Source organism: Anabaena sp. AL93 (assembly GCF_001672085.1).
In the GTDB taxonomy this organism is placed as follows: Bacteria; Cyanobacteriota; Cyanobacteriia; order Cyanobacteriales; family Nostocaceae; genus Dolichospermum; species Dolichospermum heterosporum.
This window is the reverse complement of the sequence record NZ_LJOU01000042.1, coordinates 1-46,732: the sequence shown is the minus strand read 5'-3', so window position 1 is coordinate 46,732 and position 46,732 is coordinate 1. Positions and strand designations below refer to the sequence as shown.

Annotated in this window: 54 protein-coding genes and 4 pseudogenes; 25 read left to right on the top strand and 33 right to left on the bottom strand. The window is 38.3% G+C overall.

Going from position 1 to position 46,732, the window contains the following annotated elements; genetic code table 11:
- The first annotated feature begins 269 nt into the window (after positions 1 to 269).
- Positions 270 to 1,433 (top strand): DUF3883 domain-containing protein, encoded by a 1,164-nt coding sequence (locus AN486_RS12880; RefSeq protein WP_290600940.1) that lies wholly within the window; start codon positions 270 to 272, stop codon positions 1,431 to 1,433.
- A 191-nt stretch (positions 1,434 to 1,624) separates the two neighbouring features.
- On the opposite strand, the pseudogene nifH reads toward AN486_RS12880, so the two are convergent.
- Positions 1,625 to 1,918, bottom strand: a pseudogene (gene nifH, locus AN486_RS12875) (nitrogenase reductase); the annotation flags it as partial.
- Between the two features lie 27 nt (positions 1,919 to 1,945).
- Here nifH and xisF point away from each other — a divergent pair.
- Positions 1,946 to 3,313, top strand: coding sequence for a fdxN element excision recombinase XisF (gene xisF / locus AN486_RS12870; protein ID WP_053540139.1), 1,368 nt, complete (start codon positions 1,946 to 1,948; stop codon positions 3,311 to 3,313).
- Here the strand turns inward: xisF and AN486_RS12865 are convergent.
- The 4 genes from AN486_RS12865 to AN486_RS12850 all read right to left on the bottom strand — a co-directional run bounded on the left by AN486_RS12865 (position 3,297) and on the right by AN486_RS12850 (position 6,963).
- Complete coding sequence (locus AN486_RS12865; RefSeq protein WP_160170653.1) at positions 3,297 to 3,449, bottom strand: hypothetical protein; 153 nt, start codon at positions 3,447 to 3,449, stop codon at positions 3,297 to 3,299. The genes xisF and AN486_RS12865 overlap by 17 nt on opposite strands.
- Positions 3,450 to 3,631: 182 nt before the next feature.
- Complete coding sequence (locus AN486_RS12860; RefSeq protein WP_053540140.1) at positions 3,632 to 3,871, bottom strand: hypothetical protein; 240 nt, start codon at positions 3,869 to 3,871, stop codon at positions 3,632 to 3,634.
- 58 nt (positions 3,872 to 3,929) lie between these two features.
- Positions 3,930 to 6,575, bottom strand: a complete 2,646-nt coding sequence (locus AN486_RS12855) for a DUF5906 domain-containing protein (protein ID WP_290600936.1) — start codon at positions 6,573 to 6,575, stop codon at positions 3,930 to 3,932.
- Positions 6,576 to 6,621: 46 nt separating this feature from the next.
- Positions 6,622 to 6,963, bottom strand: coding sequence for a hypothetical protein (locus tag AN486_RS12850; protein WP_148279076.1), 342 nt, complete (start codon positions 6,961 to 6,963; stop codon positions 6,622 to 6,624).
- 121 nt (positions 6,964 to 7,084) lie between these two features.
- Here AN486_RS12850 and AN486_RS12845 point away from each other — a divergent pair, with 121 nt between their 5' ends.
- From AN486_RS12845 to AN486_RS26675, 10 genes and pseudogenes are all read left to right on the top strand, one after another.
- Positions 7,085 to 7,408 carry a transcriptional regulator gene (locus AN486_RS12845; protein ID WP_053540144.1) on the top strand — a complete coding sequence of 108 codons (324 nt, stop codon included), beginning with the start codon at positions 7,085 to 7,087 and terminating at the stop codon, positions 7,406 to 7,408.
- A gap of 149 nt (positions 7,409 to 7,557) precedes the next feature.
- On the top strand, positions 7,558 to 8,103 hold the full coding sequence (locus tag AN486_RS12840; RefSeq protein WP_290600932.1) for a hypothetical protein: 546 nt from the start codon (positions 7,558 to 7,560) through the stop codon (positions 8,101 to 8,103).
- 90 nt (positions 8,104 to 8,193) lie between these two features.
- On the top strand, positions 8,194 to 9,774 hold the full coding sequence (locus AN486_RS12835) for an AAA family ATPase (RefSeq protein WP_053540145.1): 1,581 nt from the start codon (positions 8,194 to 8,196) through the stop codon (positions 9,772 to 9,774).
- Between the two features lie 3 nt (positions 9,775 to 9,777).
- Entirely contained in the window at positions 9,778 to 10,206 is a 429-nt protein-coding gene (locus AN486_RS12830) for a DUF6876 family protein (RefSeq protein WP_053540146.1), read from the top strand.
- Positions 10,207 to 10,364: 158 nt separating this feature from the next.
- Positions 10,365 to 10,652: a hypothetical protein gene (locus tag AN486_RS12825; RefSeq protein ID WP_168636856.1), complete on the top strand. Its 288-nt coding sequence runs from the start codon at positions 10,365 to 10,367 to the stop codon at positions 10,650 to 10,652.
- A gap of 126 nt (positions 10,653 to 10,778) precedes the next feature.
- Positions 10,779 to 11,006, top strand: coding sequence for a DUF2997 domain-containing protein (locus AN486_RS12820; RefSeq protein ID WP_053540148.1), 228 nt, complete (start codon positions 10,779 to 10,781; stop codon positions 11,004 to 11,006).
- Complete coding sequence (locus tag AN486_RS12815) at positions 10,991 to 11,284, top strand: hypothetical protein (protein ID WP_199924295.1); 294 nt, start codon at positions 10,991 to 10,993, stop codon at positions 11,282 to 11,284. The genes AN486_RS12820 and AN486_RS12815 overlap by 16 nt, the downstream gene beginning before the upstream one ends.
- A complete protein-coding gene (locus AN486_RS12810; protein WP_053540149.1) occupies positions 11,242 to 11,748 on the top strand; it encodes a DUF1257 domain-containing protein in 507 nt (168 codons plus the stop codon). Before AN486_RS12815 ends, AN486_RS12810 begins: the two co-directional genes overlap by 43 nt.
- Before the next feature lie 171 nt (positions 11,749 to 11,919).
- A complete protein-coding gene (locus tag AN486_RS12805) occupies positions 11,920 to 12,507 on the top strand; it encodes a hypothetical protein (protein WP_053540150.1) in 588 nt (195 codons plus the stop codon).
- A gap of 71 nt (positions 12,508 to 12,578) precedes the next feature.
- Positions 12,579 to 12,818 (top strand): annotated as a pseudogene (locus tag AN486_RS26675) (hypothetical protein); the annotation flags it as partial.
- A gap of 536 nt (positions 12,819 to 13,354) precedes the next feature.
- On the opposite strand, the gene AN486_RS12795 reads toward AN486_RS26675, so the two are convergent.
- The 5 genes from AN486_RS12795 to AN486_RS12775 form a co-directional block, all read right to left on the bottom strand.
- Positions 13,355 to 14,806, bottom strand: a complete 1,452-nt coding sequence (locus AN486_RS12795; protein ID WP_053540151.1) for a hypothetical protein — start codon at positions 14,804 to 14,806, stop codon at positions 13,355 to 13,357.
- A 772-nt stretch (positions 14,807 to 15,578) separates the two neighbouring features.
- Positions 15,579 to 16,451, bottom strand: coding sequence for a bile acid:sodium symporter (locus AN486_RS12790; RefSeq protein ID WP_053540152.1), 873 nt, complete (start codon positions 16,449 to 16,451; stop codon positions 15,579 to 15,581).
- A 185-nt stretch (positions 16,452 to 16,636) separates the two neighbouring features.
- Positions 16,637 to 18,976 (bottom strand): arylsulfatase, encoded by a 2,340-nt coding sequence (locus tag AN486_RS12785; RefSeq protein WP_053540153.1) that lies wholly within the window; start codon positions 18,974 to 18,976, stop codon positions 16,637 to 16,639.
- A 55-nt stretch (positions 18,977 to 19,031) separates the two neighbouring features.
- Complete coding sequence (locus AN486_RS12780) at positions 19,032 to 20,018, bottom strand: formylglycine-generating enzyme family protein (RefSeq protein ID WP_053540154.1); 987 nt, start codon at positions 20,016 to 20,018, stop codon at positions 19,032 to 19,034.
- Position 20,019: 1 nt separating this feature from the next.
- Entirely contained in the window at positions 20,020 to 20,691 is a 672-nt protein-coding gene (locus tag AN486_RS12775) for a glutathione S-transferase family protein (RefSeq protein WP_053540155.1), read from the bottom strand.
- A 244-nt stretch (positions 20,692 to 20,935) separates the two neighbouring features.
- On the opposite strand from AN486_RS12775, the gene AN486_RS12770 reads away from it, so the two are divergent.
- Positions 20,936 to 21,712 (top strand): sulfite exporter TauE/SafE family protein, encoded by a 777-nt coding sequence (locus AN486_RS12770; protein WP_053540156.1) that lies wholly within the window; start codon positions 20,936 to 20,938, stop codon positions 21,710 to 21,712.
- A gap of 82 nt (positions 21,713 to 21,794) precedes the next feature.
- On the opposite strand, the gene AN486_RS12765 is transcribed toward AN486_RS12770, so the two are convergent.
- Together AN486_RS12765 and AN486_RS12760 are read right to left on the bottom strand one after the other, a co-directional pair.
- Entirely contained in the window at positions 21,795 to 22,751 is a 957-nt protein-coding gene (locus AN486_RS12765; RefSeq protein WP_290600924.1) for a hypothetical protein, read from the bottom strand.
- A gap of 114 nt (positions 22,752 to 22,865) precedes the next feature.
- Positions 22,866 to 23,147, bottom strand: a complete 282-nt coding sequence (locus AN486_RS12760) for a hypothetical protein (RefSeq protein WP_053540158.1) — start codon at positions 23,145 to 23,147, stop codon at positions 22,866 to 22,868.
- 178 nt (positions 23,148 to 23,325) lie between these two features.
- Here AN486_RS12760 and AN486_RS12755 point away from each other — a divergent pair, with 178 nt between their 5' ends.
- The 3 genes from AN486_RS12755 (at position 23,326) to AN486_RS12745 (ending at position 24,471) form a co-directional block, all read left to right on the top strand.
- Complete coding sequence (locus AN486_RS12755) at positions 23,326 to 23,667, top strand: type II toxin-antitoxin system RelE/ParE family toxin (protein WP_053540159.1); 342 nt, start codon at positions 23,326 to 23,328, stop codon at positions 23,665 to 23,667.
- A 4-nt stretch (positions 23,668 to 23,671) separates the two neighbouring features.
- On the top strand, positions 23,672 to 23,986 hold the full coding sequence (locus tag AN486_RS12750) for a helix-turn-helix transcriptional regulator (protein WP_053540160.1): 315 nt from the start codon (positions 23,672 to 23,674) through the stop codon (positions 23,984 to 23,986).
- A gap of 86 nt (positions 23,987 to 24,072) precedes the next feature.
- Entirely contained in the window at positions 24,073 to 24,471 is a 399-nt protein-coding gene (locus AN486_RS12745) for a type II toxin-antitoxin system HigA family antitoxin (protein ID WP_053540161.1), read from the top strand.
- Positions 24,472 to 24,670: 199 nt separating this feature from the next.
- Here AN486_RS12745 and AN486_RS12740 read toward each other — a convergent pair whose 3' ends face one another.
- The 6 genes and pseudogenes from AN486_RS12740 to AN486_RS12715 all read right to left on the bottom strand — a co-directional run bounded on the left by AN486_RS12740 (position 24,671) and on the right by AN486_RS12715 (position 32,713).
- Positions 24,671 to 26,503, bottom strand: a complete 1,833-nt coding sequence (locus AN486_RS12740) for an ABC transporter ATP-binding protein (protein ID WP_053540162.1) — start codon at positions 26,501 to 26,503, stop codon at positions 24,671 to 24,673.
- A 78-nt stretch (positions 26,504 to 26,581) separates the two neighbouring features.
- Positions 26,582 to 27,580 carry an aldo/keto reductase gene (locus tag AN486_RS12735; RefSeq protein WP_053540163.1) on the bottom strand — a complete coding sequence of 333 codons (999 nt, stop codon included), beginning with the start codon at positions 27,578 to 27,580 and terminating at the stop codon, positions 26,582 to 26,584.
- 251 nt (positions 27,581 to 27,831) lie between these two features.
- A complete protein-coding gene (locus AN486_RS12730) occupies positions 27,832 to 28,494 on the bottom strand; it encodes a PHB depolymerase family esterase (protein ID WP_039203915.1) in 663 nt (220 codons plus the stop codon).
- A gap of 235 nt (positions 28,495 to 28,729) precedes the next feature.
- Positions 28,730 to 29,619: pseudogene (locus AN486_RS12725) on the bottom strand (hypothetical protein).
- Positions 29,620 to 29,897: 278 nt separating this feature from the next.
- Positions 29,898 to 31,262 (bottom strand): LLM class flavin-dependent oxidoreductase, encoded by a 1,365-nt coding sequence (locus AN486_RS12720; RefSeq protein WP_053540165.1) that lies wholly within the window; start codon positions 31,260 to 31,262, stop codon positions 29,898 to 29,900.
- 107 nt (positions 31,263 to 31,369) lie between these two features.
- Complete coding sequence (locus AN486_RS12715; RefSeq protein ID WP_290600922.1) at positions 31,370 to 32,713, bottom strand: LLM class flavin-dependent oxidoreductase; 1,344 nt, start codon at positions 32,711 to 32,713, stop codon at positions 31,370 to 31,372.
- A 406-nt stretch (positions 32,714 to 33,119) separates the two neighbouring features.
- Between AN486_RS12715 and AN486_RS12710 the strand changes: the two genes are divergently transcribed.
- Entirely contained in the window at positions 33,120 to 33,287 is a 168-nt protein-coding gene (locus AN486_RS12710) for a PLP-dependent transferase (RefSeq protein ID WP_257720877.1), read from the top strand.
- 412 nt (positions 33,288 to 33,699) lie between these two features.
- Positions 33,700 to 34,062: a four-helix bundle copper-binding protein gene (locus tag AN486_RS12705; RefSeq protein WP_053540167.1), complete on the top strand. Its 363-nt coding sequence runs from the start codon at positions 33,700 to 33,702 to the stop codon at positions 34,060 to 34,062.
- A gap of 85 nt (positions 34,063 to 34,147) precedes the next feature.
- Here AN486_RS12705 and AN486_RS12700 read toward each other — a convergent pair whose 3' ends face one another.
- From AN486_RS12700 to AN486_RS12690, 3 genes are all read right to left on the bottom strand, one after another.
- Positions 34,148 to 34,489: a DNA-binding protein gene (locus AN486_RS12700; RefSeq protein WP_053540168.1), complete on the bottom strand. Its 342-nt coding sequence runs from the start codon at positions 34,487 to 34,489 to the stop codon at positions 34,148 to 34,150.
- A gap of 101 nt (positions 34,490 to 34,590) precedes the next feature.
- On the bottom strand, positions 34,591 to 35,388 hold the full coding sequence (locus AN486_RS12695; RefSeq protein ID WP_053540169.1) for a hypothetical protein: 798 nt from the start codon (positions 35,386 to 35,388) through the stop codon (positions 34,591 to 34,593).
- Between the two features lie 78 nt (positions 35,389 to 35,466).
- Positions 35,467 to 35,682 carry an HAD hydrolase-like protein gene (locus AN486_RS12690; RefSeq protein WP_367142437.1) on the bottom strand — a complete coding sequence of 72 codons (216 nt, stop codon included), beginning with the start codon at positions 35,680 to 35,682 and terminating at the stop codon, positions 35,467 to 35,469.
- A gap of 100 nt (positions 35,683 to 35,782) precedes the next feature.
- On the opposite strand from AN486_RS12690, the gene AN486_RS12685 reads away from it, so the two are divergent.
- Complete coding sequence (locus tag AN486_RS12685) at positions 35,783 to 36,049, top strand: hypothetical protein (RefSeq protein WP_053540171.1); 267 nt, start codon at positions 35,783 to 35,785, stop codon at positions 36,047 to 36,049.
- Positions 36,046 to 36,360, top strand: coding sequence for a type II toxin-antitoxin system RelE/ParE family toxin (locus AN486_RS12680; protein ID WP_053540172.1), 315 nt, complete (start codon positions 36,046 to 36,048; stop codon positions 36,358 to 36,360). Before AN486_RS12685 ends, AN486_RS12680 begins: the two co-directional genes overlap by 4 nt.
- A 67-nt stretch (positions 36,361 to 36,427) precedes the next feature.
- Here AN486_RS12680 and AN486_RS12675 read toward each other — a convergent pair whose 3' ends face one another.
- The 3 genes from AN486_RS12675 to AN486_RS12665 all read right to left on the bottom strand — a co-directional run bounded on the left by AN486_RS12675 (position 36,428) and on the right by AN486_RS12665 (position 37,687).
- On the bottom strand, positions 36,428 to 37,081 hold the full coding sequence (locus AN486_RS12675) for an HAD family hydrolase (RefSeq protein WP_053540173.1): 654 nt from the start codon (positions 37,079 to 37,081) through the stop codon (positions 36,428 to 36,430).
- A gap of 10 nt (positions 37,082 to 37,091) precedes the next feature.
- Positions 37,092 to 37,445 (bottom strand): DOPA 4,5-dioxygenase family protein, encoded by a 354-nt coding sequence (locus tag AN486_RS12670; RefSeq protein WP_053540174.1) that lies wholly within the window; start codon positions 37,443 to 37,445, stop codon positions 37,092 to 37,094.
- A gap of 62 nt (positions 37,446 to 37,507) precedes the next feature.
- Positions 37,508 to 37,687 carry a hypothetical protein gene (locus AN486_RS12665; protein ID WP_053540175.1) on the bottom strand — a complete coding sequence of 60 codons (180 nt, stop codon included), beginning with the start codon at positions 37,685 to 37,687 and terminating at the stop codon, positions 37,508 to 37,510.
- Positions 37,688 to 37,825: 138 nt separating this feature from the next.
- Here AN486_RS12665 and AN486_RS12660 point away from each other — a divergent pair, with 138 nt between their 5' ends.
- The 4 genes from AN486_RS12660 to AN486_RS12645 all read left to right on the top strand — a co-directional run bounded on the left by AN486_RS12660 (position 37,826) and on the right by AN486_RS12645 (position 40,561).
- Positions 37,826 to 38,497 (top strand): glutathione S-transferase family protein, encoded by a 672-nt coding sequence (locus tag AN486_RS12660; protein WP_053540176.1) that lies wholly within the window; start codon positions 37,826 to 37,828, stop codon positions 38,495 to 38,497.
- A gap of 44 nt (positions 38,498 to 38,541) precedes the next feature.
- Positions 38,542 to 39,450 carry a TauD/TfdA family dioxygenase gene (locus tag AN486_RS12655; protein ID WP_053540177.1) on the top strand — a complete coding sequence of 303 codons (909 nt, stop codon included), beginning with the start codon at positions 38,542 to 38,544 and terminating at the stop codon, positions 39,448 to 39,450.
- 87 nt (positions 39,451 to 39,537) lie between these two features.
- Positions 39,538 to 40,137, top strand: a complete 600-nt coding sequence (locus AN486_RS12650; RefSeq protein ID WP_053540178.1) for a thioredoxin family protein — start codon at positions 39,538 to 39,540, stop codon at positions 40,135 to 40,137.
- A 106-nt stretch (positions 40,138 to 40,243) separates the two neighbouring features.
- On the top strand, positions 40,244 to 40,561 hold the full coding sequence (locus tag AN486_RS12645; protein ID WP_053540179.1) for an antibiotic biosynthesis monooxygenase: 318 nt from the start codon (positions 40,244 to 40,246) through the stop codon (positions 40,559 to 40,561).
- 131 nt (positions 40,562 to 40,692) lie between these two features.
- On the opposite strand, the gene AN486_RS12640 is transcribed toward AN486_RS12645, so the two are convergent.
- The 7 genes from AN486_RS12640 to AN486_RS12610 all read right to left on the bottom strand — a co-directional run bounded on the left by AN486_RS12640 (position 40,693) and on the right by AN486_RS12610 (position 45,272).
- Entirely contained in the window at positions 40,693 to 40,830 is a 138-nt protein-coding gene (locus AN486_RS12640) for a hypothetical protein (protein WP_199924297.1), read from the bottom strand.
- A 235-nt stretch (positions 40,831 to 41,065) separates the two neighbouring features.
- Entirely contained in the window at positions 41,066 to 41,401 is a 336-nt protein-coding gene (locus tag AN486_RS12635) for a XisI protein (RefSeq protein WP_271822924.1), read from the bottom strand.
- Positions 41,389 to 41,808, bottom strand: coding sequence for a XisH family protein (locus tag AN486_RS12630; RefSeq protein WP_271822923.1), 420 nt, complete (start codon positions 41,806 to 41,808; stop codon positions 41,389 to 41,391). Before AN486_RS12630 ends, AN486_RS12635 begins: the two co-directional genes overlap by 13 nt.
- Positions 41,809 to 41,894: 86 nt before the next feature.
- Positions 41,895 to 43,163: an MFS transporter gene (locus AN486_RS12625; RefSeq protein WP_290600921.1), complete on the bottom strand. Its 1,269-nt coding sequence runs from the start codon at positions 43,161 to 43,163 to the stop codon at positions 41,895 to 41,897.
- Entirely contained in the window at positions 43,129 to 43,587 is a 459-nt protein-coding gene (locus AN486_RS12620) for a MarR family winged helix-turn-helix transcriptional regulator (RefSeq protein WP_213801320.1), read from the bottom strand. The genes AN486_RS12625 and AN486_RS12620 overlap by 35 nt, the downstream gene beginning before the upstream one ends.
- 19 nt (positions 43,588 to 43,606) lie before the next feature.
- Positions 43,607 to 44,461: an ABC transporter permease gene (locus tag AN486_RS12615; RefSeq protein ID WP_290600920.1), complete on the bottom strand. Its 855-nt coding sequence runs from the start codon at positions 44,459 to 44,461 to the stop codon at positions 43,607 to 43,609.
- A complete protein-coding gene (locus AN486_RS12610) occupies positions 44,418 to 45,272 on the bottom strand; it encodes an ATP-binding cassette domain-containing protein (RefSeq protein WP_290600919.1) in 855 nt (284 codons plus the stop codon). The genes AN486_RS12615 and AN486_RS12610 overlap by 44 nt, the downstream gene beginning before the upstream one ends.
- A gap of 161 nt (positions 45,273 to 45,433) precedes the next feature.
- Between AN486_RS12610 and AN486_RS12605 the strand changes: the two genes are divergently transcribed.
- Positions 45,434 to 45,559: a hypothetical protein gene (locus tag AN486_RS12605; RefSeq protein WP_290600918.1), complete on the top strand. Its 126-nt coding sequence runs from the start codon at positions 45,434 to 45,436 to the stop codon at positions 45,557 to 45,559.
- Between the two features lie 42 nt (positions 45,560 to 45,601).
- Here AN486_RS12605 and AN486_RS12600 read toward each other — a convergent pair whose 3' ends face one another.
- Both AN486_RS12600 and AN486_RS12595 read right to left on the bottom strand, forming a co-directional pair.
- A complete protein-coding gene (locus AN486_RS12600; RefSeq protein ID WP_290600917.1) occupies positions 45,602 to 46,219 on the bottom strand; it encodes a hypothetical protein in 618 nt (205 codons plus the stop codon).
- A gap of 234 nt (positions 46,220 to 46,453) precedes the next feature.
- A pseudogene (locus AN486_RS12595) lies at positions 46,454 to 46,732 on the bottom strand (IS4 family transposase); the annotation flags it as partial.

Sequence of the window (46,732 nt, the reverse complement as noted above, 5' to 3'; positions counted from 1 at the left end):
TCCATATAAGTATCTGTTACCATGTTCTCATTTTTCTGTTGATTTAAAACGTTTTTTTAGTTTTTTATAGTCATTGAGGATAAAGCTTTCAATGATTCTGGACTAGGTTTTCCATTACAATCACCTCAGAATCAAAATTTCGTACTTAGTCGTTTTATTGACTATATATCTGCTTTAATAGTAATTATTCCTATTTAGCCTCAATAAATTTTAATCACCCCTCACAGGTATTAGTTCTTATGTACTAAATATATCGGTTTTCTTGGGGTGTGACACTTGGGGGTGCGGAATGTGGGATAGATGACTTATACAGTAAAGAATCTAGACCATCAAATAACTGCGTACTCAGGTTATTTGATAACAACTATCTGGCTAAAACTGGTGTTGTTGGTCTTGGGAATACTTCTCCTCAAAATACTTGGAGAAACAACTTCCGCCTTCAGAAAGGAATAGTTTGTTATGCCTCTTCAAAAGATTTAGCTGACCATGATTTTTTGAATCAAAATCGTTTGAATTGCCGATATCTTCAACCTGTACAACAAGGTAGCTTAAAAAATGCCACTTGTATATTATGTCAAAGTGAGGCTAAATACCGAGGCGAAGAACAACCAAAATGGCTTCGCGCCGAAACAACTGTGCGGGGAGAAAGCTATTCTCTTGTAGATATGGCAAACATACAAAATTTTCTACCACATATAGCCCCAAATGGGCAACGTATACCTATATTACCTTTGATAGTTGCCTTGTATCACGACCCATTACCTGGTATTTATGTTAGTCGCAAGGAAGTTGATATTAATGATTTTGCAAGTGACTATGGCTTCTCTCAAGAAGAATTAATCGCATACTTTGAGGATAAGAAACAGAATCAGTATAATCTACAACTATTGAAAAATTTTCCGTCAGTAGATTACACCCCTATTTCACAAAGCTTATTAAAGGCAGTTGTTTCAGTTCCAGCAATTTCAAAACTTTCATCTGATAGACAGATTAAAGAGATTCCAAATCCAATACTTTCAGAAGTAGAAATACCTGAACCAGGATCAAATAGTGGTTGGGGCGCTCAACAATATGTAATGGAGGTTTTACGAAATAATGATTGGATTGTATACGATGTATCTCAGCAAAGATGTGGATATGACCTTTTGGCTGAAAAGGGTAACAAACGAAAATATATTGAAGTTAAAAGTTCATTAGGTTCTTGTTCTCCAACTTTAACTGAAAGAGAGTGGCAAAAAGCAAAAGAATATGGTTCAGATTACTGGTTGGCTATCATTGAGAACTTTAGAGTGGAGTCACAAAACCCGATATACTGGATTCATAACCCTACTGAAAACTGTAACGCCAGAGAAATAACCGTCATACAATACTCCATTAATCGTAGTTCGTGGTTAGTAGCAGTTAATGATGATTTAGACATTGAAAAATTATGACAATTAGTAACCCATTTATCAAAAATCATGTATCCCCCTTGACACTAGGGACAAAATAGGGTAAATAAAAGAATAAATCCTAACAAAAACCCCATTTATCTAAAATTTCCCAGGGCAAAAATAGGGCATAAAAAAAATCAAAATTCCCAACCAATTGCATTTACAAAAACCCCAGACAAAATAGCTTAATCTTCACGGATAGGCATAGCAAAACCACCACATACAACGTCACCTAGTACGTCGTAAGATACGAAATCTAAATCTGTGTAAGCACCGTTTTCTTCTAGGAAGTTAATAGCGGTGATAATACCACGACCGGCGCAACCTACACCGGGTTCTGGACCACCGGATTCCACGCATTTAACGTCGCGGAAACCTTTGAGCATTACTTCATGAAGTTCTAGGTCTTCAACAGATCCTCTTTCAGCAGCCAAGTGAAGAACGGTTGTTTGAGCCTTGGAGTGAAGCATCAAACGAGTAGAGTTATATTAACAATATGGGCAGTATGAGGAATGATGATGAAAGCAGGTTATGTGAGGGTTTCCACCCGTGAACAGGATGAAGGTAATGCTTTGGAACAACAAACAGCACGAGTAGAAAGGGCTGGCGCTATTGTCATCTTCTCAGATGTTGAGTCCGGGCGCAGCGACAAGAGGAAAGAATTTAATAAAATGATTGCTCAGTGCAAACAAGGCAAGATTACCGAAGTCATCTGTACGAGAATTGACAGACTAGGACGCAGTGTGGTGGGGATTCACAAGGCGATCGCTATCTTTGAGGAGTACAAAGTCAAACTCACGGTTTTGGATGCCCCCGTTGACCCATCTTCCCCCTTTGGGTGGTTTTCTGTGAATCAGATGGCTGGATTGGCTGAATTTGAATCTAGGCTACTCGCTAATCGTATCAAAAATGGCATGAACTTTTTTAGAGAGCAGAAAAAGGCTTCTCCCCGGCCACCTTTTGGGTATTGTCGCGTGGATGAAAAGTATGCTCCTGATTTATCTGAGATGAATGGAATTAGTAAATGGGCGATCGCTCACAAGATGATTGAATATTTCCTCGGTGATGGGGCTACATTGAGGAGTACGGGTCAATATTTACTGCAAACTTATCATCTCAAGTGGACTGCTGCCGGACTGCGTTACTGGCTTTTAAACCCTGTACTCAGAGGATGTACCGCCTACAATATCAAGGACAATTTAAATAAACCTGAGAACTGGGATATTCATGAAGATACTCACCAACCTTTGATTACTGAGGATATATTCAAACGCATAGTTAGAAAACTTGACGAAAATAAATCTAAATACAGCTACGGTAGAGAAAAAAAGGAAACAGAGATTTTCCCCCTAGCTGGGCAGATTATTTGTGCTGACTGCGGCTATAAATGTTTTTGTAAGAAACGAAATTCGACATATAGAGTCCGTTGCAAAAAACATGAAAACATGGGAAATGATTTTTGTAGCAACAAAATTAGTACCTATCTACCAGATATTATTTTAACGGTAGATCAAACCTTAGTAGAACGGCATAGGGAAATCAAGGAATATGCAATTACAAATTCAAATGTGGAAACACAGGATAGCCCGGAATTGATTGCTAGACAAGAACAACTAAAATCACTGAGACTTTTACCTAAAAACCCAATAATTCAAGATGCCATTGACCAAACAATTTTAGAGATCAATAAAATCAAACAAAAAGAAACCGTAGTTAATAAAATCAACAGCGAACTATTTGATATTCTTGCGTTTTGTTGTAGCAATATTAATTTTTGGGATGAAACACCCTGGGCGGATAAATCCTTAATATATAAAGAATTAATTGATTACGTAAAAGTTGCCAATGGTGAAATCAAAGAAGTCAAGCTGCGGGTTTAAGCAGCCCTTGAAGTTCTACTTCAAATTCTTCTTCTGATAATAACATTAATCTCTTTCTGGTATAAGGATCTAAATACCGAATCCTATACCATTTCTTAGAGACACGAATCAATACTTGAGTCGCTGTTTCCTGCATATCATAATAGGTGAAGTCTTGTAACTAGTCTAGCTAGTTTTTGATATTTTTGTCTGTTTATGATGAACAAATTTATTATTCAGACACAAAATCAAATATCAAATCAAGTTTTGTGTTTCTCAAGAATCAATATTTTCATATTGTTTTGTATGAATTATTTATCAGTGTTCTCTGATTCTAAACTATTCCTTAACCACCGTTGGCAATGTGTCTACATCTTGAACATTCAGGGGAAATTTTTTAACATAGTTCCCATTACGGTTAGCTTTGTAATCAGCAATCATTTCTAAGGCTTTACTAGCGGACAAGAGTAATTTAATTCCATAGCGATGTCGGAATATCAAATCAATTAATTCATGGCAGTGATTTTTTAGATCTTGTCTGTGCCTCATTAATTCATCTTCATTTACACATTTTTTCATGATTGTCAGTTGTCAGTTGTTAATTGTTAATTGTCCTTTGTTTAAATGCCACTGACAATTAACGTATTTTTCTGGACAAGCCTAGTTTTAATTCTTCGTGTCGGGTTAAAGATTGACAATCAGCACAGGCTACAATTCCTTCAACGCCTTTACCTTTAACTTGAATATGTTCTGGACACCAATCTAAATGTGCAATTACTTGGCATAGTCTTTTGCTTCCTAATTCCCCAAATCCTTTAAACCTTGAATCCTTGTAGTAAACATAAGAACCGATGGGGAATTTGTTGTTTCTTTCAGCAATTACAGCCTCTACATTGATTACTTCGACTACTTCGACTTCGCTACCTCGACTTCGCTCGGCACAAGTCAGTACAAGTTCGCTCAGTACAAGAAATTCTTCTGCTTTTTCTGTCTCAGTATTGGCAACTTCTCCTGATCGTTGCAACTCTTGTAATTGTGATGGTACAGATTCACCCATCACAGTAGCTTCAACCTCAATTACAGCAGTAGTTTTAGGCATTTCTATAACTACCTGTGTGATGGGTTGTGATGGGTCAAAAGCCAAATTTCCTTGTAAGGCTGTACCAGTATTCATACTTAGAGTATTTTTGATGTTCTCATTCTCGATTGAATAATTGTCAATTTTGCCATCACACCCATCACAGGCTTGTTCTATAAGAGTTTCAACCATCACATCACCCATCATCAACCCATCACACGACCGATCACATTTTTCTGATTCAGTATTAAAATTGCTATTATTTGGTTCTAATTCAGACAACTTTGTGATTAATGTAGAAATGTCATCATCGCTACCTGTTCTTATTTTGATGCCTTCAAAATAAGACCCTTTTCTATCTGTTCCTTTGGAAATTGGCAACTTTAACTGTGCCTGTAACAAATCAAGTAACAAACTGGTGAAACGTTTCTGAGATAACGGATTTGTGCCTGTGTTTTGCGCGTATTGACAATAGTTAGGATAAAGCCAAGTATTAGCGTTGCGATATGCAGTCCAGGATTCAGATTGACCTATATCACCTGTTGTAAATCTGATTTGTTGGGCAATACCTACATAATTTCTATATCCAGTTTCTTGTACAAGTTCTTCATCTGCCCAAGCTGCTAAAGGATTAGTTTCTGTTAGCATGGTTGCTTTTTGCTGACAGAGTAATTGGGAAGCTTCACAGTGATTTTTCAGAAGTTCCTTAGCACGAACTTCACCCATACTCAAAACCCAGTTAAGAAGCCCTGGGATATATCCGGCAAACTCCCCAAACATTTCGCCGTTAGTCCGAAAATCTAGTAGAATCTGCTGGTCTTTACGCTCAACCTGTTGATCAAACCGGACACCAATTCGACGACGTTCTGTACCAGATGTATAATCTGATGATGCGATAGCGAAGCGCTGCTGCAAGCAGATCGCCTCATTACCAGCAATAATTATCATCCCAGGATATATAAAACCTGATGTAGATTGTTTACCCTTGACTTCGTAGGGAATTAAATCAGAACCAGTCATGGCTTTAAGTATTGAAACCTCACCTGCAAATCTTTCTGAGTCTGTGATCACACATAGGCGTTTACCTTTGAGTGAAGCAGATTCAAAGTTAGATTTTTCTAGTTTTTGCAGTTTTGTAGAGTGGGTGTTTCTAAGTCCTACAAGTGCTTGTGCTAATCGGGTATAAGTCCCCTTACCAGTCCCACCCTTGCCGATGATTTCTAAATATTGTTGCCACTCTGATTTACCACTGGCGACAGCATAAAGATAAGCCCGTAAAACATCTATAGTTCCCTGGTCTTGAACTTGAGAATTAAACCATGCTTCGATAGGTGGACAAGTTGCGATAGCGAAGCGCTCCGTAGGAATCGCAGAATATTGATAAGGTAAACACCAAGTCAGTCTATGGGCGGGACAGTGGGGGGTAAGTTCAAGAGTTGTAGAGATTAAACCAGCCACACCCGCCTTTTTGAGAGAAATCAACCCACTTTCTAAATCAACATCGGACCAGGCTGAACCCATCCAAGTAACGGTGCAAATACCAAGAAAACGGGCTGCTTCCACAGACTTTTCGCCCTCAACACCCAACACCCATTGATCAACTGCGGATTGTTCAGCTTCATGGATTCTGTAAATTGGCCATGGTTTTTCACCTTTGGAATTGATGTTCTTACTGTCTGCGTTGATATGCCAAGGCTTCGTCGTTTTATGGGTGCGTTCTCCGGCTTCGTTATAAAAGTCAGTTCTTAATACCCACTGCTCACAACTGTAGTGATAGATAATTTCTGTGTTAAGTCCCTTTTGAATTATTGGTACAACATCTACATCTTCTGAAAGTGTGGACAGAACTATTTCACCTGCTGGCAAAAGTACAGGCTTGTACAGTTTGAGCGGTGCAGGTAAAACTCTTAGGTTTATCCGTCTGCCCAAACCCCTATAATGACTTCCAGCTTTTTCAAAGGCTTCTGATCCGGGTGCGTTGCCTTGGAGCAACGGAGCTATCGCTTCTCTAATCTGTTCTGATGTACATCCAATATTGGAATAACAAGCGTAACGTCCGGCAGTTTTGCCAGATGTTGTGATCTCAAAATTGTTACCACCACAAATTGGACAAATAGCCCTAATAGCAGTTCGAGTCTGTCTGACTATTTGCAATTTATTTAGGTGGTCGAATATTGAAAATGTTGGGAGTTCTCTAGCAAACATTGTTACTTCTTGAAATTATTTAAGGGTGGACAATAAGAAGTTCTGTCTACGGAGTAATTTCTTTTGATTCTATTTTTGATAAGTTGTTAAGTCCTGCTGGATTTGGGAATTTTCTGCGATCGCCCATATTCTTAATGTGCTTACTTTTTTCCATGGGCGGTGGTGGCGGTTCAATCCCCAAATATGTACAAATAGCCATTTCCGCCAAATCGGACTCCCAGAGATTCCTGTCATGGGCAATTCTTGCCAGTGCATGATGTGTTTCTTGCCTAATAGAAAGCGTTTTTTGAACCTTCCCGTCACCACGATTTTGCACTTTTAACTGTTTAGGCTGAAATTCTTTGTTTTTGCGAGTACGATTTCTTCTTTTTACGTTCTCAGTTTTCATGATAAACACCATCCTGGTTTCTATCTTTTGTATATTCATTATCATCCAAGTTGGTTTCTATGACAACCACAAAAGTATCTAATTTTCTGATACATCCAATAGATATCAAGGGTGTAATCAAGTGGATTTAGAGGCTAAAAAAAGATTTGCTGAAATAATTGTAAATCTAAGGGCTGGCAGGGATCTCAGGAGTTTTGCCAGAGAACTCGGTGTACAGCACAGTACAATTATTGACTGGGAATCGTGTAACACGATCCCAAAACGTCCTAATTTAGAAAAAATCGCTAGATTAAGGGGTGAAACAGTAAATGAACTTATGGATTATCTGGAGGGAAGACAAGCCTTATCTCATTATGAACGTTTATCAGCAATGATTTCAGGGGCTTCTAAAGAACAACTAGTATCTCTTTTGAGGCAAATTGCAACTCGGTTAGAAAATATTTAGTTTCACTTTTTGAAACTTATGGCGTAGAATCTGCGTCAAATACGTTATTTTTCTATGCCTGGTGCTTAACAAAATTTAATAATTAGCGTATACACCAAGATGGTAGCTGTGGTAGCATGGTTTTTACAAGCACCATATTGGTTTCTGCTATGACCAAGCTACCAACAACATTTACAGCCTTGGATTTATCTGGTTTTGAGTTCGATAAAACTATCAGGTACAACAGCGTCAATCGGGAGATGGTTGATCAAGCTTGTGCCGTGCTGCAAAAAAATCGTATTCGGATTGTTGTCCGTTCTGTACAAGCGGCTCTCAAGGAAATTTACGGGATTGGTGGAAGTTCTGAGAATATTTGTAGATTCTTGGAAGAATGGCGGAAAGATAATACTCAGGCACTTAAAGCCAGCAAAGGTGAGAAAAATTTAGTTGCAGAAATTTTAAATGATGACCAAACTTTAGATGAAACGGAAATTCCTGAAGAGGTTCACCAATTATCAAAGCAACTTGGAATTATTCTTTATACATTTGGGCATCAAAAGGCTGATACGACCATTAGTGGCGATAGCGAAGCGCTGCTGCAAGCAGTTCGCATTAAAACTTTAGCAGAAGAGGACGAGAGAGATTTGTTGAAGTTGCGCGTTGAAGAATTAGAGTCTCAGTTGCATAAAAGGTCTAAAAAACCAGTTGCAGCATAGATTTTATTACATTTTAAACTCTCTCATTTTTGGGAGAGAATAGCCTTTTTTAGATGAACCATATAGTAGGGTTTTTGGAGTGCGAGAATTATGTTTCTTCCAAAAGTGGATGCTCCCACCAATTATTCCCCAGAATTAGAACTGGAACTGATTTTATCTGCTAGGTTTCCTTTAATTTATGTAGTAACTCCAGAGGAAGAAATAGCAGAACAAGAATTAATTGTGTTATGCCAATCACGAAAATCACAAATATATTTCTGGGATTACGTGCGTGGCTGGAGTGAAGATGGGCAGGGTAAAGGGAATCCTATGGATGCTTTGGGAAGGGTAGCAAAATCATCTGCTAATCAATCAACGATATTTGTTCTCAAAGATGTGGCCAGTTTGATAGCCCCCACAGGTAACGGTCAAATTACCCCTGCACAGTTACCTTTAATTCGAGAAATCAAAAATTTGGCCAGGGATATTTCACGGGACAAGCGTACACTCGTACTACTAACTCATGAATTGAGATTGCCTGTAGAATTACGGGAAGAAAGCACCGTTATTGATTTTGCACTTCCAGATACCGATGAAATTTATGATTTAATTTCTAAGTTGGTTGGTAGCAAGATTAAATTAGACGACCCTGGTTATGAGCAGTTAGTGAAAGCTTGCCAGGGGTTGAGTCGTTGTCGGATTAGTCGGGTTTTGGCGAAATGTTTAGCCAAATCAGGCAAAATTAATGAGAGTGCGATCGCTGCTGTCATCGAGGAAAAGCGGCAAACTATCAGAGAGACTGGGATTCTAGAGTTTATCCCTGTACAAGCTGGTTTAGAGTCGGTTGGGGGGCTGGAAAATCTCAAACAATGGGTGAGAATCAGAGCAAATAGTTTCAGCAATGCGGCGCGTGAGTATGGTTTACCCAGTCCCAAGGGGGTTTTACTTGCGGGGATTCAAGGGACTGGGAAAAGTTTGTCAGCTAAAACCATTGCTGCTGAGTGGAAATTACCGTTACTCAGATTGGATGTAGGAAGGCTATTTGGTGGCATTGTTGGAGAAAGTGAAAACCGGGTAAGACAGGTAATTAGACTAGCTGAGGCTATATCTCCTTGTTGTCTAATGCTGGATGAAATTGATAAGGCATTTGGCAATATTAATACTGGGAGTGACGGTGATTCTGGTACATCTAGGCGTGTGTTCGGCACATTGCTTACTTGGATGCAGGAAAAAACCAGCCCAGTATTTATTATTGCCACTGCTAATAATGTTGAATTGCTTCCTGCTGAATTAATTCGTAAAGGTAGACTTGATGAAATATTTTTTGTACATCTGCCTAGCAAAACAGAGCGATCGCAAATCTTCCGAGTCCATCTAAACCGTCTGCGTCCTAATCGCATTGATTTTGATTTTGAACTATTAGCCAGTCGAGCAAAAGATTTTTCTGGGGCTGAAATTGAACAAGTGATTTATGAAGGGATGCAAAATGCTTTCAGTCGCAATGAAGAATTTACTCAAGGTGATTTGTTGGATTCTATTGCTAGTTGTATACCATTAGCTCAAATCTCCCAAACTCAAATTCAATCCTTAACTAAATGGGCAGAATATAGCGGTGCTAAAAGTGCCAGTTTAAAAGTGAGTGAAATTAATTTTGTGCTACCGCCTTTAGAGGTTGATAATTATTTGGAATAATCCATGATTTCAGCCACAAAATTGATTCAGGATTTAGCTAATTTTACTGGAAGTGAACAGTATTATTTACATTGGAGCAAAGTGTTGAAATACACTACAGGAGTAAAATATTTAGCAGAAAAAGCCCAAGCATATTGGTTAATAGATGCGATCGCTTCCCATCAAACCAAGAGATTACTGTCTAATGAAAACTTGAGATATTTTCAGCTATGGTTACTAACTGTCACTAATACCGAAAATCAATTACCTCAAAAATACGGTTTTATAAATCCCAACCCTAATCATAAAGCAGTATTAACTTGCTGGGAAGATACGCCAGTTGAGAGAGTAAAACCAGTAATTAGACAAGATATTGAATTTACTGATTTTCCTTTAACAGAAATGAAGCTATACGTTGAGAATAGCATTCTTTTACTACCATCTGAACATTAAAAAAATTAGGGGTAGTTTTGCTAAACTGCCCCGTCTTACTGCTTTTAAAGCAATACTAAAATGCACGAAATTAGAATTTTAAGGCAACCGACTAATTGCTGAAATTAGCTTTATTCAATGGCTACCACTTATAGAGGTTGATGATTGAGGTATTTGATATGGCATCAGACAGAGATTTTTCAAGTTGGCAATATAAACCTACGATATCAGAAATTGGTGAATTAATTCAAGGTGCAACTTTAACTAAGAATACAGAAATTAATGAAGAGGTAATTAATGAAATAAAGAGGAAATTATCAATAGCCATCAATAATATGTTAGCGGCAAAATTTCAAATTGAAAATCTGGATAATTCCAATATATCTTATGAAGTAAGGATTGAGTTAATTAATAGGTTTCTTGACAGTACCCTGGAAATTATTCAGAATTTTCCAAGGATTATATGACATCAAATAACCCCACAATTTCCCAGTTGAATCTCAGAAATTATTGACTCATTAAATCAGTAAAGAAAGTAGCGTAATTGGTGGTTAGCTACCACCTTTTAATAAACCAAAGGATAGGATTTTCAGATGCAATACAAACAAATTGAAATTACCATCGGTAAAGACGGAATTATCACAGAGCGAATAATTAATGGTGATGGTGAAAATTGCATTAATTTAACCGCAGGTTTAGAAAAATCTCTAGGCAATATTGAATCTCAGGAATTATTACCTGATAGCTTGCGTGGTGAAGCCATATATCAAAACCCAGAAATTTATGTTAAACAAGACGATAATTTATGGCTAAACCAGTAGAACAGAAATTAATTTCTCAGTGCCATTACTGCCATCTTCCAAACTGTTGTATGAAAGTGAAACCCCAATACCTGATGTGTAGTAATCATTGGAAATTAGTACCAACATATTTACAGGCTTTGGTTTACAAAAACTACCGACCAGGACAAGAAATAGATAAAAAACCCAGTCAAGAATACTTGAGGGTTTCACAGCTTGCAATCCAGCACGTTATTGACACAAACTACGCCAAACGATGCCAAAAACAGAAGGTAGAGAAAGCTTACACAATTGGGTAATAGGAAAAGCTGGTATTTTCAGAACCATTCAAAATAGGGAATTAACAATGTCACATTTAACCCACATCAGAACTACAATCAAAAACGCTGAAGTTTTAGAATCTGTGCTTAGAAAAATGATTGAGAATGGACTCGAAAATATTCTTGTTGGCGCAACCCTAGAGAAAAACGTTACTACTCACTGTTTCGAGAATTACAAAACAATTGATTTTGTTATTCATAGACCACAAGCTAAGTCTCACTGGAATGATTCTAGTGATTTCGGATTTGTGAAATTAGAAGATGAATTCAAGTTTCTCAATTACGCTGGAGCTAATCATCATGCTGAAAAATTTATGAGAACTTTAACCTTTAACTATGCCCGTGAAAATGCCTTAAATTCTCTAGCTGCTAATGGCTTTAATATTGAATCTATCTCTGAAGAAAATGGAGAGATTAAGATAATTGCTGGGAAATGGAGCTAATAAAACTGGTTTAACAAAATCAATTTGATTAATCATTAATTATAAAATAAACCAGTTTAGTATGAGATAAGAACCATTTATAGCAATACTTTAGCTGATTTTTAGGGTTGACTATTTTCGGCTTTCTGATGTTAGAATAATCTAAGAATTTTAGATTTTAGGTAAAAATAAATGGCTACTACATTAACCAAGAAAGACGCTTCTACTTTGCTTCGCACCAAGATTATTCGTGATGATGCCAGCGACTTTGAAAAAACCGAATCTAGCAATGGCGCACCTCTTTCGGTCAAAACATCAACAAATTTAATCTTGGATGAAAAACGCTATCTGTCTTTAGATGCTTCACTTCGCAAGTCTGAAACGAGAACTGATGCACTTGATGAAACTGGGTTAATTCCTCCCGGTTATGTAGTTCCTCAAACTCGCACAATCCGATATGAAACCTTAGAACAAGCATTTGCTAATCGCAATAAAATGGCTGTTCAAGAATTGTTAGAAAAAGCTTACTCTTTATATCCAGACTTAGTACCAACTGGTGCAACTATCACACCTTTAACCCCTGCTGCAACTCTGGCAGATTTAGCAACGCCTGTTAAATCTTTGGATTTTTCCATTGACATTAAAAATATCTTTTCTCAATTAGATAATATTAATGTTGTCTATGTTGATGCAGACAATGATCCTTATGTATCTGTTCATATTATTGGCAAGGCAACAGATGGTTTGGTAATTGCTTGCGGTTTATTAGTCCAAACTTAATTTTTAACTATTTTAAGGTGGGTAATACCCACCTTATTAATACAAACTATTGATTTTTTGGAATTAAACTCATGCCAACCACATCAACTCTATCAACGGGAATTCTTCAATTTACCAAACCTACCTATAAAATCACTGAATCTGGTACTTGGGTAGGTGACAGAATAGCAGTTAGCCGTACTGGTGGTACATCTGGAATTGCAAGTGTCAAAGTAACTGCTAAAACCGAAAGTGCAACTGTAGGCAAAGATATTGAAAAAGTCAGCGTTACTCTAACCTGGGCAGATGGTGAAAGTGACAATAAATACGTTCCTGTGAGCGTGGTACAAGATGCTTACGAGGAAGGGGAAGAAACAGTTCAACTTATACTCGGTTCTATCAAAGGAGCTAAGTATGCTCCAGTGAAAACAGCCCAATTAATTATTGTGGATAGAGCGAGTGAAGCGATACCTTCGGTCAGCGTAGCTATCGCACCTAACCTTATTAAGGATGACACTCTGATTGCTCTTGTTCCCACTCTGGGCGGTCCAAAAGGAGTGAAGTTTGGTGATATTAAATCGCTCATTTTACAGTCAATTCCAAAACCCACACCAACACCAACGCCTCCGTCAGGTTCGTGGGTACAAGTGGCCGGAGAAGGGGGTGCTTTTACTGTCGGCGAGTCGCAGCGCGTTCGTTATGGACGCAACAACACCTGGATTGAAAAAACAGTGAGTGGGTCTGGGACTTGTGATGTCGCCTTCTTTGGTTCAGATCCCTTGTATGGTGTTGTCAAGGTCTGTGAGGTGTTTATTCCATCTACACCTGCACCAACGCCTACACCTACACCTACGCTTTTTGATAAATCCTACCAATTAAATATGGCTACTATGTTAGCCAATGGTTTGAGCATTTTGGCTAATAATATAACTGCTGGAATAGATTCATTAGGTGAGCATCTGTCCTTTGTCAAAAGATCATCTTCTTTAACCATTAAGGGTATAGAGGAAAACTTTAATGCAGATTTCGCCATAGAAATTAAATTAGCAATTGATCCCCAATATTCTAATATCATGGGAGTTGAGCCAGATGGATTATTAAATCTGCGCCCAGATGGCTCAAATTGGTGCTTTGATGTTGGTGTTGGGCAGAATAATGTCATCACAATCCCCAATTCTGTATCTGGTATTAATTCCCCAGACACTATCAAAATAATTAGATCCAATAATGTAGTAACACTGGATGTAAATGGAGTTTCAGCATCAAAACCAGTTACACAAACATACAACACTACAAACGGACTGGTTATAGGAAATTTCAATGGTTTTGACGGTAAATTATACGGATTAAAAATATTAACTCCGTAACGTTGAAATTGATTAATTAATCCTCTCAAAAAAATACCTCTATCCTTTTTGGACAGGGGTATTTTTGTACTATATAGGACTCCTATTTGATTTTTGATAGCTTGCGTGGCGTTAGCCATACAAGACTCAGTAGGTATCAATTCTGCTACTTTGCCTTTATTTTCTTGTCTGGCCTCTGCCTTGGCTGCTTTAGATTCATCCTTACCAAATATTGTTTCTTTAATTTGCTGAAGTATATTATTCAATTCTTCTTTGAGTTTGTTAAATAATCCTAGAAATATATTTACTAAATTGTCATTATCTTGTGGAAAGTCAGTTATGGCTTCAGAAAAGTTCTGTTCAGTTTTTTCTCTAACTGCAATAAAATGATTCCTGACTTCTTGGGGTACAGGATCTTCTTGTTCATCAAATCGGGACATTAAATCATCATAAGCAGCTAATACTTGTGCCTTCAAATCATCAACTTTATCTTGAAACCAATTTTTATTAGTCTCTTCAATGCTTTTGATTCTTAGAAAAATATCATCACTGTTATTTGTATAATTACTTTTGACAATATTTCCCCAATTCATAAATAAATTATTTACTTCTACTGCTGCTGTGTAATCGTCCGGTTTAGTAGCTTGACCAGCAAGTAAATCTAATTTATTCTCTCCTGATGCTTGGGGATTATCGTGAATTTTTGAATTAACTACTTTATTCACACCGTAGCAAGATTGCAAAATCTCAGTTGCAGCGAAACCAACCTCTTTATCTAATTCCTGTTCGGAGAAAAAATTTAAAATTCCTTTTATATCAGGAAGATTGTCTTTTGAATAAACAACAGGGTTTAATCCATCAAACCAGTCCTCTTTTCGTTGCAAAGCCTGAACAACATCATCGGGAACTTTCAAGCCACCTTTGTTAATCCAGATGCCGTCTGATATTTGATTTAATAATTCTTCTGGTGTCATAGTTTTACAGAATAACTATTTATGTATTTTAACATAATTCTGAAGATTATTAACACTATAAAAGTGGATTTTACCGATAATTAAATGATGTTAGTTAACAATACCTTATACCTTCACCAAAGTCCTGAAACCCTATTGATATCGTCACGATTTTATTGGCTTTCAGTTAGATCATTATTAAGATTATTTCCTAATAAGCAGAAGTATTATCAACAGAGTGAGAGAGCTATGCGTCTTATTCTATGGGTATCTTAACTATTTTTTTCATCCTGTCAGGTATTGTTACATAAGACTATAATATGCGATTGGCATAGCTTTTATCTCTTTCACTACTTTCGGATCACTACCTAAATTTGCATAACGGACGATAAACCTGCTGATAGAACTCTAGGAATCACTCAGAGCAATAGCAATAACGCCAATATGCTTTTCTGATTCAATAATGTAATTATACCAGGTGTCATTGTGAACAAAAAGTTATTACAATTTATTCATCAAAGTCCTAGTCAGCCGGAATTTAGTTCTGTAAAATATCGGCTCATGAAGCCTGAGTCTAGGTGCGGTTTGACTGATAAACAAGCTGATTGGGCGATCGCACAATATATATGTTTTTTGATGTTGTTTTGGCTCTATCCTAATACCAATTATTTCGTTCCTAGTCAACTTATAGATCAAGTCTGGCATTGTCACCTGCTAGACACTCAAAAATACATGAAAGATTGTCAATTATTATTTGGCTCTTATATACATCATTTTCCCTCCTATGTCATCACTAAACTTCAAGCTGCTTTATTTCCGCACCCTGTTCTTGATCTAATTCTGGTAACTTTTTACCCAAAATTAGAACTGAAACCATCATTAATAAACTTGTCACCATAATCACACTGATTACATTCGGATCATTAAAATTGCTCGTACCTATTAACAATGCTGCGGCAAAATTACGTTGTGCAGTTCCTACTCCTAAAACTCTTTGAGTATCAATACCAGGACCACCCAATAAATAACCCACAGTAAAAGAGAATATAATAAAAATAGCACAAACAAAGATCACTCCAGTTTTCAATAAAACAATAATTTCATTGAAGTGTACTATCAACCTCACTCCTAAACCTAAAAGCAATCCAAAATTAGATATTTTGAAAGTAATTGTTTGGAGATTTAAAGCGATATCCTGATATGTTGCCTTAATTAATAACCCAATTCCCAATGGTGTTATCATCATCAATATTAAAGGTTTGGCAATATCCCAAGAATTGACTTCTACACCTTGCAAAACTAATGGTAATACAATTGGCATATAAAAAACAGTGCCGAACATTAACATCATCATTAACCCTGTAGAAAAAGCTAAATTACCCTTAACTATTTGGGCAAGTTTAGGTAAGGCTGGAGGACCTGATGCTAATGCCATAATTATCAAACCATCTTTCACAGGTTCATTAACAGGTATTACTTGCACCAGCAAATATACAAAAAGTGGCACTAAAACAAAATTTGTTAATAGCGATAAAACAACCAAACGGATATTACGAAGAGGTTGCCAAATCTGTTGTACAGTTAATTTTAAACCTGTACCAAACATAGTAGCAACAACAAAAGCCAAAAATGCAATTTTGTCAAGGATGGGGATAATTTCGTTCATAAATTTCTTATTTCGCGCCAATAGGCAAAGAAGAAAGGAATATTCAATATGATTCTGTTAAGCCTGAAACTCTTTTTTTAACGAACCACAGAGGCACAGAGGACACAGAGAGAAGAAAATAATTGAGTATGACTTTTAAAATATCCTCTCAATCTTTCTCTCTGCGCCTCTGAGTGAGACAACAATTACTTCAAATTTAAAGTAACCTTCTGTAAATTACCTGTGAATGCAAATGGTACTTGATAGGTTTCCACAATCGGAGTACCTGTATCTCGACCCACATCAAAAGTTTCATTTAAAGCCAAACGGTAGGGTAAAGTTTTTTCAATTCGACCCTCAGCCACCTGTTGATCATTAATGAATAACTTCCCTATTCCACCAGCACCAACTCCACCACCGTCATAATCAAAATTAAATTTGATTGTTGATTTACCTGATGCTAATTTTTCAGAAGATTGAATAATGTAGCGTTCGGAATTAGCAAAGTTGTAAACGTAAGTTGGTTTACTATCTTCGAGGAAAAATCCCCAACCAGCAAAACGTCCTCCTTGGGTTAATAGAACACCTTCTGCACCACTTTCTGGAATTTCCACATCAGCCGTAATGCTAAAAGATTTATTTTTCAGACTTGGGGCGCTACCTTCGGGAATACTAACTGCACCAGAATAGTAAGTAAAAGTTGTCCGTCCTGCGGCTGGGGAAGGACGACTTTGGACATCAAAACGTTCAGAAAGGCGATCATCTAATGGTAAAACTTTGTGTTTACGCGCTTCTGATAAAAATAACTTTTGCAGTTTTTGCAGTTTTTCTGGATTTTCAGATGCTAAGTTATTCGCTTCGCTAAAATCTTCATCAATGTTGTATAGTTCCCAAGGATCTTTCTCGAAGTCAGCATTAATTGTACCCTGCCAAGGTAATCGAGGATGACGAGCCGCAGCTATCCATCCATTATTATAAATAGCCCGGTTTCCGAACATCTCAAAATACTGAGTTTTACGCTCAGAAGCAGCTTCAGGATCATCAAAGGTGTAAAGTAGGCTAGTACCTTCAATCTTCTGTTGTTTCACACCATTAACTTTTGTAGGTGCAGTAATTCCCGCAGCTTCAAAAATAGTTGGCGTAATATCAATGACATGATGGAATTGGCTACGAAGTCCGCCTTGATCTTTAATGCGATCGCCCCATGCAATAATTAAGGGGTTACGAGTGCCACCAAAATGAGAAGCTATTTGCTTTGTCCATTGGAAGGGAGTAGTACCAGCCCAAGCCCAAGCTGCATGATAATGATTAAAGGTTTTGGGACTACCTAAATCATTTAAAGAAGCTAACAGTTGTTCTCGACTTTCGGGTACTTTATTGAAAACTTTTAATTCATTGACGCTACCTGCTAAACCACCTTCTGCACTAGCACCGTTATCACCAACAATGTAGAAAACTAGGGTATTGTCTAATTCCCCGATTTGGTCAATGGCATTAATTAATCTTCCTACTTCATGGTCTGTATATGCTAAAAAACCGGCAAATACTTCTATTTCATGGGCATAGATTTTTTGATCATCTGGAGATAAGGAATCCCACGCTGGTAATTCTTTCGGACGGGGAGTAAGTTGGGCATTAGCAGGAATTACACCCAATTGTTTTTGTCGGGCAAAGGTTTCTTCTCGTAATTTATCCCAGCCTTGATTAAACTTGCCTTGATACTTGTCTATCCAGATTTTAGGAGCGTGATGAGGTGCATGGGTAGCACCTGTAGCCAAATAGGTAAAGAAAGGCTTATCGGGGGCTATAGACTGTTGAGAATGAATCCAGCTAATGGCATGATCTACTAAATCTGGTGTCAAATGGTAATCAGGATTATTGGTTGGTGGTGCAATCCGCTTGGTATTTTCGACTAAAGCCGGACTCCATTGGTTAGTATCACCACCCAAAAAGCCGTAAAAATACTCAAATCCTAACCCTGTTGGCCAGCGGTCAAAGGGTCCAACCGCACTAGTTTCATAATCTGGTGTATTGTGCCATTTACCAAAAGCTGCGGTGTTATAGCCGTTTTGCCGTAATACTTCCGCTACAGTAGCAGCGCTCTTAGGTAAAATAGTTGTGTAACCAGGAAAGCCTGATGCTAACTCTGCAACTACACCTGTACCCACTGAATGATGATTGCGTCCAGTTAATAAAGCTGCTCTGGTAGGTGAACAAAGGGCTGTGGTGTGAAATTGGTTATAACGTAATCCTTTTTCCGCTAAATGAGTCAAATTCGGGGTTTCTATAGCACCACCAAAGGTACTCGCTTGCCCAAAACCCACATCATCCAATAATACTAATAATACATTGGGGGCTTTTTCCGGGGCTTTAATTGGTGCAGGAAAATCCGGTGTTGATTCTTTGTAAGTAATGCCGATTTTACCTTTAAAAGATGGTGGATTAATCGGTAATACTTTTCCTGTATCTGCTAGTGCGGGGCTAGTAGTGATTAGGAAAATGATGGAAAGAGATAATGCGATCGCTCGCAAAATTAAATTTAACATATTTTTTTCTCACGCAGAGACGCGGAGGCACAGAGAGGAATTAAGAGAGTGTTCTTTAATTCAGGTTTTTTACTAATCGAAAGCCGATATGAGTTGTTCCGGTATCGGGAGATTCTGATTCTCGTGCTGCTGGACGGTAGCGGCTACAATAGTTTGGCGCACATAGGTAAGAGCCTCCTTTGATGACATGAAGGGCAGTTTCTGTTGGTTTTTTGGGGTCAAAACTTTTATTTGGTCCAGTGGGGTTGACGCTGTGGGCTTTGTTGTCATGTCCTAAACTAAACCAGTCGGAAGTCCATTCCCAAACGTTGCCGGTCATGTCGTAAAGTCCATAAGCATTAGCTGGAAAAGAACCTACTTTTGCTGTTCCTACATAACCATCGGCTTTGGTATTAAAAAAGGGAAAGATTCCCTGCCAAGTATTGGCTTTTTTGGCAGAATATTGATTACCCCAGGTATAAGTTGCGCTGTCTAATCCACCACGAGCGGCGTATTCCCACTGTGCTTCTGTTGGTAGTAATTTTTCTGCCCATTGGGCGTAGGCTAGAGCATCTTCGTAGGCAATATGCACAACTGGATAGTTTTCTTTCTCTGTAATGCTGCTATCAGTCCCAAAAGGATGCTGCCAATTAGCACCGGGTGTCCAATGCCACCAACTGAGAAGTTGAACTTGCTTAACTCCTGGTTCGGGCATTTGAAATACCAGAGAACCTGGTAATCGCTGCTCATCTGGTAAGTCAGGAAACTGTTCTTTTGATAATGGACGTTCGGCAACTGTTACATAATTTGTGGCATTGACAAACTCAGCAAATTGGGCGTTTGTTACCTCATATTTATCAATGCAGAAGGAGCTAACTGTCACGTTTTCTCCTGTTCGCTCTTCCTCAAAACCAGAATCATCTGCTCCCATTTTGAATATACCTCCAGAAATCATTACCATTCCTGGAGGACAGGGATTAACGGTATCTGCTAATGCTGGTGAATTGGTGAATAGTGATATGAGTGCAACTACTTGAATTAGTAGCAATATTAGAAACCGCATTTTACGCCGTTGGGACTGTTAAACCGAGAATTTTAGCAAATCTCTCTACATAGAATTCTGTAGGATTAGCAACTTGTTGAATGGATTCACGTTGGCGCAAATTTTCCCACCATTGCTGCAATTTGGGTGTTTCTGTTGGCAGTGTAAAATTACGTAACTTTTCTAAAACTGGTAATCTTTCAAACCAAGGATAGAAGCTAATATCCACTAAACTCAGATTTTCTCCTAACCAGTAAGGACCATTACCAGAAAGTTTACCTAATCCTTCTTCCTCAATATATAAAAGAGACTCTAAAAACTCTCTTCGTCCTTGTTCTTGTTCCTGGGTATCTTTACCACGCAGTAATTTATTAAAAGCTGGGACTAAACGAGTATTAGCGTAGTCAATCCAAATTCTCGCAACTGCTTTTTTAGCAGGATCATGAGGTAACAAAGCGGGTTCAGGAAATACTTCTTCTAAATACTCATTGATAATTGCGGACTCATATATTTCTACATCTCCATGCTTAATCGCTGGAACTTTACCGTAACGAGAAATATTGGTAAAACCTTCTGGTTTGTGCTGTAAATCAATTTCAATGGGTGTAAAATCAATTCCTTTTTCCAGTAAAACCACACGAGTTCTTTGGGAGAAAGTAGAACCTTTAGTGTAATAAAGTTGAATGTTACTCATTTTGTTGATTAGGATTTGTGTGAATTTTTAGTTAATTGCAAAAATTAGTAGTTGCATGACAGCCAAAGATAGAAGTGAAGCAATTTCACTCCTACGATTTAAATTTTTTAACTGGCAAACTACCAGGGCTTTACATTAACTACGGTTTATTGGTCGGATTAGCGTACTATATTAGAAGTATTCCATAGTTTTTACTAAAAAACAAGTCTTTTAGCAAACATTCTTCTCCAAACATAGAGCCAAAATGCCCAACAATTTAACACTTGTCCATAGCTTGCTTCTTTTCAGTACCGCGTTTATTGCCGGGTCACTTAATGCTGTAGCGGGAGGTGGTAGTTTTATTACATTCCCCACCTTAATATTTACTGGTGTATCGCCAATTATTGCCAATGCTACAAATAATACTGCTTTATGGATTGCAGCTATGGCCAGTGCGGGTGCATATCGTCACAATTTACATATTCCGCGACGACAGCTTTTGATACTATGTATTACCAGTTTAATTGGTGGGGGAATTGGTTCTATTATTTTGTTATATACATCAGCGGATGTGTTTAAACAGCTACTTCCTTATCTGTTACTTTCAGCAACGCTGATATTTACATTTAGCGAACCCTTAAAAATGTGGCTACAATTTCAAAGCAAGAAATCATCATCAGAATCTCCACCTTTATTAATTCTCGTGATTGCACAATTAGCAATATCTATCTATGGAGGTTTTTTTGGTGCAGGTTTAGGAATTTTAATGTTAGCAACTTTAAGTTTTTTAGGTATTAAAAATATTCACACCATGAATGCTTTTAAGTCCTTTCTTGGTAGTTGTATCAACGGTATTGCTATTTTTCCTTTTATGTTCGCTGGTTTAATTGCTTGGCATCAGGCTATTTTAATGGCTGTGGGTGGTTCTCTTGGTGGTTATTTGTGCGCTCATTATGCTCGGAGATTAGACCCTCGTTTAGTGCGGATATTTGTAATTGTTGTTGGGTTTAGTATGACTACTTACTTTTTTATTAGGGGATAAATAATGAGAAAATGCAACGGATGTAACAACCGTTGCGACTTATCAGCCGATACATATAATTTATCTTATGAACGGCAGTATATTAAAGTCTTGATGAAGGTAAACTCAATTCAGATTGATTTCTTGACTGTCCTGAAGCATTTGTTGAAGATGAGATGAAAAATGGGATAACTCCTAGAATTGCTGAAATAATTATTGCTGTAATTGCGAGCCAAATTGAGTAAGCTGAAAATTCTGTTTGCGCTGAAGCAAATAAATCTTTACTCAAGGAAAAGCTGTCTTGAACGTCTTGAACAGTTCTTTCCAATTCTTTAATATCATTCTTCAATAATTGAATATCGTTTGTATAACCTGGGCTAATAGGTTCATTAGATATGTTTGAAATTTTCTCATTTTTAATTTCTCCACTAAAAAAATACTTTGCCCAATTAGCAATGGCAGAACGATTATCATATTCGTCTTCATAAATGAAAATCTGCCTCCTTCCATTAATACTACTCAATTTATCATTAGCTATTTTTTCATAAGTCTCAATGAGAAGTTTATACCGATAGAGTAGTGGAAGTTCTTGAAGAAGATAGATAAATCCTTGCTTTGCTTCAGACCAAGTTTTCAATTTCGATTTAATATGATGAAAAGGCTTTGAAAGCTCTGCGAAAGCATCAGATGACTGTTGAAAGCAATTGTTGGCTTGATCAACTTTTAAAGAAATATAATTTCGCCAATTTCCAATCTCAATACTTTGATATAAGTCGTGAGCTATGATCTGCAATATTTCTTTATGGCTGCCTATGTAAAAATTATATTTTTTCCCATACTCGACATAATCCAAAGACGTAACTGTGAGTAAATTTTGATCATTTATAGATATTTGCATTGATGGGTTTCCTTCAGCCTTTATTCCTAAAATTTGCCAGTCAGTTTTTAAGGCTGTGTAAAAATTACGAAATGTATAAACAGAATAAGGAAAATCCGGTTTAACTTTGATAATTGCTTTATTAAGAGACTGTATAGCTCTCGGATGAGACGGATAACTCATAAGAGAAATTGCGTCTTTTAGATGAAATTCATCATCAGTTATCTTTCGGCTAATTCTAAAAATTACTCCATCGAATATAATCTCCTCGCCTGATTTGTGTTTAGCATAAAAGTATCAGGGGAATCCTACATCGGAGTGATCTTCAACAATTTCTACCTTTATAAAGTCTTTATCTTCAATAGCTTTTTGTCTTAGTAGCTCAAATACTGCTGGTGAATTACGAAAAACATGAGTAGGACGATTCAAAATGTTTGTATTATCAACAAACTCAGATGAAACCTTAAACATATTGAGCGTAGTCCCATAATCTTCACATCTATCAAGAAAACAGATTGGGAAATAGCCCGTACAGTGTAATTCAATACCTCGGAATGGTGGTTTACTGAGAGCATTCATATCAATTAGGTTTAGATGGAAGATTAAATATAAGTGTACACGGTAGATTTCTGTTGGTCAAACCTTGCCATGGCAGAAGGTAAGATACCGGGTTTTCTCTCGCGTAAGCGACAAGATAAGCGATCGCTATGTTCAAACTTTAGACATCGTTTTATATCAGATATGATATAAATACAATATGGAAGCTCAAAGTAAACCCTTAATTTGGTTGCATGGTGAAGTTAAAACCCCACCTTTCAGTCAAGAAGCACGAATAGAAGCTGGTGTTCTGCTCAGGCAATTACAGGAAGGTGAATCCATTGGGTTGCCACATTCACGCCCTATGTCAAGTATAGGAACTCACTGTCATGAATTACGTATTCGAGATGCAGATAAAAACTGGAGGATTATTTATCGAATTGATGATGATGCAATCTTGATTATTGAAGTCTTTAATAAAACAACCAGAACAACATCCAAGAAAGTGATGGAAATTTGTAAAAAGCGATTGAGCAAATACGATAATGATCAACAGGAGTAATGTGATGGATCAAGCTAAGAAAGAACGTTTAGAATCTAAAGGCTGGAAAATTGGCACAGTTTCCGATTTTTTGGAGTTAACAACTGAAGAAAGTATCTTTGTGGAAATTAAACTAGCTCTCAGTAAAAACTTGAAGGAACGTCGCCAAAAATTGATGACTCAAAGTGAACTGGCTACTAAAATTAGCTCCAGCCAACCTCGAATTGCTAAAGCTGAAAATGGCGATGCTTCAGTTTCAATTGAATTATTAGTTCGGGCAATTTTAGCCACTGGTGCAACTCCTCAAGATATTGGCCAGGTTATTTCAGGTGTGAAGTAAAAAAAATGATGAAAATGTGTTAGTTTGTGTTCCTTGTATGATAAGAAAAATGGAAAAATGATCCTTTCTTTTAACAGGAGTTAATCATGACTATTTCCTTAGATAAAATCACCTACAGTCAATTATTAGTAGAATATCAACCCAAAGTCATCACCACCGAAGCAGAATATGATCAAGCATTAGAAACTGTGGAAAAATTAATGGCTGATCAACAACGTACACCAGAACAAACTGCTATCCTACAATTATTAGTCACTCTCATTGAAGAATTTGAAACTAAATACTATCCTATTGAACAATCATCTCCCCATGCAATGCTAGAACATTTAATGGATGCTAGGGGAATTAAACAATCTGATTTAGTAGGAATTATTGGTTCTAAAGGCGTGGTTTCTGAGGTTGTGAATAGAAAAAGAGCAATTAGTAAAGCTCAAGCAAAAGCTTTAGGAGAACTTTTTAATGTTTCTCTAGCATTGTTTATTTAATAATAAAACTCGCTATTATTTTCTCTAATCTGTCTAGTTGAAGCTAGTAATTTGTAATTGGCAATTGGCAATTGGTGATAAAATTCCTGTTTTCATCCTGGACATCCTGATTTTGAGAATATGAAGCAAAGAGTCGTTGGAAACTCACGATAGTAATTTAATTACTGAGTCTCCAAATCAATCTGCTGAAAGCCCTTAGTTATTTATTAATCAAGGCTTCTTCCTGTGGCAGAAATCCACCCGCTTGCATTTGCCATAATCTGTAATAAGCTCCACCCTTAGCCAATAACTTAGAGTGAGAACCATCTTCAATAATGCGACCATGATCAAATACCAAAATTCTGTCTAAATGCGCGATAGTAGATAAACGATGTGCCACCACAATTACCGTTTTTCCATTCATTGCTGTGTCTAGGGTATTTTGAATCGCTTTTTCCGTAATGGAATCAAGGCTAGAAGTTGCTTCATCTAAGATTAAGATAGGTGCATTTTTGAGGATAACGCGAGCGATCGCAATTCGTTGTCTTTGTCCCCCAGAAAGTTTAACACCACGTTCCCCCACCAAAGAATCATAACCCTCCCTCATCTGGGCAATAAAATCATCAGCATAAGCTTTCCGTGCTGCTTCTATCAGTTCCGCTTCTGAAGCTTCTAAACGTCCATAAAGAATATTTTCCAACAAAGTCCGATGGAACAGAGAAGGATCTTGAGGAATCAGGCTAATTTGCGAATGTAGGGCTTCCTGAGTCATATCTTTGATATCCACCCCATCAATTAATATTTGTCCCGATTGGGGGTCAAATAAACGCAAAATCAAATTTACAAAACTAGATTTTCCAGAACCAGAAAAACCCACCAATCCGACGCGCTCTCCTGGTTGAATGGTGACAGAGAGATTAGTGAATACAGTTTTCTCTGATGAGTAGCCAAAATGCACCTGCCGAAACTCAATACTACCTTTAGTGATGGCATGATCTATGGCATTATCCCGATCTATGATTTCATGGGGTTGAATAATAGTATTCACACCATTAGCTACATTACCAATATGTTCAAAAAATTCTAAAAACCGTTTGCTTAAATTGCGGGCTTCACTAATGATTAAAAGTGATAAACTGGTTGCAACAACGAAGTCAGCCGTAGCAATTTTTCCTTGACTCCAAAGAGAAAGTGAGTAATACAATGTGCCGATTTTCAGAACGGCTGCTGAGATAAACTGAAACCAGCGGATTCGTTCAGAATACCAGTTAGACTTTCTTACCTCTTTGAGTTCACTCTTTAATTGGTCATTCAAATAGCGGCGTTCAAAACCCAAACGAGCAAAAAGTCTGCTACTGGTGAGATTTGTCACCGAATCTACAATAATGCCAGTGGTTTCACTTCTAGCGCCGGCGGCTTTCCGGGCATAAATTCGGCAACGAGTCGCCAACCAGAAGGAAATACTGATAAACAAAACTGCCCAAATTCCCACAAATGCAGCTAGAGGAGGATAGGCACGATAGAGTAATGCCGTAGAAACGATATAGACGATAATTACTGGCATAAATTCAGTAATCATCATTTGCATGGTTTGGGTGACACCCAAAGAAGTTTCTGCAATACGATGGGCTAATGCTCCAGCAAAACTACTGCTAAGATAGCGATGGGAATGTTGTTGTAAATAGGCATATAGCGATCGCACAATATGCTGTCTGTGGATAGGATGGAGAATAGTTTGTAACAATCCCGCAGAACGTCCAAATACTACCTCACCTATACTTAAGGACGTGAACAGGATCAGGGGTTGTTTCAAGCTATCAAAAATGAGTTTGCTGTCTCCTGTAGAGCGTGTGACACTGCGGATCATTTCGCCGATCGCATAGGGTAACATAATCCCACAGGTGGCGTGTATGATTTCCAGAGACACCATTAACACATACCACCAGCGGAACTGATTAACGAAATGACAAATAAATTGGAAGGGAGTATCTGGTAATTCTGGCGCATTAGGAGCGCGTTGAAAAGATTTAGAAAGTTTGATTTTTTTCATCATTTTATCTGCTGTAAAAAATAAAAATAGACGGCTGGAACAACCGTCCGGTAAAGTTTAATAAAATCATCCAAAAGCCACCTAACGCAGAGAATCTCCCCTACGATATTCTGCGGTGATATCGTCTAATTTTTGTTTCAAATTGTCATCAAGTGTTACTTCCAAAGCCTTGAGACTGTCAAAAAGTTGTTCTGGACGACTAGCACCAATGATGGGGGCTGTAATAATCGGATTGGCCAGAACCCAAGCTAAAGCTAGAGTAGTGAGAGATAATCCTGCCAAATCCGCCACTGTACGTAATTCTTCCACAGTATTGAACTCACGGTCATGCCAATAACGCTCCTGATAACGTTCTGCGGCTGCACCCAATGTAAAACGAGTACCTGTGGTGGGTCCTTCAGTCAGATTATGTTTACCTGTCAGCAGTCCACCTGCTAAAGGATTGTAGGGAATTACAGCCTGTCCTTCTTCTTGCGCTAGGGGTAATAATTCTCGCTCAATTTCCCGGAATAAGAGATTATAGCGGGGTTGAATGGAGACAAAGCGAGTCAAATGACGGACATCTGCGCGACCTAAAGCGCGGGCTAGTCGGTAAGCTAAGAAATTGGAAACTCCGATATAGCGGACTTTACCAGCCCGAACTATTGTATCGAGTGCTTCTAGGGTTTCATCGAGGGGAGTTGAAGCATCATCAGAATGCAATTGATACAGGTCAACATAATCAGTTCCCAGTCGTCTCAGGGAAGCATCAATGGCATCTAAAATATGTTTGCGGGAAGATCCCTGATCCCAAGGTGCAGAACCGACTTTACCGACGGCTTTAGTAGCAACAATAAAATGTTCGCGTTTGCCTTTTAACCAGCGGCCAATGATTTCCTCTGTTCGTCCAGCAGTGGGTAGTCCACCACCAAGGGGATAAACATCGGCTGTATCGAGAAAGTTGATTCCAGCTTCGGCTGCGGTATCGAGGATTTTTATAGAGGTTTCTTCATCGGTTTGTAGTCCGAAGGTCATTGTCCCGAGAACGAGTCGGGAAACGGTGAGTCCGGTTTGACCGAGTTTGGTGGTTGGTAATGTCATAGAATGTTAGTTGTAGAATTTTTATCTCACGCAGAGGCGCTCCAGGCACGGAGAAATAGAGATGCAAGAGTATGGTCTAAATATATGTACCAAATTAATTTGAAGCTGCATAAAATAAGATATCAATAATAATTGACCGCAGATAAACGCAGATGAACACAGATAAAGAGGGATAAATTTATTGATTTCATAATTCTGTGCAGCCTCATATAATATTTGGTATAAGGGTGTTGCTCTTACAATTCTCTGATTCAACTTACTACAGCCGGCTGGCGACTACTTTGTGAAACTAGCCATTGTTGCAATGTTGGGTTACTGTAAACTTCATCAGCAATAAAATGATCGCCTTGAGGCAATATAGTAAAATCTACTTTTGTTCCTGCTTCGCGTAGGGTATCAACAACATTTTGTGTACCCTCAATTGAAAGTTTTTCGTCTTTTGCACCTTGGAATATTTGGATGGAAATTTCTTTGAGTGCAGCTAGTTGGGTTGCTTCTAATGTTTGGGGTACACGACCTGATGTAGCTACCAAACCAGCAAAGCGTCCAGGATAGGAAGCGGCGATATGCCAAGCTCCAGCAGTGCCTAAGCTGAATCCAGATATGATCACACGGGATGGATCTATGGAATGGGTGGCAATGATATGATCAAGTAAAGCAATTACATCTTCGGCTCTATCTACCCAAGTTTGTCCTTCAGGAAGTTGAGGAGCAACAAAGACGTAGGGTAAGGATGCTGATGAATCTACGAAAAGAGGGAAACCCCATTTTAGTAAAACATTAATATCTGTTCCTCTGTCTTTTGCTCCATGCAGAAATAATACTAGAGGGGCGGGTTTATTGGTGTTAGCAGGGGAGAAAATATAAGGTAATGAACTATTGCTGGTGTCGTGGGATCTTTTTTCAACTGACATAGTTTTAAATCCTCAAATGTGGGTTCGCAAATACCTGACAATAAACATCTGGTGAAAATTAAATCTACATTTTCCAGAAGCCTTGTAAAGAAGTTAAGTGGAACGTCTACGATCTAATCTTCTCTCTTCTTAATTTCTCCGTGTCCTCTGTGCCTCTGTGGTTCGTTTTCTTCATTATCTATTGATGTAGAGACGTTCCATGGAACGTCTCTACCCTAGTGGTTTACAAGGTCATTTACACAGCTACTAATTCCTTTTCTACTGGTTGAGATTCGGTTTTAGGTAGTTTGGATTCTACTGCTGTACCTTTGAAGAAATCAGGGTTAGCTTGGGTGTAGAATTTATAAGGATTGCCGAATACATAAGCCTTGAAGTCATCTTCGGAAATCACGCCTTCTCTGACCAAATCCCAGCTTTCAGCTAAAGGTGCGGTAAGATCGGGTACATCCCAGTGACCAACATCGGAGGAGCATATTTGCCGATTTCAGGAAATTGCTCGGCTGGGTATTTATCAGCGATCGCCTTAATTGGACGTTTCACACCACCAGGAATATTTGCAACTTTCAAACCTAGTGTATTTACCGCAAATTCTAACTCTTCAATCGCTTCTTGGGGAGTAGTCATGGGGATACCAGCTACTACAGTCAAGCGATCGCTATATTTGCGATAAATATCAGCATGATAGTGATTGATTGCCCGTTGCAATAATTGCCGATTCTCCTTACTTGCACCAGCAGCAGCTAAGGCATTATTGGGGAATAGTACCGAATAGTCTGAGCCTTGTTCCGCTTGCCGTTCGTAGAGTAATGCGGGGAGAGTGTAAGTAGCCAAATCTAGGGTATTACGGGTAACTCTAGCCCACCAAGGAGATCGAATTGTGCGGTTACTCTGACGTTCTTCTGGAGTTTGTTGATACCAGTCCTTACCTTCACTCTTGGGATTGAGACGAGAAGATTCAGCCTTGCGTAATTCATCTACCAGCTTCACACCGCCGTAGTGAGCTATATAATCCTCAAGAGCAGGAGTAAAGTCATTAGTGTGAACATCAGTATCAATGACAGGATAATCGAGATTAGCTCTAACTGCGGCGGAAGGAGAGCTTTTCAATTTGCTATATTTAGTCATATTTTCCTTAGAAAAGTTACAAGACAACTTAGATCCCTGACTTCTCAAACAATTGCAGAATCTAAAAGTTATGAATTTTCAAGAAATCGGGAATCTGTGGGAGATTGTGCTGTTGATTTTGACTTGAGTGTTGAACGTGAGATTGAAGATTCTTGTCTTTTAAACAAGCTTAACTTTCCGATAGTTTGCATGGACTCCGGTAGGCTTTTAACGTCTGTGCTGACGGGATGGTTTAGATCCCCGACTTCTCAAAGAAGTCGGGGATCTGTAGGAATCATTTACGCAAATGCCAATGTTTTTTCCTGTTGTTGAACAGCAAAACGATTAGCTGGACGACGTAAACCAAGGTTTTCACGCAAGGTGCTACCCTCGTATTCAGTGCGAAATAATCCGCGTTTTTGCAGAACAGGAACGACTAAATTCACAAACTCATCCAATCCTGTAGGTAAGATAGGTGGCATAATATTAAAACCATCCGCCGCACCATTGATAAACCATTCTTCTAATTGATCAGCGATGGTTTCAGGAGTACCCAAAATGGTACGATGACCCCGCGCAGTCGCCAAAGATAGATACAATTGACGTAAGGTAAGACCGCCACGATTAGCTAAATCCTTCACCAGTTTTAAGCGACTCTTATTATTATTAGTATCACTAGGCAATTCTGGCGCTAAATCATCAAAAGAGTATTGTGATAAATCCACGCCTTTGTAATAATTTTTGAGAATGCCCCAAGCTACATCGGGATGAATTAAAGATTGCAAAAACTCATATTTTTCCTGAGCTTCTTCTTCCGTTCGCCCTATGATGGGAAAAGCACCAGGCATGATTTTAAGATCATCTGGAGAACGTCCATATTTCGCCAACCGCCCTTTAACATCCGCGTAAAATTCCTGAGCATCGGCTAAAGTTTGATTAGCTGTAAAAATTACCTCAGCAGTTCGTGCGGCTAAATCTCTCCCTGGTTCAGAAGCACCAGCTTGAACAATAACTGGATAACCTTGGGGTGGACGGCTAACATTTAACGGACCCCTAACAGAAAAATGTTTGCCCTTGTGATTCAATGTGTGCAGTTTGTCGGCATCGAAATAAACACCAGATTCTCTATCTCTGATAAAGGCATCATCTTCCCAACTATCCCACAATCCTTGCACCACTTCCACAAACTCTTCAGCCCGTTCATAACGTTGGCTGTGTTCTGGATGATGTTCCAGTCCAAAATTAGCCGCCGCATTCTCATTCCCTGTGGTGACTACATTCCATCCTGCCCGGCCATTACTCAAATGGTCTAGGGAAGCAAACTTCCGTGCCAATGTGTACGGTTCTTCGTAGGTAGTGGAAGCAGTGGAAATAAAACCGATGTTTTTGGTAACGGAGGATAAAGCCGAAAATAGAGTAACAGGCTCGAAATGGGCAATTTTACCGTTACGACTTTGAGTTTCAGGAGAACCACCCCAAATTCCTGGACTATCTGCTAAAAAAACAGCATCAAATAACCCCCGTTCCGCAGTTTGAGTAATTTCCTTGTAATGCTCAAAATTCAAACCTGCATCTATTTGTGTATTCGGGTGTCGCCAAGCAGAAATATGATGACCAGTAGCTTGAATAAATGCACCTAACCGAAACTGACGTTTTGCGCTCATATATTTTTATCTTTGTATGGTGTAATTGCAAATTGGCTCAACCTGAGATTTAAAATCTAAAACTTTGCGCCTTTGCTCCTTTGCGTCTCTGCGCGAAACCCAATTATTTAAACTGCTGCTAATACCTTTTGATATTGATTAACTGGACGAGATAAACCCAGATTTTCACGCAGAGTTGTTCCTTCATACTCAGTACGGAATAAGCCCCGCCGTTGTAATTCAGGAATTACCAAGTCAACAAAATCATCTAGTCCACCAGGAAGATAAGGAGGCATAATGTTAAAGCCATCAGCAGCATCATTGACAAACCAGCTTTCTAGTTGATCTGCAATCTGCACTGGTGTCCCAATAATTGTCCAATGACCACGCGCTCCCGCAATCCATTGATAAAGCTCCCGAATGGTAAAATTGTGTTTGCGGGCAATATCAATTAATAATGCTTGGCGGCTTTTGTTATCATTGGTTTCTGGTAAATCTGGCAGTGGTTCATCAAGGGGATAAGAGGAAAGATCCGTGCCTATAAGTCCCTGTAATAAAGCCAAACCAACTTGAGGATGAATTAAATCCTGTAGTTCCTGATACTTGGCTTTTGCCTCTGCCTCTGTAATGCCAACTACGGGAAAGACACCAGGCATAACCTTGAGTTGGTCTGGTGTGCGGCCATATTTTGCTAATCTACCTTTAACATCTGCATAGAAGGCTTGAGCATCTTCTAGGGTTTGTTGAGCAGTAAATATAACTTCGGCAGTTCTACCAGCCAGTTCTTTACCATCTTCAGAAGAACCTGCTTGCACAATTACAGGATAACCTTGGGGTGGACGGGCAATATTCAATGGTCCGCGCACGGAGAAGAATCTGCCTTTATGGTTCAGTTCATGTATTTTATTGGGGTCGTAGTAAAAAGCTGTTTCCTTATCACGAACAAAAGCATCGTCTTCCCAACTATCCCACAAACCTTTGACTACATCAATAAATTCGTGGGCGCGAATATAGCGATCTGCGTGAATAGGATGGTTTTCCAAACCGAAATTGCCGGCTGTTTCACTACTACCAGTTGTTACCACATTCCAGCCGGCTCTTCCCTCAGAAATATGATCTAAGGAAGCAAATTTGCGTGCGAGAATATACGGGTCTTCATAAGTAGTAGAAGCAGTGGCGATAAAACCAATTCGCTCTGTCACCGCAGACAAGGCTGAAAATAGGGTAACAGGTTCAAAGTCACCTCCAAAGGCTGTGCGTCCTTCTGCACCGGGACGATGTTGCAAGGCTAAACCGTCGGCGAGAAAAAATGCGTCGAATTTACCGCGCTCGGCTGTCTGGGCTATCTGCTTATAATGCTCAAAGTTGAGAGCGCCATTACTTTGTGCTTGGGGATGTCGCCAAGCTGCAACGTGCTGACCTGCTCCGGGTAAAAATGCACCTAGTCTTAGTTGTTTTTGTTGTTTGCCCATATCAGACTCCAAGTAATATTTTTTACTAGATGAATATAGAATGATAATGATTTTCTGGGATAGCAGTTGTCAGCTATGCCACTGTAACTGCTGCATATTTAGTTATTAGCAAAGCTTTTTCAACTCCTTAGCCATAGCTGTACGCATTAGCGTTAGTGGTGGGTTATTAATAAACTACTGTATCTCGACTGATTTATCGTACATTAATAGTAGAATCTCACAACTCTCATGAAAAAGCAAGTACCTTTTAAGAAAAAATTGATTAACTAAATTTGTTAGCAGCTAATTGTTAGATATTCTAAGTATTTGATGACTCTACAGTGTGCAGTGTGTACGACCGCTCAATTTGAATACAGCGTATAGTTCAAATGCACTATTTAACTACTGAGTGCAAATACAGTAGAGTTTGGGAGGTGTTGAATCACTTCTTTGCTATCCTGCCAAAATGACTCATGGTTCACTTCCAGAACCAGAAAGACTTAAACGGGGTATTAAGGATAATTTGGTCAGGTTGTCAGTCGGAATTGAGCATTATCTAGATTTGCAAGCTGATTTAGAAAATTCTCTATCTTGATAATCAGCAATAAGATAGAGAGAAAAAAGGCAGAAGTGTATTAGTAAAAGTTAATAATTTCTGCTTTTATAGAAAAAATTAACGCTGTTTTTTGTCTTATATTAAGAAATAATAAATATCAATATTTTCTAATAAATCAATATGTATAGATATATCTAATTGAAAAGCTGATAACTTTACTGAATCAAAAATTTTAAAATAAAGTTTGTAACCCTTATTTAATCAGAACTTCATCAAAAAAATATCATTAATTTATCTAGCAATGCTACACAAACTCCGACAATTCTATCGGAATTATCAATTTTAATTTAGAGTTGCATACCCATTGATTTTTGAAAAACTTTTAATTAGCGTTGTAATTAGTCCGGCTCAGGACTGAAGATACATATCAAAAAATCAAGGAGTATTTAGTATGATGATGATGATGACTAAATCTATGACTAATGAAATGCAAATATGCGTGAACGCTTGCATGGAATGTCATAAAATGTGCCTAGAAACCATGACTTACTGTATGACTAAAGGTGGTAAGTACATGGATATAACCATGATGATAATGCTGCGAGATTGTGCAGAAATGTGCATGATGTGTACAAATATGATGATGGCTGGTTCTGAGTTCAGCGATCGCACTTGTATGTTGTGTGCGGAAATGTGCGATCGCTGTGCAATAACCTGCGAAAAAATGAGCGATGATAGCAAGATGATGGAATGTGCTGCTGCTTGCCGTAGATGTGCAGAATCGTGCAGATCCATGCAAATGATGCCTGTTTAATTATTCTTTACTTGCAGAAGTTTATCTGCGACCCAATGGTCAAACGCTCAGGCTATAATCAGTCTGGGCGTTTGTAGCTTTTTGTTCAAGATTTGACATAAATAGTTTTTACCCCTGTTGTCTGAACATTAATATTAACATTCATATTTTTACGCAAAACATTAAAGATTGCAGTCAAATTATCCATAGTTGGATTACCTTTTGCGGATAACATTCGATGTAAACTCTTGCTTGGTTTAGAAGTTTCAATTGCCAACTGTTCAAACCCTACTGTTGCATTGACAATATCTCTTAAAATCAGTCTTGCTGTTTCTGGTTCACCATTGAGAAAGAGAGAAATAGCTTCATCAAGTAGAGCGATCGCAAACTCAGGATCTCTTTGTACCCGTGCGTTAACAGTTTCTGTAAAGTCTCTAGTAAGTGCCATAATAATTACCTCTTTTCTCTATTATCGTTGTCAGTTGCTTGCTCTTTACTAACTTCTTTTTTTCGTCTTTCTCCTCCCGTGAACTGTCAGTCCGTGATCACCTAGTAAATTTGATCCTCTCTATCTTGGATCTGTTTTAAAGAGTCAAAATACTCAACAATGGGGCTTTTAATTGATTGATCTATTTTTCCAGTATCTCTAATGGATTCAATCATCCTGTAAGCATTTCTAATATTTTTTCTGAATTTATCAATTTCAGCTTGACGAGTAACAGGATTATTTATATCAAAGATATCTTCCAAGCCAACAAAAGTAGCCACTGTATGAACAATAACCTCATGATCCAGAAAAAAGCTTTCAGAATCAGTCAACTCAGCAATTTCTAACCCGACATGAAAAGCAATTGCTTGCTTAATTTCATTTGATAATTCTTCTGTTGCAAACAGATCACCAATTATGCCTGAAGCTTTTTTTACTGCATAATATAACTTCTGATAAGCCTCTATCTGTTTATCAAGTAAATTATCCGAAACGACAGATTTAGGAACTTTACCCTCAATCTCAAGAGTTGCTGTTTTTTCAGCTACTTGCTTCCAGCCACTTAGCACTTCCAGAGTGTAGCGATTTCGGTCATTGTCTACAAGTTTGGCACAATTTTGACACAACCAAACTCCATTATCTATTGACTTGCGCTGTTCAGAAGACAGTGATTTATCATAACGAGGACCTCCTGATGATGCTGCTGTAATGTGTGCAGCAACGCCAACATTGACTGCCTTCATTACATCTTCGTGAGGACCACTAGTAAGCTTACGGCAGGAAGGGTTAGAACAGCGATAACCAACACGTTTTGCAAGTAAATCTTTAGTTTTTGGAGAAAAATCGTCGCGTAAATCCATCCAGAAGAGTCTCCAGTAAATTTCATTAGAACAGGCAGCCTATGGAATTGCTTTTTTGATTATACAAGAACTTACGGATTATACCGTTATTGAACGCTCTCGCAAAGGCAGTAATGTAGGAATTTCCTTTGGATAATCAGCAATTAAATCAGCTTTATGATTTTCCAATTCCTCCCTACTTCCATAACCATAAGTCACACCGATTGAAGCAATATTATTTTTCTTAGCTCCGATGATATCATGTAGGCGATCTGCGTACAGCAGCATTTCGAGATTCCTACGGAGCTTCGCTATTGCACTTTCTATACAGTTATCGAACGCTTACGATATTCCTTACACGATCACAGCCAAGATATTACTATAATAGAAACATCAATCTTCACAGTTAACTGTAATGACTATCAAAGAGTTACTCTTACAAGAAATTGACAACACCCCCAACGAACTCCTAGAGGATCTGCTGAGTTTTTTACAATCACTGAAAACAACCTCAAAACAGCCTCTAAGTACATATCAAGAACTCTTAGAACGAATTGATTACTTAGAAACAATAGTAGGTATTCGTAAAGGACTAGATGAATTTAAGCAAGGTGAAGGAATACCAGCGGATCAAGCTTTAGCAACCCTAAAAAACAAATTTAATATTCCTCCTCGCTCATGAATTACCAAGTTATTATTCAACCTACAGCTTTTCAAGAAATAGAAACTGCTTATCGTTGGATGTGCGATAATCTGAGTCCTGAAGTAGCAAACAATTGGTACTATGAACTTGAAGATGCTATAGCATCATTAAAAAAATTTCCTAATCGCTGTACCATAGCACCAGAAGCAAAAGTAATTGGTGGTGAAGTTCGTCAACTCTGGATTGGAAAACAAAGAAAATATCGAGTTTTGTTTGTAGTCGAAGAAGATATTATCGCCATTATTCATGTTCGTAATAGTCGCCAATCTTATTTAAGTGAAGAGTCATAATGATGTTTATTAGCCATAGTATAATTTTCTGTAAGTATCGCTTTTAATAGTGATCAGAGTTGAGCGATCAAATCAAAGGTAGTAATGTAGGAATCTCATCTGGAAAATCAGCAATTAAATCAGCTTTATGAGTTTCCAATTCTTCCCTACTTCCATAGCCATAAGTCACACCAATTGAAGCAATATTATTTTTCTTAGCTCCGATGATATCATGTAAGCGATCGCCTACCATAACTACAGTAGAAGGTAAAAGACTTTCCCTCTCTATAATGTAGGAAATTAAATCACCTTTCACACTTCTATTACCATCTAATTCACTACCATAAACACCATCAAAAAAAGGTGCTAAATCAAAATATTCAATAATGCGTGTAGCATAAATTTGAGGTTTAGAAGTTGCTACAAAAGTCTGATAACCAGCAGCACGAATAGTTTTTAGAGTTTCGGGAATTAGCGGATAAAGAGAATTTTCAAATAACCCAATCGTAGAAAAGCGACTACGATATAGTAAAATTGCTTTCTCCAGTAATGTGTCATCAGCGGTTTGCAATAACTGGGAAAAACTGCTTTTCAGTGGTGGTCCAATACACCAAAGCAATTCATTAGCATCTGGTGGTTTATAACCAAGTTCCGATAAAGCATACTGAATACAGCGAGTAATCCCCTGTTTAGGATCAGTGAGAGTTCCATCTAGGTCAAAAAGGACTGTGTGAGAAAGCATTTTTGTAAGTTCAAATAGTTTTTAACCTTTGTAGAAACTCAATATTTAACTGTAGTTTTTCTCCCAACCACAGAGAATTATCTGTATGATCTTTGACATCATCTCCCGTTTCTGGGTGAACCAAAATATCTAAACCTTCTCTATTAAGCATTAACCAAGTCACAACTTCACCAAACTGATGTGGTAAAAAAGCTACTTGATACATGGATTTGGGGTGTGGTCCTACAGGTTGTTCATGCCAACGTCCCAATCTTACATCAAATTTAGCACCTAAACCTTCTCTTACACGAGCAGCCGTTTCACGACTAGCGGTATCAAAGTAAATATGTGCATGAAAACCAGCAATATCAGTATTTGTATTCATAGTTCTTGATTTTACTTCTTATCCTCAAGTATAACTTAACAATTATTTAGATATACTAATCATTAGTCAGCCATAAATTTAGTTAAACCACTTGAATTTTCTTTCTGGTCATGTAATACTACTAAAACAAACACCGATAAGTCGGTCAACAAACTGTAGTTTTTATTTTGTCCCAACCCGTCACGGGTGATGCACAGATAACTGGCAATAGTCATGTCTGCGCTAGTTTTGGTATTAGACATCTGGTGGAAAAGAATGTAGAGACGAGAATCCCTACCCAGGTCACGTCTCTACATCTAAATTATTTAAGATTTGGGTTTTTGATGTCAACAAATTCCCCATACCCCAACACAAATCCTAATTTACAAAGGAACTCCAACATGGCTGACATTAAGATTTATAGTGCGGTTGTTTGTCCTTATGCTCACCGTACCCGCTTGGTACTTCAAGAAAAGGGTATTGATTTCGATTTGATTGAAATTGATTTGCAGAATAAACCAGCAGGTTTTACAAAAGTTTCTCCTTATGGAAAAGTACCTGCAATTACTCATGGAGAAAACCGAGTTTGGGAATCAGCAGTTATTAATGAATATCTGGATGAAGTATTTCCTAACCCACCGCTTTTACCTACCAACCCCATTGCAAAAGCTCAAGCTCGAATTTGGATAGATTTTGCTAATACTAGATTAGTTCCTGCTTTTTCTACTCTATTACGTAGTCCAGATTTTCAAAAGCAAGAGGAAGCTAAACAAGAACTCTACAAACATCTAGAATTTATTGAAAATGAAGGTTTAGGAAAACTTTCGGGAGATGGTCCCTACTGGTTTGGTGAATCTATCAGTTTGGTTGATTTTACCTTTTTCCCCTGGTTTGAAAGATGGGCTGCTCTTAAACATTATCGTGGCTTTGGTATTCCTGCTGAATTCACTCGTTTGAAACAGTGGAAACACGCGCTTAAAGAACGTGAATCAGTGAAAGCGATCGCTCACTCCAAAGAGTTCTATATTGAGCGATATGCTAAATTTGCTGCTCCTGTTCCTGTGGCTGCTTAGTCAAACGCTATATTCAACTATTCCTAAATTGAGAACACAAATTTATGAGTTATCAAAACATAGAAGTTAAACCAATTGCTGGACGTATTGGGGCAAAAATTAAAGGTGTTAATCTAGCTGAAAACCTCAGTGATGAAATCATCAGCGAAATTAGAAAAGCCTTAGTTGAATATAAAGTCATCTTCTTTCGTGGACAAGAACTTGATGCTAATGGACAAGTAGATTTTGCCCGTCGTTTCGGTGAAATCACTACCGCACATCCGACAGTTCCATCACTTCCTGGACATCCAGAAGTATTGGATTTAGATTACAGCCGCACTGTTGCTCGTGCCAATAACTGGCACACCGATGTCACATTTGTAGATCGTCCGCCCCTTGGCTCGGTCTTGCGGGCGTTGGTAATTCCGTCAGCGGGAGGGGATACTATTTGGGCAAATTCGGTGACTGCATACCAAGATTTACCGGAGCATTTGCGTAATTTAGCTGACAAACTCTGGGCTGTACATAGCAATACTTATGATTATGCCACAGCCTTTGATATACCTGAAGAAGTGAAATCTTACCGAGATGTGTTTACTTCAACGGTGTATGAAACCCTGCATCCAGTGGTGAGAATTCACCCTGAATCTGGGGAAAAGGGCTTGTTTATTGGTGGTTTTGTGCGGCAAATTCGCGGTTTATCTCCAACTGAATCAGGGGATATTATTCGCTTGTTGCAATCTTATATTACACGACCTGAGAATACCGTGCGTTGGCGCTGGAAAGTCGGTGATGTGGCTTTTTGGGATAACCGTGCTACTCAACATTATGCCATTGACGACTATGGAGATCAACCCCGTCGTGTGCAGCGTGTAACCATTGCTGGTGATCTTCCTTTAGGTATTGACGGTAAGTATAGTCAAGTAATTAAAGGAGATTCTTCGGCATATATTCCCAATCTTGTAGCAGCTTAATCACAGGCTAACTTTAGAGGGTGTGTTACCGCAAAAGGTAATACACCATTTTGATCATGAATTTGATAATTTAAGGAGTTGGATTTTATGGCTTTAACACCTTCGACAATGTTACCTTTGGGAACTTTAGCACCTAAATTTAATCTCCCAGATGTGGTTTCAGGTAAAACGATTTCATTGGCAAACTTTGCTGATAAAAAAGTATTAGTAGTTATATTTGTTAGTCGTCATTGTCCTTTTGTGCAACATATCAAATTTGAATTAGCAAAATTAGGACAAGATTACAAAAATAGAAATGTGGGTTTTTTAGCAATTAGTTCTAATGATATTAATACTCATCCTCATGATGCACCAGAATTACTTAAAGATTTTGCTCAAGAATTAGATTTATCTTATTCTTTACTTTATGATGAAAGTCAAAAAGCGGCTAAAGATTTTTTTGCAGCTTGTACTCCTGACTTTTTTGTATTTAATGCTAATAGAAAGCTGGCTTATCGAGGACAATTAGATGATAGTCGTCCAAAAAATGATTTACCTGTGACTGGACAAGATTTACGGAAAGCGATTAATTATGTTTTAGCAGATCAGGAAATTATTTGGCAGCAAAAGCCGAGTATTGGTTGTAATATCAAATGGAAAGCGGGGAATGAGCCGGTTTATTATAAAGTTCCGGTGACGGTTGGGTAGTTAGGGATTTTATGGATAAAAAGTGAAACTTTACCAATACCTGCTGATATTACTGTTATTTTTCTGTAGGATATTTTATCAGTAACCTAAATACCCAAAAACTTAAATGATCAGCCGCATTTTTCGGGTCAGAGTTCCATTGCAATTTCATCAAGAATTTGAGTCAAAATTCCTGAAGGTATCAATCCCACTTGTTAAGTCATATCAAGGTTTGGTGTCTGTCACTATTGGCAGACCAACAAAATGGGCAACCGAAGAATATGTGATGATTTCAATTTGGGAAAATGAGCAATTTGTCGAAGATTTTGCTGGCGAAAATTGGCATCAAGCAGTTATTCCAGAAGGAATGGAAAAGTATATAACTGAATGTTGGGTTCATCATTATGAAAACTTCGGTTCAGAATCGTCTTTTCAGTTTCCATAAATCAATTTCTCTCATGAGATTTCCTAGATAATCTAATCTATATCTTGTCTGAATCAGGATGTCCAGGATTAACAGGATGAAAAAATTAAATCCTGTAAATCCTCAAATCCTAGAAATCCTGATTCTGACAATTAATCCTCATGCAACGCCCCTAACTTCCTAATCTCCGGCCAAATCGCCGCCGTCGCAGCTACCACTAAAATCGTCCCAATACCCCCGCCAACCACAGACAACACCGGACCAAATAAAGCCGCTAACGAACTCAACACAATTTTCTTCTTTGTCAGAAAATGGCCAGATTCTAGATTGTTCAATGGGAAGAGGAGTAATCAGCTTTTTTCCCATAAGATATGAAAATGATTTATAATCTTCTTTGAAAGAAAAATTTTCATAATCTGCTCGAATTGAATAATGAGTTAAATCATCTTGGTGATCTAAGCTTAATTGCTTTTATTTATACTCGCAATCCACTACGCGAAATCCTCGACATTTTCAACAAGACACCTAACCCACAGCATATTCTGTAAACTTCCTCATAAAAGGAGACTGAAAACCCAAGACAATATCTTCCTTTGGAACTCCCACCGTAACCAAATTATTTGCAATATCATCTTCAGTACCATTCCATTGCAGCCAAATTTTTTCACATTTAATATCAATATGAATAATACAACTATGTACCCATTCTTGACCTTCCCAACCTACATGAACTATTTGATAGTGGTCACGTTGTGTATCAAAAATTGTCTCAACTTCTATATTTCCATTAGCAGGTCTTTGTTCGCTGTATTCTTGTAAAATTTGCTGTACAAGCTGACGATATCTAGTTAGTTTATCCATTCTGCAATCACCTCATGCTCTACATCATAAATAATCATTTTGACTTGATTCTCTTCAATCATATCTCTAGGAAAATCAAGATTAAAAAATGTCTTATAGGTTGTTAAAGGTACTGCTAAATACAAAACACGATCTGGCTGTCTTCTTCTTAATGCACCTCTATAATTAATAAACTGTCCTAACGCTGTATGAAATTCCGAAATTGCAGATGATCTCTCCAAAAAACTTTTGATCTCAACAGCAATTTTTTCTCCTTCTCTTTCCGCTGCAATCAGCTTTTCAGCGGCTAAATCAATAGATAGATTTACCCCGCCTACACTAATTGATAGGGGATCATGAGTAATCTGCCAACCGTCCTTCTGTAGAGCTTTTTTGACAACTTGATGAAAGACATCTTTAGCCGACATACTGATCCCTAATTCTGTTTCTAACTTTTATATTACCTCATTTCTTCCTCTCTGTGACTCTGCGCCTCTGCGTGAGACTATTTCTCCTATAAATCCTCATGCAACGCCCCCAACTTCCTAATCTCCGGCCAAATTGCAGCCGTTGCAACCACCACCAAAATCGTCCCAATACCCCCACCAACAACAGAAAACACCGGACCAAATAAAGCCGCAGTCAAACCAGACTCAAAACCCCCCAACTCATTAGAAGCACTGATAAACACACTATTAATAGCCGCAACTCGACCCCGCAAATGGTCAGGAGTGCGAATTTGCACCAAAGTATGACGAATCACCACGCTAATGCTGTCTAACGCCCCGCTTAATGCCAACATCAACAACGACAACCATGTCCAACGAGACAGTCCAAAAATAATTGTCACAATCCCAAAGCCGACAACCGACCAAAGTAAGGCGGGGCCAGCTTTGCGGATAGGTGGTAAATATACCAACAATGCAGCCATAATTAATGCACCTATGGATGGAGCGGCTTGTAAATAACCTAATTCCACAGGCCCAACGTGCAAAATATCTTTGGCAAAAACGGGTAATAATGCCACTGCACCACCCAACAAAACAGCAAATAAATCTAAAGTAATAGCTGCGAGAATTAGTTGATTATTCCAAACAAATTCAGCCCCAGCAGCTAGGGTTTTCAGGGATATTGGTTCTTTCTTAAAGTTGGTTTTTTGGGGTTTAATGGCTGCGGTGAGGAAAAAACATGATAGTGCTGCGATCGCTGATAATATATATACTCCCGTCGCATTCTTGAACAGAGCAATACTAAATCCTCCCAAAGCTGGCCCAATTACTGACGCTAATTGAAAACTACTACTATTCCAAGTCGCTGCATTAGTAAAAGCACTCATCGGTATTAACTGCCACATCAGCGCATCACCAGCAGGTTTGAGAAATGCCCTAGCTACACCTATTAATAATAAGCAAGCATAAATTAGAAAAACTGCACCTTGATAATAGGAAATAGCCGCTAAAGTTAGAGAACAAAACATTAATAGCAGCATTGAATATAAAGTAATCTTTTTCCGGTCATTTTTATCAGCAACGTGACCCGTAATCAAAGTTAGGGCAATCATGGGGAGAACCTGCGCCAACCCGATTCCACCTAAAGCCATCGCTGAATTTGTTCGCTCATATAGCTCCCAGCCCAGTGCTACCGTCTGCATTTGTCCCCCCGTGAAGAGGACTACACGCCCAATGGTAAAGAGCCGATAATCTCGAAATCTCATGGCTGCCAAAGGATCGTGTTGTGCAGCCTTACTGTTATGGTGAGTTGGTTTCTGTTTGCTCGAAGACATTTTTTAGTAGAGTCAAGCCTGATTCAATATGTGATACTTGCTCTGGTGTCAAACCCTCCAGAATTTCCGCAATTTCCCCGCGAGTTTTTTCCTGGGATTGCTCTAAAAGCAGTTTTCCCTCTCTCGTCAAATTCAGGACTACTCGTCGTCGTTCTTGAGGATTATCTGTCCGTTGCACCAGATTACGTTGGACTAATTTTTCTATAGTTGTGGATGCTGTAGCACAGGTGACTCCGAGATGATCTGCTACCTCAGACAAGGAAGCACCAGGATTGCGATTCAGAAAAGCGAGCGATCGCAATTGTGGTATAGATAAAGAGTCAGAACTGTGCGATCGCATTTCAGATCGGATAAACCGCATCAATAAGGGGACAGTTTCCATCACCCTAGCGGCACATTCTTCAGAGGGTTTATCCAAACTCATAAGACCGTTTTTCTCCAGATTACATTGCCACCTGTGGATAAAGTCGGCCACAGATGTAGGTTAAACCTATTAATGTTAGCAAGAGAATTGTACAATCTAACCCAAACCCATAAATACTTGAGCCATTTGCCAGCATTGCACCGCGTAAAGCATCCACTTCATAAGTCAAAGGATTCAAGTGGGAAATGAATTTTAACCACGTTGGCATCAATGAAATAGGATAGATGGCATTACTGGCAAAAAACAAGGGCATGGTGATTAATTGTCCAATTCCTGTAAATCTTTCCCGCGATTTCACCAAACAACCGATGATCAGTGAAAAGGTACAAAAACAAGCTGCTCCCAAAAATATGACTAGGACAACTTGCAAGAAACCCAAAGGATTGAGATTGAGGTGTACACCCAACAAAAACGCTAAAAGGTAAATAAACACCACTTGGGAAAAACAACGAATCCCAGCCGCAAAAGCCTTGCCCAAGACAATCGCTGCACGGGGTATGGGTGCAACTAAGAATTTCTGCAAAATCCCTAAATCCCGTTCCCAAATTAATGTCATTCCCCCAGCAAAAATAGCAACAAACAGCGCACTCTGAGCCAAAATACCGGGAGTCATAAAATCCAAGTAAGGTAAATTACCTGTAGGGATAGCACGAGTCCGAGTAAATACTTGCCCAAATATGAGTAACCATAAAGCCGGTTGTACAGCCCGAATTACTAAATCACTAGGATCATGACGGAGTTTTCGCACTTCCAATTCAGTAATTACCAGGGTTTTAGTAAATAGTTCTTTAATATTAGCAAAAATCCCGTTGGGGCGATTATATCTGGGTTCAACCCAACCGTTGAGTGGTACGTCTGGTTCTTGCAGTCTCACGATAACTCACTCCTGATACTAATTGATTTCCTGCGTAGTGGATGAAGACATCATCTAAGGTTGCTTCTGGTTTCCCAATAGCGGCTTTTAAATCTGACGGTGAACCGGTGATAATTTCTTTACCCTGATTCATAATCACCACTCGATTACAAAGATGATCTGCTTCTTCTAAAAAGTGGGTAGTTAAAAAGATGGTTGTACCGTACTCAATCCGCAGTTGCTGTACAAGTTGCCATACTTGTGTTCTTGCAACTGGATCTAATCCGACTGTTGGCTCATCTAGAAATAAGATTTGGGGTTGATGTAAAATGGCTTGAGCAATTTCCAGTTTCCGAATCATTCCCCCAGAAAAAGTTCTCACTAACTGATGTGCTACATCCTCCAAACCCATAAATTCCAGCACTTCAGCGATTTGCTGTTTTCTGCGTCGAGGGGGAATATCATACAATTTAGAGAATATTAACAGATTTTCATAACCTGTTAAAGTCCCATCTGCTGATAAAGCCTGGGGTACATAACCTATGACTCTTCTGACTGCATCAGGTTGATGAGTCACATCATAACCGGCTAAGTATGCTTTCCCGCTACTGACTGGTAGCAAGGTTGTTAACATTTTAATTACTGTACTTTTTCCCGCACCATTGGGACCAAGTAAACCAAAAACTTCTCCCGATGCAACGGAGATATTTAAAGCATCAACGGCTGTTGATTTTTCAAAGCGGCGCGTCAGTTCCAAGGTTTGCAGTATTACTGACTTTGGAACTTGTGCAGGTATTTCCGCAGATTCTATTCTTCCCGTAAGTTTCGTCACGAGTCGGATTTACTTCCTTATTCAAATAATTAGACTATCTAAATATTAGTTTGGCATATTTCTGCTAAAAGTCAAGAGCCATTGGGAAATAGCGATCGCTTTCAGCACTGGTGTAGGCGTTCTTTATACCATTATAGAATTCAGTATGCTTGAGGGGCAGAGTGTGGAAGCAAAAAAAACAGCTAATCCCTCTATTATTTGAACGATTACAACCACTGGATATTTCTTCCCAAGATTTAGAGATTACTATTTTTGAGACACCCATTTCGACGGCTACCGGGAGATGAACATGAACTGAATTATAAAGTTGATGGTTAAAAAAATGTTAGTTAACCTTCATAATTTCCTTTCATCCAATTATTTAAATCTTTAATAGAGATTATTTTATCTTGATCCCTCTGTAAAGATAGATTATACTGTTGTATTTTCAAAGATGCAATAGTATTTTCATTTCTTGGATTTATTCCAATAGCTTTAATATAGTCGTTTATTGATTCAGTAAAACAACCTAAGTAGCTGTAAGTTCTCCCTCTTAAAATAAAGGCATCCTCATATAATGGATTTAGTTCTATTGCTTGATTAAGCAAGTCTAATATTTCTAGTAAAAAAATCGGATTGACATTGGCTTGATCAATTTTTGCATTAGCTAAATAATAGTATAAGTTTGGGTTGGCTGGATTTAAGTCAAGTGCTATTTGAAAATTGATGATTGATTTTTCAAGAATATCGCTAAGTTTTTGTGAATTTGCTTTTGCGAGATTATAGTAAGCAATACCTAATTTTTCAAACAATCTGTAATTGTATGTTAAATTATTATCTAATTCTATAGCTTTCGTTAAGTATTTGATACTTGCAGTAGCATCTAATGTTTCTATTCCAAATTTAACTAAAAAAGATGCCAATTTTATTTTTTCCAAAATTGCCTTTGAAAAACAATCAATTGCCATTTCATGATTGCCAGCAGAATATTCTCTATATCCAGTAGTAAAGAGTTCTGAATTCTCAGAAGAAATAATAAAATCTCTAAGAAAATCTTTGTAATAAATGATTTTTCGATTATATCCATTACTTATGACATAATAGCCAAATTTTTGTTGAGGATTAATTGTATTAATTACTCCAGATAGGAATAATGCTATTTCAAAATGGTTATTTTGTGCTCTTAACGGGTGACAAGGCGGCTAAAGAGCTTGTTTCATAAGGGATAGAGCCTGAAAGCCCCGTTGAAAAAAGAGGCGTTTATGAGGCTTGAGATTGATTAAATTCAGAGCTAAATCAGCCCATAATTCCATACCATAAATCCATAGTTGTCCGTAGAGAGCAAAGCTAAAATCACTTTGACGTGGGTACTTGTCCTGATGTTGTTGAATACGTCCGGCATAAGTCTCTATACCTAATTTTTTCATCCGTTGACCGTGCATAGTGGCTAAACTATAAGCAATGACAATCAATAATACTAA

Bases quoted from the DNA above. Each gene is read 5' to 3' on its own strand.
- AN486_RS12790 (WP_053540152.1), bottom strand. From the start codon at position 16,451: ATGAACGAAATTATCCCCATCCTTGACAAAATTGCATTTTTGGCTTTT.
- AN486_RS12735 (WP_053540163.1), bottom strand. From the start codon at position 27,580: ATGACATTACCAACCACCAAACTCGGTCAAACCGGACTCACCGTTTCC.
- AN486_RS12810 (WP_053540149.1), top strand. From the start codon at position 11,242: ATGCCAAAAACAGAAGGTAGAGAAAGCTTACACAATTGGGTAATAGGA.
- AN486_RS12775 (WP_053540155.1), bottom strand. From the start codon at position 20,691: ATGAGTAACATTCAACTTTATTACACTAAAGGTTCTACTTTCTCCCAA.
- AN486_RS12625 (WP_290600921.1), bottom strand. From the start codon at position 43,163: ATGTCTTCGAGCAAACAGAAACCAACTCACCATAACAGTAAGGCTGCA.
- AN486_RS12705 (WP_053540167.1), top strand. From the start codon at position 33,700: ATGATGATGATGATGACTAAATCTATGACTAATGAAATGCAAATATGC.
- AN486_RS12860 (WP_053540140.1), bottom strand. From the start codon at position 3,871: ATGAAAAAATGTGTAAATGAAGATGAATTAATGAGGCACAGACAAGAT.
- AN486_RS12825 (WP_168636856.1), top strand. From the start codon at position 10,365: ATGGCATCAGACAGAGATTTTTCAAGTTGGCAATATAAACCTACGATA.
- AN486_RS12760 (WP_053540158.1), bottom strand. From the start codon at position 23,147: ATGAATGCTCTCAGTAAACCACCATTCCGAGGTATTGAATTACACTGT.
- AN486_RS12780 (WP_053540154.1), bottom strand. From the start codon at position 20,018: ATGCGGTTTCTAATATTGCTACTAATTCAAGTAGTTGCACTCATATCA.
- AN486_RS12680 (WP_053540172.1), top strand. From the start codon at position 36,046: ATGAATTACCAAGTTATTATTCAACCTACAGCTTTTCAAGAAATAGAA.
- AN486_RS12665 (WP_053540175.1), bottom strand. From the start codon at position 37,687: ATGTCTAATACCAAAACTAGCGCAGACATGACTATTGCCAGTTATCTG.
- AN486_RS12740 (WP_053540162.1), bottom strand. From the start codon at position 26,503: ATGATGAAAAAAATCAAACTTTCTAAATCTTTTCAACGCGCTCCTAAT.
- xisF (WP_053540139.1), top strand. From the start codon at position 1,946: ATGATGATGAAAGCAGGTTATGTGAGGGTTTCCACCCGTGAACAGGAT.
- AN486_RS12840 (WP_290600932.1), top strand. From the start codon at position 7,558: ATGACCAAGCTACCAACAACATTTACAGCCTTGGATTTATCTGGTTTT.
- AN486_RS12755 (WP_053540159.1), top strand. From the start codon at position 23,326: ATGGAAGCTCAAAGTAAACCCTTAATTTGGTTGCATGGTGAAGTTAAA.
- AN486_RS12720 (WP_053540165.1), bottom strand. From the start codon at position 31,262: ATGAGCGCAAAACGTCAGTTTCGGTTAGGTGCATTTATTCAAGCTACT.
- AN486_RS12660 (WP_053540176.1), top strand. From the start codon at position 37,826: ATGGCTGACATTAAGATTTATAGTGCGGTTGTTTGTCCTTATGCTCAC.
- AN486_RS12650 (WP_053540178.1), top strand. From the start codon at position 39,538: ATGGCTTTAACACCTTCGACAATGTTACCTTTGGGAACTTTAGCACCT.
- AN486_RS12820 (WP_053540148.1), top strand. From the start codon at position 10,779: ATGCAATACAAACAAATTGAAATTACCATCGGTAAAGACGGAATTATC.
- AN486_RS12620 (WP_213801320.1), bottom strand. From the start codon at position 43,587: ATGAGTTTGGATAAACCCTCTGAAGAATGTGCCGCTAGGGTGATGGAA.
- AN486_RS12685 (WP_053540171.1), top strand. From the start codon at position 35,783: ATGACTATCAAAGAGTTACTCTTACAAGAAATTGACAACACCCCCAAC.
- AN486_RS12635 (WP_271822924.1), bottom strand. From the start codon at position 41,401: ATGGATAAACTAACTAGATATCGTCAGCTTGTACAGCAAATTTTACAA.
- AN486_RS12795 (WP_053540151.1), bottom strand. From the start codon at position 14,806: ATGACACCAGAAGAATTATTAAATCAAATATCAGACGGCATCTGGATT.
- AN486_RS12815 (WP_199924295.1), top strand. From the start codon at position 10,991: ATGGCTAAACCAGTAGAACAGAAATTAATTTCTCAGTGCCATTACTGC.
- AN486_RS12855 (WP_290600936.1), bottom strand. From the start codon at position 6,575: ATGTTTGCTAGAGAACTCCCAACATTTTCAATATTCGACCACCTAAAT.
- AN486_RS12830 (WP_053540146.1), top strand. From the start codon at position 9,778: ATGATTTCAGCCACAAAATTGATTCAGGATTTAGCTAATTTTACTGGA.
- AN486_RS12770 (WP_053540156.1), top strand. From the start codon at position 20,936: ATGCCCAACAATTTAACACTTGTCCATAGCTTGCTTCTTTTCAGTACC.
- AN486_RS12630 (WP_271822923.1), bottom strand. From the start codon at position 41,808: ATGTCGGCTAAAGATGTCTTTCATCAAGTTGTCAAAAAAGCTCTACAG.
- AN486_RS12745 (WP_053540161.1), top strand. From the start codon at position 24,073: ATGACTATTTCCTTAGATAAAATCACCTACAGTCAATTATTAGTAGAA.
- AN486_RS12695 (WP_053540169.1), bottom strand. From the start codon at position 35,388: ATGGATTTACGCGACGATTTTTCTCCAAAAACTAAAGATTTACTTGCA.
- AN486_RS12850 (WP_148279076.1), bottom strand. From the start codon at position 6,963: ATGAAAACTGAGAACGTAAAAAGAAGAAATCGTACTCGCAAAAACAAA.
- AN486_RS12785 (WP_053540153.1), bottom strand. From the start codon at position 18,976: ATGTTAAATTTAATTTTGCGAGCGATCGCATTATCTCTTTCCATCATT.
- AN486_RS12835 (WP_053540145.1), top strand. From the start codon at position 8,194: ATGTTTCTTCCAAAAGTGGATGCTCCCACCAATTATTCCCCAGAATTA.
- AN486_RS12675 (WP_053540173.1), bottom strand. From the start codon at position 37,081: ATGCTTTCTCACACAGTCCTTTTTGACCTAGATGGAACTCTCACTGAT.
- AN486_RS12670 (WP_053540174.1), bottom strand. From the start codon at position 37,445: ATGAATACAAATACTGATATTGCTGGTTTTCATGCACATATTTACTTT.
- AN486_RS12765 (WP_290600924.1), bottom strand. From the start codon at position 22,751: ATGAGTTATCCGTCTCATCCGAGAGCTATACAGTCTCTTAATAAAGCA.
- AN486_RS12865 (WP_160170653.1), bottom strand. From the start codon at position 3,449: ATGCAGGAAACAGCGACTCAAGTATTGATTCGTGTCTCTAAGAAATGG.
- AN486_RS12600 (WP_290600917.1), bottom strand. From the start codon at position 46,219: ATGGCAATTGATTGTTTTTCAAAGGCAATTTTGGAAAAAATAAAATTG.
- AN486_RS12700 (WP_053540168.1), bottom strand. From the start codon at position 34,489: ATGGCACTTACTAGAGACTTTACAGAAACTGTTAACGCACGGGTACAA.
- AN486_RS12645 (WP_053540179.1), top strand. From the start codon at position 40,244: ATGATCAGCCGCATTTTTCGGGTCAGAGTTCCATTGCAATTTCATCAA.
- AN486_RS12730 (WP_039203915.1), bottom strand. From the start codon at position 28,494: ATGTCAGTTGAAAAAAGATCCCACGACACCAGCAATAGTTCATTACCT.
- AN486_RS12805 (WP_053540150.1), top strand. From the start codon at position 11,920: ATGGCTACTACATTAACCAAGAAAGACGCTTCTACTTTGCTTCGCACC.
- AN486_RS12750 (WP_053540160.1), top strand. From the start codon at position 23,672: ATGGATCAAGCTAAGAAAGAACGTTTAGAATCTAAAGGCTGGAAAATT.
- AN486_RS12655 (WP_053540177.1), top strand. From the start codon at position 38,542: ATGAGTTATCAAAACATAGAAGTTAAACCAATTGCTGGACGTATTGGG.
- AN486_RS12715 (WP_290600922.1), bottom strand. From the start codon at position 32,713: ATGGGCAAACAACAAAAACAACTAAGACTAGGTGCATTTTTACCCGGA.